Source organism: Mycolicibacterium helvum (assembly GCF_010731895.1).
GTDB classification, from domain to species: domain Bacteria; phylum Actinomycetota; class Actinomycetes; order Mycobacteriales; family Mycobacteriaceae; genus Mycobacterium; species Mycobacterium helvum.
In genome coordinates, this window is the sequence record NZ_AP022596.1 from 3,495,714 (window position 1) to 3,553,384 (window position 57,671).

Below are 57,671 nucleotides of genomic sequence, written 5' to 3' on the forward strand. Positions count from 1 at the left end.
CAATATCTCCTCGTCTTCGGTGCTGCACGTGTTGCGTGACACCATCGCCAAGCGTCCGTCAGCAGGTCCTAGCGTGATGATGGCCATGGGGCCAGGATTCTGCTCGGAACTGGTGCTGCTGCGCTGGCACTGATGATCTGGTATGTGCTGCTCGTTGCAGCGGTTGCGGTCGAGCGGGTCGCCGAACTCGTCGTCGCCCGGCGAAATCTGGCCTGGAGCAAGGCGCAGGGCGGCGTTGAATTCGGCGCACGCCACTATCCGATCATGGTCGTTCTGCACACAGCGTTGCTTGTCGGCGCCCTGGTGGAGGTGATCGGGCTACACCGGCCCTTCCTGCCCGCGCTCGGCTGGCCGATGCTGGCGATAGTGATTGCGGCGCAAGGCTTGCGGTGGTGGTGCATCACCACCCTTGGACAGCAGTGGAACACCAAGGTCGTGGTCATTCCCGGTGCTCCGCGGATCACCGGCGGGCCGTACCGCTTCTTCAGCCATCCCAACTACGTTGCGGTTATCGCCGAAGGTATCGCGCTACCGCTGGTCCATACCGGATGGATCACCGCACTGGTTTTCACCGTGCTCAACGCCGCACTGTTGCGAACCCGTATCCGTACCGAAAACGCCGCCCTGGCAAGCCTGTCGTGATCGATCTCCTGGTCGCCGGTGGTGGGCCGGCAGGTCTGGTCACCGCACTGCACGCGGCGCGCGCCGGGCTGACGGTGACCGTTGTCGAGCGGCGCCGCGCGCCAATCGACAAGGCCTGCGGCGAGGGAATGATGCCCTACACCGTGCGCCAACTCGAGGCACTCGGAATCACGCCTCCTGGCAAGCCGTTTCGGGGAATCACCTATTTCGACGCGGAGCGCCGCGTTGATGCGCCGTTTCGGGCCGACTCTGGGCTCGGGGTGCGCCGGACCGCGCTACACAGCACCCTGACCGAGGCGGCGATCGCGGCTGGTGTCGACCTGGTGACCGCCCATGTGGGATCGATCAGTCAGGACGCGGATTCGGTTGAGTGCGCCGGATTTCGCGCGCGCTACCTGGCCGCCGCCGACGGGCTGCACTCACCCATCCGGCGATCACTCGGCCTGGCCCGTCCAAGCCGAGGCTCGCGTCGGTGGGGGCAGCGACGCCACATCCACACCGCGCCGTGGAGTGACCGGGTCGAGGTGTATTGGGGCGATGGTGCCGAGGCCTATGTCACGCCGGTTGCCGACGATTGCGTCGGCATCGCGATCCTGACCGCACGACAGGGCAGATTCGACAGCCGCTTGGCCGAGTTCGGTGCGCTCAGCGAGCGGGTGAACGGTCACCCGCATGGACCTGAGCGAGCCGCTGGTCCGTTGCGGCAGCGGGTGGCAGGCCGCACCGCGGGACGCGTCATGCTGGTCGGTGATGCCGCCGGCTACGTCGACGCGCTGACCGGTGAGGGCCTGGGCATCGCGTTCGGTGGTGCCGAGTTGTTGGTGAATTGTGTTCTGGCCGATCGGCCGGGGGACTATGACCGGCAGTGGCGGCGGATGTCGCGGCGCTATCGGCTGCTGACTGCGGGTCTGCTGCACGCCGTCGAGTTCGCGCCGACCCGGTCGCGGATCATGCCCACGGCTGCGGCGTTGCCGGGCGCGTTCACCAGGATTGTCAACCTCCTGGCCTACTGACCGGCGTAGGCTGCGCCGCTATGAGCAACGGCCCCGGCGGCGTCGCGGAGATCCCGGACATCCCGGACTGGAATCGCTTGTTGGCGGGTCGCGTTGCGGTGGTGACCGGGGGCGGTGACGGCATCGGCGGAGCGATCGCGGCGCTGTTCGCCGCCCACGGCGCCGCGGTGGAGGTCGCCGAAATCGATCCCGTTTGCGCCGAGCGGATCAGCCGCGAGGTTTCGGCGGCCGGTGGCGTGATTCGCAGCCATGTCGTTGACGTCACTGACGACGCCGACGTCGCGCGTCTCGCCGAAGCGGTGTTGACCGAGCACCGACGGGTGGACGTGTTGGTCAACAATGTCGGGGATTACCGGCCGCTGGTGGCTTTCGACGAGTCGACGCCGCAGAGCTGGCAGCGGATGTACGACATCAATCTGCGGCACGTCTTTGCGGTCACCCGGGCGTTCGTCTCGGCCATGATCGAGGCGGGCAGCGGCAATATCGTCAACGTCCACTCCGTGGAAGGCATGCGTGGCTTCCCGCGCGATCCGGTGTACGGCGCGATGAAAGCCGCTGTCGCGCACTTCACGACCTGCCTGGCGGTCGACGTGGGCCGGCACGGGATCCGGGTCAACGGCATCGGAACAGATCTGACCCAGACCCCGCAGGTGGACTATCTCACCGGTTACGAGGACGTCGAGCACCTGTGGCAGTCCTGGGCGCCGGCCGGCCGGGTCGGCTGGCCGCAGGATCAGGCCCGGGTTGCGCTGTTCCTGGCATCCGAACTGTCGGCGTTCGTCACCGGGCACAACATTCCGGTCGACGGCGGAACGAAAGCCGGTGGCGGTTGGCTGTTTTCGCCGCGTGCGGGGCGGTTCGTCAACCGGTCAAAGCACCTCTAGCCCTACCGTGATCAACAGCAGGCAGAGTTCGTGTACCGAATCGGTCCCGAGCCGTTCTCAACCGTCGGTAACCTCGGAGATGATGGCTACGGAGGTCATATGACCGCAGATAGCGGTGATAGCGGTCTGGCGTCGGCACTGGGCGCGACACCAGAGTTGATCACGGTGCGAACCGCCGGGTTGTCGCACATGGAGGTGTTCGACGGGTGCCCGTCTGAGCTGCTACGGCCGCTGGCCGCAGAACTGCAGCCGTTGCAGGCATCGGTCGGCCAGGTTTTGACACGCCAGGGGGACCGAGCGGTGTCGTTCCTGCTCATCCAATCCGGCCGGGCCGAAGTGCGCCACGTCGGCGACGATGGCGAGGTCGTCCTAGGCGAGGTCTCCGCAGGCATGATCGTCGGGGAGATCGCGTTGTTGCACGACAAGCCCCGCACTGCCACGGTCACGGTCACCGAACCCCTGACGGCGTACATCGGCGACCGCGCCGCATTCGAGATCTTGGCCGACCTGCCCGGCATCAGCGAGCGAATGGTCCGCACCGCGCGGCAACGACTGGCTGCCTTCGTCACCCCGATCCCCGTGGTTCTCAAGGACGGCACCGAGCTGATGTTGCGCCCGGCGCTGCCCGGTGACAGCGAACGCACATCCAACGGGCCGATCGAGTTCTCTACCGAGACGCTTTACCGCCGGTTCATGTCGATGCGTGCGCCCAGTACGGCGCTGATGAACTACCTGTTCCAGGTCGACTACGTCAACCATTTCGTCTGGGTTCTGGTGGACGGTGCAGACGGCCCGGTCGTCGCCGACGTGCGGTTCGTCCGCGATCAGTCGGATCCCGCACTGGCCGAGATAGCGTTCATCGTCGGTGACGCCTACCAGGGGCGTGGCATCGGCAACTTCATGATGAACGCGTTGGTCATCGCGGCGAACGTCGGGGGAGTGAAGCGGTTCTCGGGGCGGGTGCTGTCCGACAACGTGCCCATGCGGGCGATTCTCGACCGTTTCGGCGCGCACTGGGAGCGGGAGGAACCTGGAGTAGTGATCACCGAATTCGACGTACCGAAAGTCGATGCGCTGCAGATTGATCCGGCGTTGGCTGCCGAGATAAGGGCATCTGTGCGGCAAGTGCTCCGGGCGATCGGCTGACATGGCCAAGCCCGCGCTCAACAAGGACACCCGGCTCTGCATATCGCTGGCCGCCAGGCCCAGTAATATCGGCACTCGTTTTCACAACTACCTGTACGAGCAACTCGGCCTCGACTTCATCTACAAGGCGTTCACCACAACCGATATCGCCGCCGCGATCGGTGGAGTGCGGGCGTTGGGCATCCGCGGATGTTCGGTATCGATGCCGTTCAAACACGATGTCCTGGCGCTGGTGGATCAGGTGGAGAAGTCCGCGCGCGCGATCAACGCCGTCAACACGATCGTCAACGACAACGGTGAGTTGATCGCGGCCAACACCGATTACACTGCCGTTCAACGGCTGATCGCTGAGTACGGTTTGGATCCTGGCGCGGCGGTGCTGATCCGCGGCAGCGGAGGGATGGCCAGTGCGGTGGCAACGGCGTTCCGGGACAGTGGATTCGGAAACGGCACGATCGTAGCCAGGAACACCGACAGCGGACTCGATCTGGCCGAGCGCCTGGGCTATGAATGGCGCAGTGAGGTGGGCGACCTACGTGCGCCGGTGATCGTCAACGTGACACCGATCGGGATGGCAGACGGACCCGAAGAACACGAACCGGCTTACGACGATGAGGTTATTGCCGCTGCGCACACCGTTTTTGACGTGGTCGCGTTGCCGTCGGAGACACCGTTGATCGTTGCGGCCCGGGCGGCCGGTAAGCAGGTCATCACCGGAGCGGAAGTGATCGCCCTGCAGGCGGCCGAACAGTTCGAGCGCTACACCGGGGTGCGGCCAAGCCCGCAGCAGGTCGCCGACGCCTCGGCGTTCTCCCGGGCCTAGCCGCCGTCGTCGTCTTTGGTGAGTAGCCGTCCGGATCGCTCTGGAGATTCCGGAAGCTCTGATGTGCCCCGGGATTGGCGGTGTTGCCGTACTTGGTTGAGGGCCCTTGTTTCCGACTTCGCCTGATCCCGCTCACAGCTGTGTCGAGGCTGCAGTGAGCTCTTCCGAACATTCCGCAACCGCACGGTAACTGCATAAATACGTATTCGTAATACCACATTTGGAGCCTTGTGGGCATCGCCGCTCGGCAACGAGGAGGGCGACGATCCGTCCGAATGATGCCACCTACGTTTGGGGAGTCAGTTCATGACCATCAGTTTTTCAATGTCCGAAGAACAGCGGAAGTTGCAGCATGACGCCCGCATTTTCGCTGAGACAGTCCTTGCCCCTGTGATCGCTGCGGCAGATGCCGAACCAGATCCGCTCAAGGGATTTCAGATGACCAAGCCGGCATACATCGAGGCGTATCGCGCTGGTATCGCGATGTGTATGTTGCCGAAGGCCTATGGCGGCGGCGGGGTCTCCTGCGTCGACCTGGTGATCGCAGCAGAGGAGCTCTGCGTCATCGATCCCGGATTCGCATGTACCGTTTTGTGCAACGGGCTCGGCCTCATGCCTATTGCCTGGTACGGCAGTAACGAGCAAAAGGAGAAGTTTCTCACTGCCGCAACCTCTGATCCAAGTGGCGAATATCTTGGCGGCTGGACTGCCAGTGAGCCCCCGGGAAATCCTTCTGGCACTGCAAATTTCGATATCCAGTTGCCGCGCCCAGCGGGTGTGGGCCTCACGGCAATTCGGGATGGTGACGCCTACGTGGTCAATGGTCGCAAGTATTGGCCGTCATCAGCAGGGTGGGATGAAAGAGGCGTCAACGCCGGCACCCTGATCGTTCGGACCGATAGTGAGAAGGGTGGCACCGAGGGCCTTTCGGCCTTGATCCTCGAACGCGATACCCCGGGTGTCACGTACCGCCATCTCGACAAGATCGGTCACCGACTTGCGTCGAATGCTGAGATCGTGTTCGACAACGCCCGCATCCCGATCGAAAACTTGCTGCCTGGCGCTGCCGGTAACGGTGACCTAGTCATCAACCGCAACTTCGCCTGGTCAGGTCCAGTTGCGGCGATCGCGGCCGTCGGCATGGCGCGGGCCGCATACGAAATGACCCTGGACTGGGCGAAAAACAACACCGCGGGCGGACTCAAACCCATCATCGGCTTCCAGAACGTTGGCTATGTACTCGGCGATGTCGCGTCAAAGATCGAAATGGCGCGATCCTTCTCGTGGCGGGCCGCTGATTATCTCGACAAACACGATCAACACGCCGAACTGGTCGGAGCAATGAACAAAATTCAGGTCACTGAGCTCATGTTCGACTGCGTTTTCAAGTGCATGCAGATCTTCGGCGTCAACAGCCTCGAGACGAAGAATGGCTTCGGCAAGATCCTGCGGGAGTCCGCGGTCCTGCCGATCTACGATGGCGGCAACATGGGTATGCAACGGCGACGCGTCCATGGCATCATCGCCGATCCGCTATTCAATCCCCGCGCAATCATGGAGGACGAATACGTCCAGTTTGGAAAACACCACGAGAGCATCGGTACCCTCGCCAGCTGACCTGCGGGCAGGTCCGGGCCTGCTGCCAACGGAGGCGCCCGACCCGGACCCGCCAGCGTCGCGGGGATACAAGGTGGCTATCGGCGGGGCGACCGCCCACCGGCCGCACTGGGTTATCCAAGTGTCATTTCTGCCGCTGCCGATGGAGACAAGCATGAAGCATACGAATCAGGCGGACTTCGCCTTGCGTGTCCTTATGTACTTACGGGCGTCATCCGAGCGGCGCGGCTCGGTCGGCGAGATCGCCATCGCCCATCGAGTTTCGCGCAATCACCTGGACAAGGTGGTCCAACGGCTTGCGGCAGCCGGCATCGTGGAGTCCACACGTGGTCGTGCAGGTGGGGTGCGACTGGTTCGGGACCCCTCGACGATCACCGTCGGTGAAGTGATGCGGACGATGGAGTCCGACTTCGCGGTAGTCGAATGCCTCGGGCCGGTCCGCTACTGCCGAATCGCCGGCGTGTGCGGTGCGCGAGATGTCTTCAGCCGCGCGTTGGATGCCTATCTCTCGGTTCTCGACAGCGCGACCCTTGACGATATAGCGGCAAATGACCAGGGCTTACGGGGCGCGCTAGGAATGACTCACCGCGCACGCGACCTTTAGCCAAATTCCCTGCAAGACAGTGTTAATGGTGAACGTAGGATCACCGAACCGCTGTGGTCTCGGCGCTGACATGCCGGCAAGGCGGCCATCCAGGAGGTGGAGTATGACGGTCGACTTCGAGATGACAACCAAGCAGAAGAAGCTCAAACAACTCGTCCGCGAGTTCGCGCAAGACGTACTACGACCGGTCGCCGAGTCAGCGGACGCCTTGCCAAATCCGCAGGATGCATTCTGCGCCATGCGCACGGCCTACCGGGAAGCAGCCACTCTCGGTTTAACCACGATGTTCCTGCCGAAAGAATACGGTGGTGGCGGCGCATCGAACGTCGATTTCCTGATCGCTATTGAGGAAATGTGCGCCGTCGACCCGGGATTTCCCACCATTCTGCTCGTCAATGGACTCGCCTTGATGCCGATTTTGTGGTTTGGCAGCGACGTTCACCGTGAGAAGTGGCTTGGACAAGCGACGTCAGATCCCGACGGACAGTTCCTTGCAGGCTGGGTGGTCAGTGAACGCGGCGGCACCGCAAACTTCGACCATCCAAGCCCCTCGGCTGGAATACAGCTGGTGGCCGATCACGATCTACGGCGCGGGGAATACGTACTCAACGGGGAGAAGCACTGGCCCTGTAATGCCGGGGGGTGGGATCTAGGCGGAGCCGATATCAATGTCTGCGTCGTTCGGACGGATCGCACCAAGGGCGGCGACGGGGCGCTCAGCGTGGTCGTCGTTGAGCGCGGCACAGCCGGCATCGAATACGAAGTGATCGACAAGATGGCCCACCGCACTTGCCAGAACGTCACCATGACCTTTCGCGGCGCCCGCGTACCCCAGGAGAACGTCTTGGCACACGGCGACGGCGACCTTCTCATCAATCGCAACTTCACATGGTCATCGCCGATCGCGAGCATGGCGGCGGTCGGTGTTGCCCGCGGCGCCTATGAGTTCACTCTCAAGTGGGCCAAAACCTACACCGGCGGCGGGACAGTGCCAATCATCAACCACCAAGCCGTCGGCAACCTGTTGACCGAAGTTGCGGCCAAGATAGAGGCTGGCCGCTACTTTTGTTGGAAGGCAGCGCATTACATGGACATGTTTCCTGGCCAAGGACACGCACTAGGCGGCATGAACAAGACGTTCTGCGGCGACCTGATGCATAGCGTGGTGTTCGACTGCATGCGCATCGTCGGGGTAAACGCACTCGACCAAAAGTTCCCGATGGCCAAGTTCTACCGCGAAGCTGCGGTATTCCCTCTGTACGACGCCGGCAGCCTGGCGATGCAGCGCCGGCGGGCCTGGGGGGTCATGGCCGACGGCGCCTTCTCGCCCGATACGTTCGTCGACAACCAGCCGCTCGAATTCACGCGCTCGATGCAGGGCTACGGCGTGACGACCGACCGCGGCTGACATGGGCCTGAGGACTCATGCTGCCGGAACTCGTGCGTGGTGGACTCATCGACTTCAACAGCGCAGTCCCCGTGGAGATCTCGGGCTCCTCCGGTGTCCGCTGTTTGTCTGATGTCACAAGCCTTACTAGGTATAAATGAGCGCGGCTGCCGGCGCGCATACACACGCCGGCAGCCGCGGAGTTCCCTGATCAGGGGGTGATTGTCGTCTTCTTGTCGATGACGCTGGTGGCATCGATCAACGGGCCTTCCTGGCCATCCAGTGCATCGGCGTTCATCTGCAGGACGTACAACCCGTCCTTGCCCGGAATCACCACCGTCTTCTGCGCGATGATCCGCTTCTTGCCGTCCTTAACGTAGTTGCCGCCGAGCTGAACAGCGTCGAAACCGCTCAACGTGTTCGTTTGGGGGTCTCCGAGCGCCTCCCAATGGGGCAAGTTCTTCAGCTCGCCCGGCGCCAGCTCGAGGATCTTCTTCGGGTCGACATTGCCGGTCAGCTTGGAGACGATCGCGATGATGCTTGGCGGGTCAGCCTTGTCCTCTGGGCTGTCGAAGACAATGGCCCCGTAGGCCCAATCCGGCGTCTGCGCGCCGGCATCTGACCAGCCCGTCGGCATCGCCAAATCGATGTTGGGCGAGCCGGGAGCGCCGCGCTTAACCGGCGTCTCTTGGATGTTGTTCGCCTTGAGGTAGTCCTGGATCGTCTGGGCGTTTCCGGTGGCTGGTGCCGGGCTCGCTGATGTCTCAGTGCTTTTCGATGTCGACGTCGCGGTGGACGTCGAGGTCGACGTGGACGTCTTGGTCTCGGTCTTGCTGTCCGAGCCGCAGCCCACAAGCGCAAAACTCAACGAAACGGCAGCCAGACCCGCCGTAGCGACCGCGGTCATCTTGTTCATCGAACGAGTTCTCCTTGTTGTCGTGGCGCACTGTCCCCAGCGACCAACCAAATCCGATTGAGCAGCTTAGTGCGATCCACAGCGAATTTGAATGTTTGCGAACGTCCGTTGCAGAAGAGGAGCACCATTGCTGCTAGGTCGCGTAAATGCAATGGCGCAGCGTGGCCGCGGCGGTGGATCGGGCGAAGCCACCATAGGCGTTGCGCCTGGCGTACGGGGGCGCCGTGGCCACCTGTTTGCGCTTGCTGTGCGCAACGGTGCTGGGTGTCGTGAGCACGGCCGTTTTCGGATCCCCCGCGCCACTGCCAATCGGCGTTCAGCTAACCGCCGCCACAGCGTTGATCATGGGCGGGACCGGGCATCCGTTGATCGGTGAATCCGCCGACTTCGTCGGGGAGTTCGTCCAAGGCGCGCTCAACCTCTACATCGCACCCACCGGCCTGGCTCGGTCCGAACCGAGCGATCCTGGCCTCTACAACGTGATTGCCGTCCAGACGCCTGAGCAGTTCTGGCCGGTTTATGGCCCCGACTTGTTCGACACATCGGTGGCGACCGGAGTTACCAACCTGACCAGCTGCCTGCAGGGGCGGACGTCCTGCAAGGAGCACCACGTCGGCGCCGACGCCGCATCGGCGTCGGCGTCGGACTACACGGTGTTCGGATACTCCCAGAGCGCGCGGATCGCGACGATCGTGAAGCGAAACTTGCTCGCGCAGTACCGAAACCCGGACGGGACGTGGCTTCCCGTCGTCGATTCCAACGGTGCTGCGCTGCATGCCTCATTCGTCCTCATCGGCAATCCCAATCGGCCGAACGGCGGCATCATGGAACGCTTCGCCGGGCTACATATCCCCGGATTGGGCGTGACCTTCGACGGCGCGACACCCACGGACAGTTGCGGCGCGGACGGCGCAGGCTGCCGGTTCTCCACCGCCGATATCGGGTGGCAGTACGACGGATGGGTGGACTTCCCGCGCCGCCCGCTCAACCTGCTGGCCGATCTCAATGCGCTGGCCGGGATCGTCTATCTGCATCCGAACTACACCGTGGCGGTGACCGCCGCGATGTATCAGGGGAGCACCGGCGATACCGCCTACTATCTGATGCCGGCCGCTCGGCTGCCGCTGCTGATGCCACTGGCCCAGCTGGGAGTGCCAGCGCCCATTCTCGACGTGCTCGACGCCCCGCTGCGGGTGATCGTCGAATGGGGCTATGACCGCGGTGTCAATCCAGGTGACCCGACTCCGGCGACGCTGGCCGACCGGGGCGATCCGATGACCAAGATGCGTGACCTCCTGGCCGCCATCCCCACGGGACTGGACGACGGCCTGCAGGACGCGGGCTTCGGGCGTCCGCTCGGGACCAGACGGGCAGGACCGTTCGGAGTCGGTGTCGCGCCGCTCCCCGTCGCATCGCCGAGTGTCCCAGCGTCGGCTCCCCGGCAGTCGTCGACCAGACCGATCGGCGCGGCAGGCCTGAAACCTCGCACCCGGTTGGGATTAGACCGGTCGCCGCGCGGGTACGGTGGCGCCCATGGGCAAGTCGATCATCGCAACATCGTTGGGCACGGCCGCAGCGGCCGTGGTCGGTAGCATCGCCAGCCGCAAGGGCGTCGAGACCTGGTATCCGACCCTGCGCAAGCCGCGCTACGTTCCGCCGAATGCGGTGTTCCCGGTGGCATGGACATCGCTGTACGCCGATGTCGCGGTCACGTCGGCCGCGACCATCGAGAAGTTCCGCGCCGCGGGCGACGACGACAAGGCCCGTGCCTACGCCGGTGCACTGGGTGCCAACCTGGTGCTCAATGCCGGCTGGAGTTGGCTCTTTTTCAAGATGCACAAGCTCGGCCCGTCGGTGATCGTGGCCGGCGCACTGGCCGTCAGCAGCGCTGATCTAGCTCGCCGGGCCGCTGCTGCGGACCCGAAGTTCGGTGCCGCTCTCACGCCTTACCCGTTGTGGTGCTCGTTCGCCACCCTGTTGTCCACCGATATCTGGCGTCTCAACCGCTAGAACGGTAAGTCGTGCGGCGCCAAGCGGTCGGTGACGTCGCCGACCAGTGAGTAGTCATACGGGTCGACCGCGACCGGTCCGTCGTCCAGCTTCAACCGGTCCATCTCGATCCAGATCACATTCGGGCTCGTGCTCAGCTCGAAGAAGTACATCCGGTTGGTCAGGTCGGTCACCGTTCGATATTCGGTGTTGTAGACGCCGAAGTTGGCGTAAGGCGCACCGAATGGCACCGACACGTTGCGCATGATCGCCATCACGCCGGCGATCGCCTCACGCTGTGAACCGGGTGCGGGCAACAGCGCCGAGTAGTAGGCGGCCCGTTGGAAGCGATCGACCGGATTGACATTGCCGGGCAGCGGCATATCGCGGCTTGGATGTGAGAAGTCTTGTAGTGAGAGCAGTTTCAACTGCTCGTCGTAGGTCGGATCATTCGTCATCAAGGTGTATTGGGCGCCGTGGTGGATCACCGGCTTTGCCCCGCCGAACTCGATGATCGCCGAGTCGCCGCCGACATCCTCCAACGCGAGATGCAGGTTGGCGTCACGCCCGTGGGCTGAGATCTTGAGCACCTGAATCTCGTTCATCAACCGCAACGCCTCGGCGACCGTATCCGCTTGATCCAGCAGGTACTGCAACCACAGTCCGGCCTGCACTCCGGGTTTGGCCGGGTCCCGGGGGCCGAAGTCGGTCGCCTCCAGATACAGTCCGTGGCCGGCCAGGCCCGCTTCGTTCAGGCCGTCGACGGTGCCGAGCCCGTAGATCGTGGTCACCAGGCTTGCGTGCTTACTGGTCCAGCGCAGCGGGTTGGAATCGGAGACGAACCCGGCCGGGCTGATCCCGTCCCGCTCACGCCCGCGAGGAAAGCCGACGATCAACGGTTGGGTTGACTCCGGCCAATCCATGCTCCGCCCGGTGAGAACGGCGACGTCGTTGCTGTTCCACAGCACTCGAGTACACATGGCTGCCAGGTTAGCCCGCGAGGCGCGCACACCAGGGAAACAATCAGTGGTATCAAGGCCCCGTGCGGCGGCTCCTCGTCTGTCTGGTGACGGTGCTCGTGCTGGCCGCGTGCGCGGCGCGGCCCAATCCGGCGCCGCCGTCGTCGTCGAGCGCGTCGCCCAGCAGTGGTCCGGTCAATCCGGCCAACATCAAACGGATCCGGCCCGCACTGCCCGCCGGTTACGAGATCGCCGACATATCCGGACCGCTGAGCGCAGCCGCGCTGTGGGGCTTCGGATCCGGCTGGACGGCGAAGCCCCCGCAATGTGCCGCACTGGCCGACCCGGCTCCCGCCGATCCGGGGATTCGTGGGTACTCGGCGTCTGGGCCGGGTGGAACCATCTACGTCGTCGTCGCGGTGCCCGGCCAGGGCGTCCCGGACGCCGGGCTGATCAGCGAATGTGCGCAGTGGACGATGGCGTTCGCACACACGACGGGTGAGGTGAGTCTCACCCCCACATCTGCGGCACCCCACATCGACGGCGTCGACACCGTCGCGATGACGGTCACCACCCGCATGGTCGTCGAGTCCGGCACCGAGACCGACGGCAACGCCGTCACCGCGCAGGCTTACGTCGACGGCCACGTCGTGTTCGTCACCCTGGTCACCGATCCCGGATCCCCGCATCCGCCCCTGGATTCGCGCTTCGCCGGCGATCTGCTGGTCGCAACGGTGTCCGCCCTGCGCGGCTGAACACCTGCGGGTTGGGTACATTGGCCACGATGGTGAAACCCGGCGCGCTCGTGGCAGTTCTGTGTGCCGGGCTATCGGCCGCATGTGGTTCGGACGGATCTGACCAAGATCGAGCCGACATTGCGAAGGTGACCACACTGAAGTCCAGCTTCGGTCCCGAATTCACGGTGTCCGAGACGGCCAAGATGGGGATCGATCCCCAATCGCTGGCCGGACAGAAACTGCCCGACGGCCTGACATTCGACCCGCCCGCCTGCGCGAAATTCGCCGCCGGACAACTCGTGCCGACCGGCACCCAGGGCAATATGGCCGCGGTCTCCGCCCAAGGGGAGGGCAACCGCTTCATCGTCATCGCGGTCGAAACCAATTCGCCGCTGCCGGTCACCGAGCCCGGACCCGACTGTCAGAAGGTCACTTTCACCGGCTCGGGGATGCGCGGCTTGGTCGAAATCGTCGACGCACCAAAGATCGACGGCACCCAGACGCTGGGCGTGCACCGAGTCCTGCAGGCGATGGTCAACAATCAGCTGCGCACCGGCGAGACCTACAACTACTCCGCCCACTTCGGCGTCTATCAAGTGATCGTCAGCGCCAACCCGCTGGTGCTGCCCGACAAGCCGATCGTGCCGGTCAACACAGGGCGAGCCCGCGACCTTCTCGTTGCCGGCGTCAGCGCCATTCGCAGCTGAGCTCAGCGCACGTCGCGCGGGCGGAACTGGATGCTGATCCGCGGTCCCCTCGGTCGTGCGGTCTTGGGAACCGCGTGCTCCCAGGTGCGTTGGCACGAGCCGCCCATCACCAGAAGGTCGCCGTGGTGTTGCGGCAGCCGCAGCGACGGCCCGCCACCGCGGGGACGCAGCGCGAACACCCGGGTGGCGCCGAGGCTGACGATGGCGACCATGGTGTCCTCGGTGTTGCTGCGGCCGATGGTGTCGCCGTGCCAGGCCACGCTATCGGTGCCGTCGCGGTACAGGCATAGTCCGGCGGTGGTGAACGCTTCGCCGAGTTCGCCGCCGTAGATGTCGTTGAGACGACGGCGCAGCTTGGTGATGACGGGGTGCGGCGGCGGCTCGATGGTCAGATCGTGGAAGCTGACCAGGCGGGGGACGTCCAGGACCCGGTCGTACATCTGCCGTCGTTCGGCGCGCCACGGGGTATCGCGCAGCAGACCCTCGAAGAGCACGTCGGCATCTTCTACCCACGCCGAACGTAGGTCGATCCACGCACCAGCGCCGAGGTCGCGGCGCTCACTGTGCTCGAACAGCGCGCCCTGAACCACCACAGACACGCCAGTGAGGATATCGCACATCTGTTCGATGGGGTGAGATCTACAGTTTCGCCGCCCCGGGTCCGTGGCCGGCGAGCACGTCGTCGGGATTGGACAGCGCGCAGCTGCGCAGGCTCAGGCAACCGCAGCCGATGCAGTCGGCGAGGTTGTCGCGTAACCGCTGCAGGTGCACGATTCGCTCGTCGAGATCGTCCCGCCAGCCTGCCGACAGTTTTGCCCAGTCGCGGCTGGTCGGTACCCGGTCGGTCGGCAGTGTGGCCAGGGCCTCGGCGACTCGGGCCAGGGGGATGCCGAGCCGTTGGGACATCCGGATGAACGCCACTCGGCGCAGGGTGTCGCGGGGGTAGCGGCGCTGGTTGCCCGAGGTTCGGCGGCTGCTGATCAGCCCCTCGCGTTCATAAAAGTGCAGTGCCGAAATCGCCACGCCGGCCCGCTGGGCGAGCTCGCCGGGCGCCAGTTCCTGCTCGGTCACACCTCAACGATAGTTGAGGGTGGCTGACCTGTTGTTACGGTGCTACGTGTGACTGCCACCACGCTGGGCTCCAACTCCGAGGTCGGGACGCTACGGGTCGTCATACTGCACCGTCCCGGCGCAGAACTGCAACGGCTGACGCCGCGCAACAATGACAAGCTGCTCTTCGACGGGCTGCCCTGGGTGTCCCGGGCCCAGGACGAGCACGACGCGTTCGCCGAACTGCTGCGTTCCCGCGGCGTGGAAGTGCTGCTGATGTCGGACCTGCTGACCGAGGCGCTGAGCAGCGGCGCCGCCCGGATGCAGGGGATCGCCGCGGCCGTCGACGCGCGCCGCCTGGGATTGCCACTGGCGCAGGAACTTTCGGCATACCTGCGGAGTCTGGAACCGGCGGCCCTGGCGCATGTCCTCACGGCGGGCATGACCTTCACCGAACTGCCGTCGGGCGCCAAGACCGATACGTCGCTGGTGCGGCGCATGCATCACGGCGGTGATTTCGTCATCGAGCCGCTGCCCAATCTGCTGTTCACCCGCGACTCCTCGTTCTGGATCGGCCCGCGGGTGGCGATCACCTCGCTGGCGCTGCCGGCGCGGATGCGCGAAACCTCGCTGACCGACCTGATCTATGCCCACCACCCGCGCTTCCTTGGCGTCCGACGCGCCTACGAGTCGCACACGGCGCCCGTGGAAGGCGGCGACGTACTGCTGCTCGCACCCGGCGTGGTGGCCGTGGGAGTCGGGGAGCGCACCACCCCGGCTGGTGCGGAAGCGCTGGCGCGCAGCCTGTTCGACGACGGTCTGGCGCACACGGTGCTCGCCGTGCCGATCGCCCAGTCGCGGGCGCAGATGCACCTGGACACCGTCTGCACCATGGTCGACGTCGACGCGGTGGTGATGTATCCCGCTATCAGCGATTCGCTGTCGGCTTTCACCATCAAGCGCACGCCCGACGGCGTGACGATTCTCGACGAGGCGCCGTTCCTGAAAGCCGCTGCCGAGGCGATGGAAATCGAGCAGCTGCGGGTCATCGACACCGGACTGGACCCGGTAACCGCCGAACGTGAGCAATGGGACGACGGCAACAACACGCTGGCGCTCGCACCAGGCGTCGTCGTCGCCTATGAACGCAATACCGAAACAAACGCCCGACTGCAGGATTCGGGCATCGAAGTCTTGCCTATCTCGGCCTCCGAGCTCGGTACCGGACGCGGCGGGCCGCGATGCATGTCGTGCCCGGTCGCGCGGGATCCGTTGTGACCGAGCTGCTGATCGACGGACGTCTGGTCGCCGGCGGCTCGGGCACATTCGACACGATCAACCCGGCCACCGAAGAGCCGATCGGATCGGCCGCCGACGGTGACGCCGCCGATATGGACTCCGCGATCGGGGCGGCGCGGTCGGCCTTCGACGACACCGACTGGTCGCGTGATGTGGCGCTGCGCGTGCATTGTCTTCGCCAGCTGCGCTGCGCGCTGAACGCTGAGATCGAGGAGCTGCGGGCGATCACCGTCGCCGAAGTGGGCGCCCCGATCACCTTCACCCACGGTTCGCACCTGCAGGGCCCGGTCAACGATCTGTCGTTCCCGGCAGACGCCGCCGAAAATTATTCATGGACAACAAATCTCGGTGTCGCCTCGCCGATGGGTTTTGCGTCGGAACGTTCGCTTGTGCGCGAGCCCTACGGTGTCGTCGGCGCGATCACACCGTTCAACTTCCCGCACCAGATCAACCTCGCCAAGCTCGGGCCCGCCCTGGCGGCCGGCAACACAGTCGTCCTCAAGCCAGCTCCGGAGACGCCATGGTGCGCCGCCCACGTCGGGCGAATCATCGCCGAGCACACCGACTTTCCCCCAGGTGTCGTCAACATCGTCACCTCGAGCGACCCGCGCGTCGGTGCACGGCTGAGCGAAGACGCCCGGGTGGACATGGTGTCCTTCACCGGCTCGACCGCCACCGGTGCGGCGGTGATGGCCAGCGCGGCACAGACCATCACCAAGGTTTGTCTCGAACTCGGCGGCAAGTCGGCCTTCGTCGTGCTCGACGACGCCGATCTGGTGCGTGCGTGCGGCGCAGCCGCGCTGGCCGTCTCGCGCCACGCCGGGCAGGGCTGCGCGTTCACCAGCCGGTTGCTGGTACCTCGCGATCGCTACGACGACGCCGTCGAGGCCGCCGCCGCGGCGATGGCCGGCGTACCGGTCGGCGACCCGAGCGATCCCGCCACGGTCTGTGGTCCGCTGATCTCGGCGCGCCAGCGGATGAGGGTGCAGGGCTATCTGGATCTGGCTGTGGCAGAAGGCGGTTCATTCGCCTGCGGCGGGGGCCGGCCGGCCGGTCTGAGTCGGGGCTACTTCATAGCGCCGACAGTCATACGGGGATTGGACAACTCGGCGCGCACGGTCAGGGAGGAGATCTTCGGGCCGGTGCTGGTGGTGCTGGCCCACGACGGGGACGACGACGCGATCCGCATTGCCAACGACTCGCCGTACGGACTGTCCGCCGCGGTGTGGGGCACCGACCCGGACCGCACCGCCCGGGTAGCGGCACGACTGCGGACCGGCACGGTCAGCGTCAATGGGGGAGTGTGGTATTCGGCTGATGCCCCGTTCGGGGGTTACAAGCAGTCGGGCAACGGCCGCGAGATGGGGCTGGCCGGCTTCTCCGAATACCTCGAGACCAAGGTGATCGCGACGGCTGTGGACTTATAGTACGGACGACGTGACCGGACTGCCCTTCGACCCCGACGCGCTGCGCGCCCGATACGCGCGCGAGCGCGAGGCGCGGTTGCGCCCGGACGGAGTCGGCCAGTACGTCGAGGTAGCGGGGGAGTTCGCCGGGTTTGCGCAGGATCCGTGGTCGGGCGAACCCGCCGCGCGCGAGCCGCTGACCGATGAGGTCGACGTCGCGATCATCGGTGCCGGATTCGGTGGCCTACTGACCGGGGCGCGGCTGCGTGAACTCGGTGTGCAGCGAATCCGGCTGATCGACAAGGCCGCCGACGTCGGCGGCACCTGGTACTGGAACCGCTACCCCGGCATCGCCTGTGACGTCGAGTCCTACGTCTACCTGCCGCTGCTGGAGGAGACCGGCTACCTGCCGACCGAGAAGTACGCCAAAGGCCCGGAGATCTTCGCGCACTGCCAGCGCATCGCCGAACACTACGACCTCTACCGGGATGCCTGCCTGCACACCGCGGTCCGCCAGATCCGCTGGGACGAGGAACTGTCACGCTGGATTGTGGAAACCGACCGCGGCGACGCGATCCGTGCCCGGTTCGTGTCCATGGCCAATGGCTACCTGCAGAAGCCGAAGCTGCCGGGCATTCCGGGAATCGCAGCGTTCTCCGGGCACACCTTTCACACCAGCCGGTGGGACTATGACTACACCGGTGAAGATCTGGAGTTGCTGGCCGACAAGCGGATCGGCATCATCGGCACAGGTGCGACGGCCGTGCAGTGCGTACCGCACCTGGCGCGCGCGGCGGGCCATCTTTCGGTGTTCCAGCGCACGCCGTCGTCGGTCGACGTCCGCAACAACCAGCCGACCGACCCGCAGTGGGCTGCGGGCCTGACTCCCGGCTGGCAGCGCCGCCGCATCGAGAACTTCCAACAACTGACCGCAGGCGGTGAGGCCGACGAGGATCTGGTGGCCGACGCCTGGACCAGCATCACCAAGACCCTGCTGGTGATGCGGGATGGCGAGCTGGCCGATTTCGCGAAGATGGAAGAGGTCCGTGCCCGGGTGGACGCCATCGTCACCGATGCGGACACCGCGGAGGCACTCAAACCCTGGTACGGCTACTTCTGTAAGCGGCCGTGCTTTCACGACGACTACCTGGCCACGTTCAACCGGCCCAACGTGACTCTGGTGGACACCGGTGGCCATGGCGTGCAATGCATCACCGAACGCGGTGTCGTGGTCGCTTGCGTCGAGCACGACATCGACTGCCTGATCTTCGCGACAGGGTTCGAGGTCGGCACCGAGTACGCGCGCCGAACGGGCTTCGAAATTGTCGGCCGCGACGGACTCACGCTGACCAACAAGTGGCGCGACGGGGTGCGTACACTGCACGGGCTGCTGGTAGCGGGGTTTCCCAACCTGTTCATCGAAAGCATTGCGCAGTCCGGGTTTACGGTGAACTTCCCTTACCTGCTCGATGTCCAGGCGTCTCACGTCGCGTGGATCATCGCCGAGGCACTGGCCCGCGACGTCACCCGGCTCGAGGCGACCACCGCCGCCGAAGACGGCTGGGTCGACACCGTGGTCGGCAGGTCGGCGGGTACCGCGGACCGCGCCCGGTCGTGCACACCCGGGTATTACAACCGGGAGGGGCAGGCCAACGCGACGACGCGGCAGGGCAGCTTCTTCTACGGAGCGCCCACCGAATACGCCGACATCCTGGCGGCGTGGCGAGACGCCGGCACGCTGGACGGTCTCGACATCGGCCGCGGCGGCCGTTGATGAAGAAGCGGTACCTGACGGGGCGGCTGCGTGCGGCTGTGCGCCGGCGTCCCGCGCCGAGGGTGGCCATCATCGGTGCCGGGTTCGGCGGCCTGGCCGCGGCGGTCGCGTTGCGGCGCATCGGTGTCGACGATCTGGTGATCATCGAACGCTGTGACGGGGTGGGCGGAACCTGGCGGCTGAACACCTATCCCGGTGCGGCATGCGATATCCAGAGCCACCTCTATTCGTTCTCCTTCGCACCGAATCGGAACTGGAGCCGCACCTACGCTCGACAACCCGAGATCCTGGCCTACCTGGAGTCGGTGGCCCAGGACTTCGACCTGAACCGGCACCTGCTGACAAACACCGCCGTACGGAGCATCCGCTGGAATGCGGGCACCACGGAGTGGGACCTCGGGCTCGAATCGGTCACCACGGGAGGCGCTTCCGCGTACTCCGCCGACGTGGTGGTCAGTGCGGTGGGCCTGTTCGGGGAGCCGAAGCTGCCTGAGATCGACGGCCTGACCGACTTCGGCGGTTCGATCATGCACACCTCCCGGTGGGATCGCAGCGCCGACCTCACCGATCGCCGGGTGGCGGTCGTCGGCACGGGAGCCAGTGCGGTTCAGGTCGTTCCGGAAATCGTCGAGATCGCCGCCGAGGTGACGATCTTCCAGCGCACTCCGCCGTGGATGGTGCCCAAGGACGACCGCGCGTTCACCGGCGACGAGCTCGATCGATTCCGCCGCAGCCGGTGGGCGGCACGCCGCGAACGCTGGCGGTTGTGGAAGGAACAGCACGACAACACCGCGTTGCGTGTCGACGATCCACTGGTTGCCGGCCGGCAGGGCATCGCAGCGGAGTTCCTGCACCGCACCGTCGCCGATGACAGCCTGCGTGCGGCGTTGACGCCCGACTACCCGTTCCGCTGTAAGCGGGTCCTGCTCGGCAGCGATTACTACACCGCATTGCAACAGGACAACGTTGTGCTGGTGACCGAGCCCATCGACAAGGTCACCGAGACCGGAGTGTGCACAGCTCAATCGGTGACCGACGTCGATGTGATTGTGCTGGCCACCGGATTCCAGACCAACCACTATCTGGCCGGTATCGAGGTGACCGGCGTGGACGGGCAGTCTCTGCACCAGCGCTGGGGGGAGGACCCCAGCGCCTACCTCGGCGTCGCCGTCAGCGGGTTCCCCAATTTCTTGATGCTCTACGGTCCCAACACCAATCAGGGCGGCAATTCGATCGTCTACATCCTGGAGGCCGGGGCCCGGCTGGTTGCCGACGGGGTGGGCCGGCTCGCCCGTAAGGGCGGCACGCTGGAGGTACGACCGGAAGCCGAGCGGCGGTTCAACGAGGAGATCTCGGCCGAACTCGAGCACACGGTGTGGACGCAGTGCGGCAGCTACTTTCGCTCACCGACCGGCCGCATCGTCACGCAGTGGCCGTACAACGAGCTCGAGTATGCGCGGCGTACCCGGCGCGTGCGGCCCCGCGACTGGATCCACCGTCCGGGCGGTCAAAGTCCCAGTGGCCAAGATCCGATGACCTTGCCGTCTTCCAGGCGAGCCAGGTCCTGAACCGTCAATCCCAGTGATCCGCCCAGGATTTCGGCATTGTGCTGCCCCAGCAGTGGGGCGGCACTGGCCACGAAGCGCCCGGTGACCGGCGGTCGCGGGTAGGGCAGCGGACCGCACAGCGGGTGGGTGACCGTCTGGAAGAACCCCCTGGCCTGCAGCGCGGGGTTGTCGATGACGTCGGGCGGCTGTACGACCGGGGCGGCCGGTATGCCCGCGGCGAGTAGCGTGGCGACGGCGCCGTCGCGGGGCTGGTTGGTGAACCAGTCGGCGAGGTGGCCGTCGATGTGGTCAGCGGTGTCATCGTCGTATCCGACATCATGCGCCCATACTGGTTGGCCGAGAACATCTTTGATGGCTTCCCAGTCGGCCTTGTGGCGAAGGCTGACCGCGATCCACTGATCCTCGCCAGCGCAGGCGTAGACGTTCTGGACGGCGAATTCATGCCCGCGGTTGCCTCGCCTGGTCAGCAGCACCCCGGCGGCGTCGTGCTCGATGACTTGTAGCGCGCTGGCGTTGAGCACCACGTCGATCATCGGCAGCTCGACCAGCTGACCCTGCCCGGTGCGGCGCCGATGTTCCAGGGCCGCGAGGGTGAGGAAGGCGGCGTGCACCCCGGCCAGCGGATCACACGCACCTCGCGGTGCGGTGGGCAGGCCGTCGGGATATCCGGTGAGCCAGGCCAGTCCGGCGAGCTGTTCCATCGTCATCGCGAACCCGACCCGGTCGCGCCAGGGCCCGTCGAGCCCGAACCCCGGCATGCGGACCTCGATGATCTGCTCGTTGAATTCGCGTAGCTGGGCGTAGCTCAGACCGAAGTTCTCCATGACCCGGGGGGTGAAGTTCTCGACCACCACATCGGCCTCGGCGACCATCCGGCCGAAAAGCGTTCTGCCTTCCTCGGATCCGAGATCCAGCGTGATCGAGCGCTTGCCGGAGTTCACGCCGTGGAACACCCAGCTGTATTCCCACCACTGTTCGACGTCCGCACGGAACCCGCCGGCGAAGCGCATGCCGTCCGGACGTTGCACGGATTCGATCTTCACCACGTCGGCGCCAAGCATCGCCAGCAGATGGGTGGCGGTCGGGCCGGCCCAGAACGCGGTCAGGTCGACGATCCGGACGCCGTCCAGCGGCAGACCCGTGCGCTCGACGGGGGATTCACGGGGCGGCCAGGCCGCGGTGGATTCGGCACCGAGCGCTGGCGGCAGGGCCGGTGGCAGCGCGGGTGTGCTGGTCATCCGCCACGGTGGCCGGGGTGCCCGGAATCCGCTGGGGTGGTCCAGGAACGAAACACGCTCGATGAAATGATCCATGCCGGCCAGCGTTTCGCCGTTACCGATGGCCGTCATCGGAATGCGGAACAGTGCGGCCAGCTCGACGATCTCGGCGACAGTGTGCGTGGCGAAAAACTCGGCCGTGCGCGCCCGGATGAGATCGCGCTGTTCCCACCGGCCGACTTGGAAACGCAGCTCGGGGACATCAGCCAGGTCGGGGCACTCGACCATCGCGCAGAAGTCCTGCCACTGCTGACCGGTGGCCATCGAGATGCCGACATAGCCGTCTGCGGCGCGTTCGACCGACGGTACTTCGATGGACCGACCGAGGACCTCCAGCAGCATCAGTTCCTTACGCAGCCAGGAGAACACCTGCATCGAGGTGGTCATCGACTCCAGGACCGACAGGTCGAACGATCCGCCGCCGCGGTGGGCGACGAGTGCGAAGAAGGCGGCGTAGCTGCCTGCGATGAACTCGCCCAGGTCGCCGCCGACGGCGATCGGCGGGCGCTCGGGCTCGCCCCGGGAGCCGGTCGATCCGCACCACGCCTGCAGGGTGAACTCGGTGGCAGGCACGTCGGTCCAGGGGCCGGTCCACCCGAAATCCGAGACGGTGATCACCGGTGCCGTGCAGCAGGCGATTTCGTCGCCGCTGAGTCCCATCGCGGCCGCTTCTGCCGGCGTCGCACCGAGGATCACGATATCGGCCGAGTCGAGCAACTCGGACGGAATCGTCGGGCTGGTGATACTGCGTTTGCCGCCGGCCAGGAACGAAAAGAATGGGGCGTCACCGGCAGACTCCTGCACGCCGGCCGGTCGATACCGCCGTAGCCGGTGACCGGCAGGTGGTTCGACCATCACCACGTCGGCGCCGGCATCGCGCAGGAGCTTGCCGCAGTAGGCGGTGGCGATGCGGTCGCCGATCTCGAGCACCCGGATACCCGATAGCGGAGAGACCATGGGGCTCAGGTGATCCCGAAGTCGATGACGCCGCGGACCAGGTCGCCGCGGAGCAGGTCGTCGAACGCGGTGTTGATGTCGTCGAGACGGTAGCGGCGGGTGATCATCTCGTCGAGACGCAGCTGGCCGGCGGTGTACATGCCTGCCAGTAAGGGGATCTCGGAGCGCGGATTGCACGACCCGAACACCGTTCCGCACAGGGTCTTGTTCATCAGCACGAGGTCCTGGATGTCCAGATGTACGGGTAGCCCGCCAGCGGGCGCCATCCCGGTCAGCACACAGGTGCCGCCCTTGCGGGTGAGCGCCAGCGCGTCGCGCACGTCGTCGCCGGTGATATCGGACGGGGCCACGACCACGCAGTCCGCCATCACTCCACGAGTCAGGTCCCGGATCAGATCGACGGCGTCGCACGCCCACACCGCGGTGTGCGTCGCACCGAATTCGGTCGCCGACTTGCGCTTGTTCTCAAGGGGATCCACAGCCACGATCGTCGTCGCGCCGTTGATCCGCGCCCCCTGGATGGCGGCCGTGCCGATCCCGCCCGCGCCGATCACGACGACGGTGTCGCCGCCGCGCACGTTGCCGCGGTGCGCCGATGAGCCGTACCCGGTGGGGATCGCGCACGCCAGCAGTGCGGCGGGCACCAGTGGGATGCCCGGATCGATCTTGACCAGCGAATCGGCCGCGACCACCGTGTGTTCGGCGAAGGCGCCGATCTTGGACGTGTGCCCGACGTCCTGGCCGTCGAGGGTGTGGTGGCGGAACGTGCCGTCGGTGGGCATACCCGGGATCAGGACCCCGGCGCCCTTGTCGCACAGGTATTCCCTGCCGCAGGCGCACCAGCGGCAGTGCCCGCACACCGCGACGAACGAGGTCACCACGTGGTCGCCGGCAGCGAGCCCGGCGACGTCAGGTCCGACCTCGACAACGACGCCCGAACCTTCATGACCGCCGATGGTCGGTGGCCGGGTTCGCGGGGCGCCGGGCGGCGACATGAAGCCGTTGCGGATGTGGTCGTCGGAATGACAGAGGCCGGCTGCCGCCAGCTGAACCAGCACCTCACCGGCGCGCGGGGAATCGAGCTCGAAGTCCTCGACCGACCAGGCGCCGCCCACCTCGCGGACAATCGCGGCGCGGCTTTTCATGGCCCCGACCTTACGGCCCGGCGATATTCCCAGGTTCGCGGAGAGTGAAACGGGGCGCACGCCCCGGTTAGTCGTGGTTACGTAAACCCCGTGGCAATCAAACTCGGACTTCAGATCCCCAACTTCTCGTACGGCACCGGCGTCGCCGAGCTCTTCCCGACGGTGATCGCGCAGGCGCAGGAGGCCGAAGCGGCCGGCTTCGACTCTGTCTTCGTGATGGACCACCTCTACCAACTGCCCGGCTTGGGTGCGCCGGAGGAGCCGATGCTGGAGGCCTATACGGCCCTCGGCGGCTTGGCGACGGTGACGAACCGGGTTCAGCTCGGCACGCTGGTCACCGGAAACACCTACCGCAACCCGGCCCTGCTGGCCAAGGAGATCACCACCCTCGACGTGATGAGCCAGGGCCGGGCCGTCCTCGGTATCGGCACCGGCTGGTTCGAGCTCGAGCACGACTCACTGGGCTACGAATTCGGCACCTTCACCGACCGGTTCAACAAGCTCGGCGAGGCACTGGAGATCATCCTGCCGATGCTGCGCGGCGAGCGGGTGACCGTGGACGGCAAGTACTACCGGACCCAGGAGGCGTTCGCCAATCCCCGCTTCCGCGACCACATCCCGCTGATGATCGGCGGCAGCGGGGAGAAGAAAACCATTCCGTTGGCCGCCAAGTACTTCGACCACCTGAACATCATTGCCGGCTTCGATGAGCTGCCCCGCAAGGTCGCGGTGGTCAAGGACCGCTGCGAGGAGATCGGCCGCGATCCGGCCACCTTGGAGACCAGCGTGCTCGCCATCGCGCTCATCGACGAGAACATCACCGCCGACATGATCCCGGAGGAGTTCAGGCAGCAGGCCGTCTTCGGTAGCCCGGATCAGATCGCCGATCAGATCAAGACAAAGGTGCTCGACGCCGGTGTCGGCGGTGTCATCTTGTCCGCGGCCACGATCAACGGCTACCAGCCCGGTGGGGTCACCGCGATCGCCGAGCAACTGAAGCCGCTGCTGGGTCTCTAGCGCCGATTTGGCCGAGATCGACACCATGGCTGTCGGCAGGGCCAGATCGTGACCCTCAGGCAGATCTCGCGAGGGAAATCCGCCGGCGGTTGAATGCGTCGTGCACTCGCCGAAGGATGTAGGCGCGGCTGTGTTCCTTGACCACGCGCACAATCAGCCAGCCCAGCTCTTCGAGCATGTCGTGACGGCCGATGTCCCGCACGAACTGACTGCGATCCGACTGGTGGTGCGCGCCCTCGTACTCGAGCCCGATCTTCGGCTCGTCCCACCCGAGGTCGACGAACGCCGTTGTGTAGCCATCGGAGACCGGAATCTGAGTGACGGGGCGGGGATACCCCGCGTCGATCAACAACAGCCTCAACCAGGATTCCCGTGGTGACTGGGCGCCGGGGTCGGTGAGCGGCGCGACGGCGCGGGCTCGTCGGACCCCGCGTGCGCCCGGGTAGCGGTCGGCAAGCGAGAGCACGTCAGCGGGTTTGATTCCGGTGGCCGCCGCGAGCGCGTCGAGGTGGGCGACGGCTTCGGCCCTCGGTAGGTGACGAGCAAGGTCGAGTGCGGTGCGCTGCGGTGTCGTGACGACCAAATCGCCGTGCGGCATGAGTTCGTCGGAGCGGATGCGGTCCTCGCGCACGATGACGCCGGCTTGGCGGCGGCGGGCACGTCCGATGAGCTCGACGGGTGTAGACGCGCCAACCCACGATGCTCCGTGCAGAGCGGCCGCTGCCCTGCCGGCGACGATGCCGTCTGGAACCCACAGTGCTGCTGCTCGGGTACGTACGTCGAGGGTGCGTTCGGATCCCTTGGGGACGTACACGTCAGGATGTATTGCGGTGTAGTTCCAGCGCAGCTGACCTCGCGTGAGCAGGCCACTGGCGATCGCTGTGCTTCCGCTGAACGGTGACGACATGTCTGCATGCTGTGCTGCGGGGCCGACAAACCTGTGATCGAGGCGGCGAAAACGCCTTCAGGGCTGTGGAATTCTCCTTCATCACGACCCTGGTGTCGATTTCGCGCTGTGGATAATCGGCTAGCGCCAGCTGGGCAGCCAGATCTCCATGTTCCACGTCGACTGCGAGATCGGGACGCCGGTCAGCACCGGGTACAGCCAGGCGAAGTTGGTGATCACCAGCGCGACATAACAGCTCACCACGATCAGCCCGAGCGTTCGTCGTTCGGCATTCTGGTTGGGCGAGTGCAGGATGTCGCCGAGGATCAGCGCGATCGCCATGACCAGGAAGGGCGCCATCGGCACGGCGTAGAAGAAGTACATCTGCCGGTCGATGTCGGCGAACCAGGGCAGGAATCCCGCGCCGTAGCCGGTGAGCACCACCGCGTAGCGCCAGTCGCGGCGGACGAACGCCCGCCACACCGCATACACCAACACCGGCACGGCCAGCCACCACATCGCGGGCGTGCCGACCAACATCACCGCCTTGACGCAGGAGGCCGCTCCGCAACCGGGCACGTTCTGGTTGTCGATGGCATAAAGCACCGGCCGCAGCGACATCGGCCACGTCCACGGCTTGGACTCCCACGGATGGTGGTTGCCGTTCGCGTTCGTCAGCGTGGAGTGGAAGTGATACGCCTTGTAGGTGTAGTGCCACAGTGACCGGATCGCGTCTGGTGGCTGGTACCACTCCCGCTCGCCGATCGACTGCCCGACCTCGTAGCGGCTGACCGCCGTCTCCGAGGAGAACCACGGCGCATACGAGGCCAGGTACACCGCGAACGGGATCGCCAAGAAGACGTAGGCGGTCGGTCCCAGATCGCGCCGGATCGCGCCGAACCACGGCCTGGGCACCCGGTAGGCCCGGCGTGCGGCGATGTCGAATGCCAGCGACATCGCGCCGAAGAACACGATGTAGTACAGCCCCGACCACTTCGTGGCCAACGCGAGGCCCAGCAGCACGCCCGCACCGAAGCGCCACCACCGCACGCCGAGGCGCGGACCCCACGGTGTCTCGGCAATGCGGCCTTCCAACAGCGCATTGTGCATTCGCTCGCGCATCTGATCACGGTCGACGATCAAGGCGCCGAACGCCGCGACCGCGAACAACGTCAGGAAGCTGTCCAGCAGCGCGGTGCGCGCCGCCACGAAACTCACCCCGTCGGCGATCAGCAGCAGCCCGGCGACGGCGCCGACCAGCGTTGAGCGGCTGATCCGCCGGACGATGCGCACCACCAGCAGGACCAGCACCACGCCGAACACCGCGCTGGTGAACCGCCAGCCCACGCCGTTGTAGCCGAACAGTGCCTCACCGAATGCGATGAGCTGCTTGCCCATTGGCGGGTGCACCACGAGCCCGAAGCCGGGGTTGTCCTCGACGCCGTAGTTGTGCAGCACCTGCCAGGCCTGGGGAGCGTAGTGCTTCTCGTCGAAGATCGGGGTGCCGCCATCGGTCGGCGACCCGAGGTTCATCAGCCTGGTCAGCGCGGCCAGCGCGGTGATGATGGCGGTGGCCACCCAGCCCTCGATGCGGTCGACCGGCCCGAAGTCGGCGACCGGCACCAGCGGCCCAGGGCTGATGACGGGCGCGTGGCGCTGATGCGCCTCCAGGTCATCGGCTGTCGTGGTCATCGCATGCGATCGTATTCTGTCCCGGTGTCGATCCCCGAGTCGCTTCGCTCCGGCCCGTCGGGGGGTGCCGGGAGACTGCTGCTCGGCGCCACACCCCTTGGCCAGCCGGGCGACGCCTCGAAACGGCTGCTCGACGCCCTGTCCACCGCCGATGTGGTGGCCGCCGAGGACACCCGGCGGGTGCGCACCCTGGCCCAGTCGCTGGGCGTGCGGATCGGCGGGCGAGTGGTCAGCCTGTTCGACCAGAACGAAGCGGCCCGGGTGCCCGCGCTCATCGACGACATCAAGGCCGGCGCCACCGTGCTGGTGGTCAGCGATGCCGGCATGCCGCTGATCAACGATCCCGGCTATCGCATGGTGACGGCCTGCGTCGAGGAAGGCCTACAGGTGAGTTGCCTGCCCGGCCCGTCCGCGGTCACCACGGCGCTGGCGGTTTCCGGGCTGGCCTCCGACCGGTTCTGTTTCGAGGGGTTCGCGCCGCGCAAGCAGTCGGCACGCCGGACGTGGCTGGCCGCCTTGGCCGCCGAGCAGCGGACCTGTGTGTTCTTCGAATCACCGCGGCGGCTGGCCGACTGCCTGCGCGACGCCGTCGACGAACTCGGCGGGGAACGGCGCGCGGTGGTCTGCCGGGAGCTGACGAAGGTGCACGAGGAGATCCTGCGCGGCACGCTGGCCGAGCTCGCGGCATGGGCCGACGAGAAGGTGCTCGGCGAGATCACGGTGGTGCTGGCCGGCGCGGTGCCGACCACCGATCTGCCGACGCTGGTCGCCGAGGTCGACGCCCTTGTGGCTGATGGGATGCGGGTCAAGGACGCCTGCGGCCAGGTGATCCAGGCCCATCCGGGGGCGCCGTCGCGGCGTGAGCTCTACGACGCGGTGCTGCGCGCGCGTGACCCAGCGTGACTGACCACTGCAGCGGCCTTGTGCAGGCATTCCTGCCATTCGGCTTTCGGGTCGGAGTCGGCGGTGATCCCGCCCCCGACGCCGAGCACGGCCGCGCCGTCGGCGTCGAACTCGACGGTGCGGATCGCCACATTCAGCTCGGTCCCCGCGATCGGCGACGCCATGCCGACGGTGCCGCAGTACACCCCGCGCCGCCGCGGCTCCCACTGTGAAAGCAGTTGACGGGCACGACCTTTCGGTGTTCCGGTGACCGATGCGGGCGGGAACGTCGCGGCCAGCAGCTCCGCGTTGGAAACCTCGCGGCGCACGGTGGCCGCCACCGTCGACACCAGATGCCACACCCCCGGCGCCGCCCGGACCGTCAGCAGTTCGGGCACCGTGACGGTCCCGGTGTCGGCGACGCGGCCCAGGTCGTTGCGCACCAGATCGACGATCATGATGTTCTCGGCGACATCCTTGGCCGACGCCAGCAGCTCGGCGGGCGGACGGTGCAGCGGCAGCGTTCCCTTGATCGGGCTGGACGTCGCCTCGTCGCCGACCCGGCGGATGAACAGCTCCGGTGACAGCGAGGCCACCGCACCCCAATCGCCGGCCAGGTAGGCGGCTCGCGCCGGAGTGGTTCGGGTGACCGCATCGGCGAAGAACGCCAATGACGAGCCGCGCAGGGTTCCGGTGAATTGCGTGCACACGCAGGCCTGGTAGACCTCGCCGGCGCCGATCGCCGCCAGACAGGCCGCCACGCCGTCTTGGTGGCATGCGAAATCGGGTTCTTCCCAGTCGATTTCGTAGGAATCGAGCGGCGGGGGATCCGACAGCGCGTCGGCCACCCACGCCGCGATCGGTGCGGCGGTGAGACTTTCGTGCCACCAGCAGCCGTCGCGGTCCAGGCGCAGCACACTGTCCGTCCAGCCGCCTGCCGCCTCGGGTATCCGCGGCGGCGCGCCGTCGGCAGCGGCGTCGGGGTAGGCCAGGTAGCCGATCCACCCACCGCCGACCGCATCTCCGCGATCGCCGGGTGGCACGGCGAACGCGCCGGCGGGGGTGATCGCCCGCACCGGCACGGTGGGGGCGATCACCGCCGCTGAGCCAAACCAGTCGCCGGTCAGCGCGGCCGGAGGCGGCAGCCGCCGCTGTGCGGCGGCGCCGGCTACGGCGCGCAGCACCTCGGCGGCGGTGCCGAGGTCGCCGAGCCGGTCGATGCGCATCGCCATAGCCTGACGGCTGCGGCCGGCAGACGCAAAGGCGTCAGCGGCTGATCTCCCTGCGCACGGTGACGGCGGCGAGCTTCTCCGGGTTGCGCATCGCGTAGAAATTGGTGATCGTCCCGTCGGTGATCTCGACCATCATCACCGACTCGGGCACGTTGCCGCGATAGATCACCAGCGCAGGCGCTCCGTTGTAGTTCGCGCTTTCGATCCGGTGTTCCGGCGTCGCCTGGCGAAACAGCCCGATGATGAACCTGGCGACCTTGTCCTGGCCCAGAATCGGGCGGCGGGCGGCGCTGGCCTTGCCGTCGCTGTCGGAGGTGAACGCCACATCGGGTGCCAGCATGCTCATCAGCCCCGTGACGTCACCGGTCGCCGCCGCCGCCAGGAACTGCAGGGTGATCTGCTCGGACTGCTGCGGGCTCACGGGTTCGAAGCGGCGCCGCCGCGCGTGTACGTGTTCGCGGGCACGATGTGAGATCTGGCGCACCGCGGCCGTGGATTTGCCGACCGCATCGGCGATTTCGTCGTGGCTGAAGCCGAACACCTCGCGCAGGACGAACACCGCGCGCTCGTCCGGCGTCAGTGTCTCCAGCACCACCAGCATCGCCATCGACACCGATTCGGCGAGCACCACGTCGGCGGCGGCGTCGCGCTCGTCGAGCAGCAGCGGTTCGGGCAGCCACGGGCCGATGTAGTCCTCCCGGCGGCGGGCCTGCGAGCGCAGCGTGTTCAGCGCCTGGCGGGTGACCAGCTGAGCCAGGTAGGCCTTGGTATCCCGGACCTCATCCACATCGACTGCCGCCCAGCGTAAATAGCTGTCCTGCAAGACGTCGTCGGCTTCGGTTGCCGAGCCGAGGATCTCATAGGCGATGGTGAACAGCAGGGGCCGCAGCAGGGTGAACCGGTCGGCGTGTTCGTCGGTCGCGGTCACGGCGTCTGCACCGCCTCGGGTGCGGGCCGCTTGCCGCCGCCCTTGAGCCAGAAATACGACCCGGGCTTACGGGCCTCACGGCGCAGGAAGCTGACCGTGCCGTTGCAGACCGCCTCCTTGATCGCCGCCGCGGTGCGCCCGCCGAGGTACAGCGGCAGCGGGACGTCGTTGGTCCGGGCGATCTGGATGGTGGCGCCGGCCCGGCCCAGGCTGATGCACTGTCCGGTGAACGCCTGGCTGATCACGGCGGGCTGCTCGCCGGCGATACGGGCCAACACGGTGTTGGCGGCTTGGGCGCCCAGTGGGATCGCGGCCTGGCAGCTCATCCGCAGCGGCTGGCCGGACGGCGCGGAAGCATCCCCGGCGGCCACGATCCGGGCATCGTCGACGCTGGTCAGGGTCTCGTCGGTGAGCAGCCGGCCGATCGTGTCGGTGCGCAGCCCGGATCTGCTCGCCAGATCGGGCACGCCGAACCCGGCGGTCCAGATCGTCACGTGGCTGGCCAGCCGGCGTCCGTCGCCGAGGGTCACCGCGTCGGCGGCCACCGCGGTCACCATGGCCTGCGGTCCATCGACGATCTCGACGCCGAGCTTGCGTAGCCGCTTGGCCACTGACCGCCGGCCCGGCGTGCTCAGGTACGGGCCGAGCACGGCGCCGCACACCAGCGTGACGGTCCGGCCCTGCTCGGCCAGCTCGGCAGCGGTCTCGATACCGGTCGGGCCGGCGCCGACCACGCACACCGGCGCGCCGTAGTGCAGGTCGGCCAGCTTCGCGGTCAGCCGCTGCGCTTCCTCGAGATCGGCTATGGGATAAGCGAATTCGTCGGCGCCGGGCACAGCCGGTTGGGCCGAGCCACTGCCGACTGCGTAGATCAAGTAGTCGTAGGGCAGTGGCCGGCCACTGAAGAGCTCGACCTGTCGCGCCGCGGTGTCGATACGGGTCGCTGCATCGACCACCAGCGCGATGCCGGCACCGAGGATGTCGGCATAGGCATGCGTAGCGTCGTCGGAACCGGTGACCAACTGGTGCAGCCGGATCCGTTCGACGAACTCTGGGCGGGGGTTGACCAGGGTGATCTCCACATCGGGACGCAACCGCAGATGATTGGCCGCGATCACTCCGGCGTAGCCACCGCCGATGACGACGACATGGGTGCGTGGTGCGGTCATGGTGTCTCCTTTTCCGAGAGGCTTATGCCCTTCAGACACCACGCACTGCGGGGTTGTGACACGCACGCCCGCGGTGTGGTTCAGATCACTTAGACCAAGCCCAAGGCAAGCATCGCATCGGCGACCCGGATGAATCCGGCGATGTTGGCGCCGGCCACGTAATTGCCCGGCTGCCCGTAGTCGTCGGCGGTGGACAGGCACCGGTCGTGGATCCGGCGCATGATCTCCGACAGCCGGGCTTCGGTGTCCTCGAACGTCCAGGAGTCTCGCGAGGCGTTCTGCTGCATCTCCAGCGCGCTGGTGGCTACGCCGCCGGCGTTGGCGGCCTTACCGGGCGCGAAGGTCACGCCCGCGGCCTCGAAGCACTTCACGGCCTCCGGAGTGCACGGCATGTTGGCGCCCTCAGCGACGATCTGGCAGCCCGAACCGATGAGCAGGGCCGCGTCGTCACCGGTCAGTTCGTTCTGGGTGGCGCAGGGCAACGCGATATCGCACTGCACCTCCCACACGCTGCGAGATGTCACCAAGGTCGCGCCGCCGCGGACGTCGGCGTAGTCGGCGATCCTGCCGCGGTGCAGTTCCTTGACCTCCTTGAGCAGGTCGAGGTCGATGCCCTTCTCGTCGAGGACGTAACCGCTGGAGTCAGAGCAGGCGACGACGGTGCCGCCCAGCTCGTGCACCTTCTCGATGGCGTAGATCGCGACATTGCCGGACCCGGACACCACCACCTGCTTGCCGTCGAAAGACTGTCCGTTCGCTCGCAGGATCTCGTCGACGAAGAACACCGTGCCGTATCCGGTGGCCTCGGTGCGCACCTGGGATCCGCCCCAGGTCAGCCCCTTGCCGGTGAACACCCCGGACTCGTAGCGGTTTGTGATGCGCTTGTACTGGCCGAACAGGTAACCGATCTCACGCATGCCGACACCGATATCGCCGGCGGGCACGTCGGTGTACTCCCCGAGGTGCCGATAGAGCTCGGTCATGAAGGACTGGCAGAACCGCATGATCTCGCCGTCGGAGCGGCCCTTGGGATCGAAGTCCGAGCCACCCTTGCCGCCGCCGATCGGCAGGCCGGTCAGCGAGTTCTTGAAGATCTGTTCGTAACCGAGGAACTTCACGATCCCGAGGTACACCGAGGGATGGAACCGCAGACCGCCCTTGAACGGCCCGAGCGCGGAATTGAACTCGACCCGGAAGCCGCGGTTGATCTGCACGGTGCCGGTGTCGTCGAGCCAGGGCACCCGAAAGATGATCTGGCGTTCGGGCTCGCACAACCGGCGGATCACCGCGCTGTCGACGTAGTCGGGGTGCTTCTCGACCACCGGTCCGAGGCTGTTGAGCACCTCGTAGACGGCCTGGTGAAACTCCACCTCACCGGGATTGCGCCGGGCGACCTCGTCGTAGATGTCGTGCAGTGTGCTGTGTAGGGCTGTCATCTCATTCGGCCTGGTAGCGGGGAAAGACGCCGGTCGGTGCTGGCAGCGCGATGCCGGGGGCGATCCGGACGCTGATAGCGCCGAAATCGCGCTCCGATTCGGGCTGGCCGAGCAGGTTGAGCAGGGTGGCAGCGGACGACGGCATCACCGGTTGCACCAGAAGCGCCGCGATCCGGACCACCTCGAGTGTCACGTAGAGAACCGTGTGGAAGCGGATCTGGTCGACCTCCGATTCGGATTTGCGCAGCACCCACGGTTCCTGCGCGGAGAAGTACCGGTTGGCGGCGCCGAGCATCGCCCAGATCGCCTCCAGCGCCAGATGCATGGCGGGCACGTCGAAATGGGCGCGCACCCTGGGCAACAGCTCGTCGGCGAGCGCCAAGAGCTCGCGGTCGGCGTCGGTGAACTCACCGGGCTCGGGCACCTTGGCGTCGAGGTTCTTGTTGACCATCGACAGCGAGCGCTGCGCCAGGTTCCCGAACTCGTTGGCCAGATCGGCGTTAATCCGGCCGATGATGGCGTCTTCGTTGTAGCTGCCGTCCTGCCCGAACGGGACCTCGCGCAGCAGGAAGTAGCGCACCTGGTCGAGCCCGAAGGCGTCGATGAGCGCGAAGGGATCCACTACGTTGCCCACCGACTTGCTCATCTTCTCGCCGCTGTTGAGCAGGAAGCCGTGGACGAAAACGCGTCGCGGCAGCTCGATACCCGCCGACATCAGGAACGCCGGCCAGTACACGGCGTGGAACCGGATGATGTCCTTGCCGATCATGTGCAGGTCTGCGGGCCAGTACTTGCGGAACGCCTCGGAGTCGGTGTCGGGGAAGCCGGCGCCGGTGAGGTAGTTGGTCAGCGCGTCCACCCAGACGTACATGACGTGGTCAGGATGGTTTGGTACCGGCACACCCCAGTCGAATGTGGTGCGTGAGATCGAAAGGTCGCGAAGGCCGCCGGAGACGAAGCTGACCACCTCGTTGCGGCGCACGTCCGGGGCGATGAACTCCGGGTGTGCGTCGTAGTGGGCCAGCAGCCGGTCGGTGTAGGCCGACAGCCGGAAGAAGTAGGTCTGCTCCTCGGTCCACGTCACGGGCGTGCCGGTCTCGAGCGAATACTTCTTGCCGTCGACGCGTGTCTCGAGTTCGTCCTCGGTATAGAAGCGTTCGTCGCGTACCGAGTACCAGCCCGAGTACGAGTCGAGATAGATGTCGCCGGCGGCGTCCATCCGCTTCCAGATCTCGATCGACGCCTCGATGTGGTCGGCGTCGGTGGTCCGGATGAAGCGGTCGAACGAGGCCCCGAGCTTTTCCTGCATCGCCTGGAACGCATTGGAGTTGCGCCGGGCCAGTTCGGCGGTGGGAATGCCCTCGGCGGCGGCCGTTTGCGCCATTTTCAGGCCGTGCTCGTCGGTCCCGGTCAAGTAGCGCACGTCGAAGCCGTCGAGGCGCTTGAAGCGGGCGATCGCGTCGGTCGCGATGTACTCGTACGCATGCCCGATGTGTGGTGCACCGTTGGGGTACGCGATCGCGGTGGTGAGGTAGTACGGCGGCTTACTCATTTGGGGTTCACCCTAAGGTGTAGGGCGTGAGTCTCCGCGGCAAGAGGAGGGAGCCACCTCCGCCACCTCCTCCGCTGACGCCGTTGATCGACGCCCACACGCACCTGGATGCCTGCGGAGCCCGCGATGCCGACGACGTCCGCGCGATCCTCGACCGCGCGCAGGCCGCCGGAGTGGTGGCGGCAGTGACCATCGCCGATGACCTGGACGCCGCCCGCTGGGCTGCTGAGGCGGCCACCTGGGATCCACGCGTCTACGCCGCGGTCGCCCTGCACCCGACTCGTGCCGACGCGCTTACCGAGGATGTGCGCGCCGAGCTGGAATGGCTGGCCGCGCAGCCAAGGGTGGTGGCGGTCGGGGAGACCGGCATGGACCTGTACTGGCCGGGCAAGCTCGACGGGTGTGCCGAACCTTCGACTCAGCGGGAATCCTTCGCCTGGCACATCGACCTGGCCAAGCGGACCGGCAAACCGCTGATGATCCACAACCGCGACGCCGATGCCGAGGTGCTCGACGTGCTGCGCGCCGAGGGCGCCCCGGAGACCGTCATCTTCCACTGCTTCTCCTCAGGCCCGGAGATGGCGCGCACCTGCGTCGAGGCGGGCTGGGTGCTGAGCCTGTCCGGGACAGTCAGCTTCAAGAACGCCCGTGACCTGCGGGCGGCGGCTGCGCTCATTCCGGCGGATCAGCTGCTGGTGGAGACCGACGCCCCGTTTCTGACCCCGCACCCCTACCGCGGGGCACCCAATGAGCCCTACTGCCTGCCCTACACCGTGCGCGCGCTGGCCGAGGTCGTCGACCGGCCGGCAGAGTTGCTGGCAGAGCAGTCATCGGCGACCGCGCGACGGGTCTACGGTCTCTAAGGGTCTGTTGAGAGCCGTGGGCCCGGGTTGCTCTGATCCGGTCTGGTTCGTTACCGTCTTGTGATCAAAGGGGGCCACCGCTGGCCCCTTGTTCTATTTAGTGCCTAGTTGGGATCGAACACTTGAATGCGTTGACCAAGCTTCACCAGTCGCCGTCACCGATCCTTCGTCTCGTCACCGCCGCCGTGTTGTTGACGCTGGCCGGTGCCGGGGTGTTCGCGGTGATCTCCGAGAAGACGGTGACCCTCAACATCGACGGCACCCAGATGAAGGTCAGCACGATGAAGTCGCGGGTGATCGACGTCATCGAGGAGAATGGCTACTCGGTCGGTGACCGCGATGACCTCTTCCCGGGAGCCAACCAAGCGGTCAACGATGCCGAGACGATCATGCTGCGGCGCAGCCGCCCGCTGCAGATCTCGCTCGACGGTCAGGATTCCAAGCAGGTGTGGACCACCGCGTCGACCGTGGACGAGGCCCTGGCCCAGCTGCGGATGACCGACACCGCTCCGGCCGCGGCCTCGCGCGGCAGCAGGCTGCCCCTGGAGGGCATGGCCCTTCCCGTGGTCAGCGCCAAGACAGTGCAGATCAACGATGGCGGCGTGGTGAGCACGGTCCACCTGGCCGCCCCGAATGTGGCGGGCCTGCTCGCCGCCGCCGGCGTGCCGCTGGAGCAGGCTGACTCGGTCGTTCCCGCGGCGTCCTCCCCGGTCATCGCTGGGATGCAGATCCAGGTGACCAGGACGAGAGTCGAGAAGGTCACCCAACGGATGCCACTGGTGCCGGTGGCCCAGCGGGTCGAGGATCCGACCATGAACATGAGCCGCCAGGTCGTTCAAGATCCCGGGACGCCCGGACTGCAGGACGTAACTTTTGCTGTCGCGACTGTCAACGGTGTGGAAACCGGACGGCTGCCCGTTGCCAATACCGTCATTGTCCCCGCCCGTGATTCAGTTCTGCGGGTTGGTGCCAAGCCGGGAACCGAGGTGCCTCAGGTGCTCAACGGACCCATTTGGGATGCCATTTCCAGGTGCGAAGCGGGCGGGAACTGGGCGATCAATACCGGCAACGGTTACTACGGCGGCGTGCAATTTGATCAGAACACCTGGGAAAGGAACGGCGGACTGCGCTATGCTAGCCGTGCCGATCTGGCAACAAGAGAAGAACAAATCGCAATTGCTGAAGTAACGCGTTCGCGACAAGGCTGGGGAGCGTGGCCCGTGTGTGGTAGGGGTGCATCGTGACAATTCGTCTACTCGGGCGTACCGAGATCAGAAATCTGGCGAAAGAACTCGACTTCAAGCCGCGTAAATCTCTGGGTCAGAATTTCGTGCACGACGCAAATACTGTGCGTCGTATTGTCTCGGCTTCTGGCATTAACAAGCATGACCACGTCTTGGAGGTCGGGCCCGGCCTGGGTTCACTGACGTTGGCGTTGCTGGACCGTGGCGCCACCGTGAGCGCCATCGAGATCGATCCGGTGCTGGCAGCGCGCCTGCCCAAGACGGTTGCTGAGCATTCGCACAGCGAGATTCACCGGCTGACCGTGCTGAACCGGGACATCCTGGGTATCGAACGGTCCGATCTGCCCGAGCAGCCGACCGCCGTGGTCGCCAACCTGCCGTACAACATCGCCGTGCCCGCCTTGCTGCATCTGCTCGCCGAATTCCCGTCGATCCGGACCGTGATGGTGATGGTCCAGGCCGAGGTGGCCGAGCGGCTGGCTGCTGAGCCCGGTGGCAAGGACTATGGCGTGCCCAGCGTCAAGGTGCGGTTCTTCGGCAAGGTCCGCCGCTACGGCATGGTGTCGCCGACGGTGTTCTGGCCCATCCCGCGGGTGTACTCGGGTCTGGTCCGCATCGACCGCCACGAGGTTTCGCCTTGGCCGGAGGACGACGGCTTCCGCGAGAAGGTGTTCAATCTGGTCGACATCGCCTTCGCGCAGCGTCGTAAGACCGCCCGCAATGCGTTCCTGGAGTGGGCCGGCACGGGCAATGAGTCCGCCGAGCGGCTGCTGGCCGCCAGCATCGACCCCGCCCGTCGCGGCGAGACGCTGACGGTGGCCGACTTCGTCCGGCTGCTCCAGCGTTCCGTCGACTTCCCCAGTGCGACCGATTCCCCGGCAGGCCCGTCGCGGCCCGCTCAGGTGTTCTGAGCGCTGCGGCGCACTGTCTCGGCGAGCTGATGCACCAACTCGGTGCATGACGGGTATCTCCGGTCTGGGTCTTTGGCGATGGCTCTGGCCAGGACCGTGTCGAATCCCCTTGTCAGCCAAGGGATCTGTCGCGACACGTCCGGCGGCGGTAGGTGTAAGTGTGCATCGATGAGCGCTAATGGATCGTCAGCGGTGAACGGTGGTGCGCCGGTGAGTAATTCCAGTGCCGTGCAGGCAAGTGCGTATTCGTCGGTCGCGGCCTGGGGTAGGCGGCCCTGGAGGAGCTCGGGAGCGGCATAGGGGAGCGACGCCAGCACCTGGGTGGGGCGATGCCAGACATCCTCGGCGAGCACATGCGCGACGCCAAAGTCGATGAGTACCGCGCCGTGTTTCGAAAAGTCCTGATGTACAAGGATATTCGCCGGCTTGACGTCGCTGTGTACGACACCGTCGTGGTGGGCGTAGTCGAGGGCGGTGGCGATCTGGCCGAGCGCGGTGAGCTTTGCCTCCAGCGATGGCAGTCGGGTCGCGTTTCCACCGTCGACGTACTGCATCGTCATCCAGTGTTCGCCGTGGTCGTAGACCGCCACGATGTGGCGGTGCCGCAGGCGATCTGCGATGCGGTACTGCCTGGCTAGCCGGGCAGTGGCGAGGTGATCGCGGTGCTGGGAGTCGAGCACCTTCAGCGCGACGAGCGGATGTCTCTGGCCCGCGCCGCGGGCGAGGTAAACCGCCGCCTCGCCGCCGCGGCCCAACAGGTCTTCGACGACGTAGCCCGCGAACGACTGCCCGGGATGCGCCACGCCTTGACCTTAGGTTCGCGGGTCGGCGGCCGGCCGGGGAATCGCGCGCGGCGCGATAGTCTCGTCCGGTGCCCCCGTCCAACGGCTCCACCGCGTCCGAATGGGTGCCGACCGGGTCGGTGACCGTACGCGTGCCGGGCAAGGTGAACCTGTACCTGGAGGTCGGTGATCGGCGGGCCGACGGCTATCACGAGCTCGCCACCGTCTTTCACGCCGTGTCGCTGGTCGACGAGGTGACGGTGCGCAACGCCGACGTCCTGTCCCTGCGCGTGGTGGGGGAGGGTGCCGACGAGCTGCCCGCTGACGAGCGCAACATCGCCTGGCAGGCGGCCGAGCTGATGGCCGAGCATGTCGGGCGCGCACCCGATATCGAGATCACCATCGAGAAGTCGATTCCGGTGGCCGGTGGGATGGCTGGCGGCAGCGCCGACGCCGCGGCCGTCCTGGTGGCGATGAACAATCTGTGGGAGCTTGGCGTGCCGCGCCGCGACCTGCACGCGCTGGCCGCGCGACTGGGCAGCGATGTCCCCTTCGCGCTGCACGGTGGCACGGCGCTGGGCACCGGCCGCGGTGAGGAGCTGGCGACGGTTTTGGCCCGCAGCACGTTTCACTGGGTGCTGGCCTTCGGTCAGGGTGGCTTGTCGACCGCCGCGGTCTACACCGAGATCGACCGGCTACGTGAGGCTGGGGATCCGCCCCGGCTGAGTGACCCCGAGCCGCTTCTCGGCGCGCTGGCCGGCGGGAACCCTCGTGAGCTGGCCGCGCTGCTGGGCAACGATCTGCAGGCGGCGGCGTTGAGCCTCAACCCGGGGCTGCGCCGGACCCTGCGGGCCGGAGCCGAGGCGGGGGCGCTGGCCGGGATCGTGTCTGGATCCGGCCCGACCTGCGCGTTTCTGTGCGAATCGGCGGCCGCGGCGGTGGACGTCGGTACCGAATTGGCCGGCGCCGACGTGTGCCGCACCGTGCGAGTGGCCAGCGGCCCGGTCCACGGCGCACGCATCGTGTCGAGCTAGGTTCTCCGGGCCCGGCTTCCGGGTTCCCAAACTGTGATGCGCTTCTCATTACCGTCTAAAACTTGGCAGTAACTTAAGGGAAGTTTAAGATGATCGACGGTGATGACTAGCGGCCTGGCACTGCAAATGTGCAAGTCGCCCACCCCGATCCGGGGCGGGCGATGGTCTGGCGGTACCGCTGTTGTTCCGCTCCATCACCATTTTGAGACCGAACCGCTCCCCAGTCGTACTGGCGTGCCGTCTATGCAGTGCGTTGCGGCAGGTGGAGCATGAATTCAACGTCGCTGATCAGCCAGCTCCGCATGCCGAGGAGGTCGTCGTGAGCCGTTTCACCGACAAGATGTTCCACAGTGCCTTGACCAGCAGCAAGGGCATGGTCACCGGGGAGCCGAACGAGCCGGTGCGGCACACCTGGTGGGAGGTGCACGAACGTGCCCGCCGCATTGCGGGTGGCCTGGAAGCCGCGGGAGTCGGCCTCGGCGATGCGGTGGGTGTGCTGGCCGGCGCTCCGGTCGAGATCGCGCCGACCGCCCAGGCGCTGTGGATGCGTGGCGCCAGTCTGACGATGCTGCATCAGCCCACCCCGCGCACCGATCTGGAGCAGTGGGCCAAGGACACCGCCATGGTCATCGACATGATCGAGGCCAAGGCCGTCATTGTCTCCGACCCGTTCCTGATCGCCGTGCCGGTGCTCGAGGAGCGCGGCGTCAAGGTGCTCACGGTGGAGGCGCTGCTGGCCGCCGAGCCCATCGACCCGGTCGAGACCTCCGAAGACGATGTCGCGCTGATGCAGCTGACGTCCGGATCGACCGGATCGCCCAAGGCGGTGGTGATCACCCACCGCAACATTCACTCCAACGCCGAGGCGATGTTCATCGGCGCCAAGTACGACATCGACAACGATGTCATGGTCAGCTGGCTGCCCTGCTTCCATGACATGGGCATGGTCGGGTTCCTGACGATCCCGATGTACTTCGGTGCCGAGCTGGTCAAGGTCACCCCGATGGACTTCCTGCGCGACACCCTGCTGTGGGCCAAGCTCATCGACAAGTACAAGGGCACCATGACCGCGGCGCCGAACTTCGCCTACGCGCTGTTCGCCAAGCGGCTGCGCCGCCAGGCCAAGCCCGGCGAGTTCGATCTGTCCACCCTGCGGTTCGCGCTCTCCGGCGCTGAGCCGGTGGAGCCCGCCGATGTCGAAGACCTGCTGGACGCGGGTAAGCCGTTCGGGCTGCGGGAATCGGCGATCCTGCCCGCGTACGGCATGGCCGAGACCACGTTGGCCGTGTCGTTCTCCGAATGCGACGCCGGACTGGTGGTCGACGAGGTCGACGCCGACCTGCTGGCGGCGCTGCGCCGCGCAGTGCCCGCAGCCAAGGGCAACACCCGTCGCCTGGCCACCCTCGGCCCGCTGCTGACCGACCTCGAGGCGCGCATCGTCGACGAGGACGGCAACGTGCTGCCGGCGCGTGGTGTGGGCATCATCGAGCTCCGCGGTGAGTCGCTGACCCCGGGCTACATCACCATGGGCGGCTTCGTGCCCGCCCAGGACGAGCACGGCTGGTACGACACCGGTGACCTCGGCTACCTGCTGGAGAACGGCCACGTCGTGGTGTGCGGTCGCGTCAAGGACGTCATCATCATGGCCGGCCGCAACATCTACCCGACCGACATCGAGCGGGCCGCCAGCCGTGTCGAAGGGGTGCGCCCCGGGTGTGCGGTCGCAGTGCGGCTCGACGCCGGCCACTCCCGCGAGACGTTCGCGGTGGCCGTCGAATCCAACGCCTGGCAGGACCCGGCCGTGGTGCGACGCATCGAGCATGAGGTGGCCCACGAGGTGGTCGCCGAGGTCGACGTGCGGCCCCGCAATGTCGTGGTCCTCGGGCCGGGCACCATCCCGAAGACTCCGTCGGGGAAGCTGCGTCGCGCGAACTCGGTGGCGCTGGTCACCTAGGTCGGACAACCGTGGCGTCAGGTGCGGCAGCTGATCTCCATGGCGTCGGAGTTCCGAACCGGGAAGCTTACGCCCACATAGCCGTTCGCCGGTTCGCGGATGTAGTCCACATAAGGCTGGGCGTCGGGTAGGCCGGTATTGTCGGCGATGACGAGTGCGCCCGGGCTCAGCTTTGGCTGCAGTAGCGCGATGACCGGGACGTAGAGATCCTTCCATCCGTCGAGCAGCACGAAGTCCACCGGCTCCTCGATGCCGGCCAGGGTCTGCAGCGCGTCGCCCTCCAGGACGGTGATCACGTCGTCGAGGCCGACCTCAGCGAAGCTGGCCCTGGCGGCGACGACCTTGGCGGCGCTGAGTTCGGTGGTCACCACCCGCCCGACGCCGTTATCGCGCACCGCGCTGGCTAGATGAATTGCCGAGAGCCCCAACGACATTCCGAACTCCACCACGAGTGCGGGCCGGGTCGCGCGGACGAGTGTGTAGAGCAGTTGGCCGGACTCCGGGGTCACCGGCAGATAGAAGTCGCTGAACGCATCGGCGCGCTCCTGTGCGGTGGTCGCCTTGATCAATTGGGCGCCGCGCTCGTGCAGTTGCGCCATCTGGTCGCTTGCTTCGCTGTACATGCGGTCGATGACCGAGGCCACCTTCGGGTCGCGCAGGGTATTCACGCCCCCGACGCTACCTCGGCGGCGGTGCGCGACGACGGTCTCTGGGTTGAGCGCGTGGTCGACGGTTCGGGGATCAGCAGAACCGGGGTGTCGGTGTGGGCGACGACGGCCGCGGCAACACTTCCCTGCAGGTGGCCGAGCAGGCCGTTGCGGCGATGGGGGCCGAGCACGATCACGGTGGCCTGGTGCGCGTCGGCGGCTTCGACGATGCCCTGCCACGTTGGCGATGCTTCGATCGTCACACTGCACGATCGGAATCCGGCTGCGTCTGCCAGTACTGCGCCGTGGGCGGCGGTCCGCTCGGCAGCCAGCCGTACTTGGCTGGCCCGGTCGGCGTCGAATGGCTGGTTGTCCAGTGGGGTGAACCCGACGTCAACGGGCTGCCACACGCAGACCACGACCGCATCGCGAGGCGAAAGTTGTTCGGCGGCTTTCGTTATCGCGTGGCCTGCCAGTTCTGACCCGTCGTAGGCGAACAGTACGGGCCCGGTCGGGGCTGGTGGGTGGCGATTCGGGGCCAGTGCCGCCCGGTCCGCTGCGACGAGCGGGGATAGGGCCGGCTGTAGCCGGCGCAGCCGCGCGAGCAGGGGAGGCGAATACCAAGCGGGGGAGTCGCCGTCGAGAAACTCGTCGAGGTCCGGCGTCTGCGGCCGCGCACCGCTCAGTGCGTAAATCGCGACGCCGAACACGGCGCCCCCGATCGCGAGCGCGAACCCAACCCACAGTGCGACGCCGGTTCCTTCCAGGAGGTCGCCGGAGTATCGCGTCGCCAGGTGGGCGAAGATCGGGGCCACCATGAACGCCGCGACCGCGCGCAGCAGTTCGATGATCGCGAAAACCCGTTGCAAACTGTTGGACTGCAGGGAGAACCCGGCGACGAACAACGCGGGCGCGACCGTGGCGCCAAGGGCCAGACCCGTCAGCGCGGAACCGACAAGCGCCAGTGGCACATTCGCGGGAAGAGAGGCCCGGAACACCGCGATACCGGCCGCCAGCAGGGCCATGCCGACGAGCGGCAGGAAGTGCATGGCGCGACGGGAAATCACGATGCCGAAGACCACGGCCATGACCAGCGCGCCGCCCAGCTCGGGCAGGTACAGCAGGCCGACCTCGACCGGGCTGAAGTGTTGCATGAAGACCGACGCGGTCAGTACGGTCGCCGCCACCGAGGCCGCCGCGGCGAACAGCGCGACACCCACGCCGGCGACCGGAATCGCGCTCGTCATCATCGTGCGGATGGTCAGCAGCGGCCGACGTGCCCGGAACTGGTAGACGATCAGCGCCACGATCAGGACCAGACCGCCGAACATCGGTCCGGTCACCGCCACGTCGGAAAACTCGTGACTCGTCAGCTGCGCGGCGCCCACGAATGCGGCCGTGCAGCCGACGGCGGCCAGCATGATCGCCGTCAGATCCCATGGGGCCTCGCGATCGGCGGGCGGCGCATCGTCGAAGGTCAGGGCCGCGAGAATTAGTGCCAGCAGGGCGATTACCGCGACGATCCAGAACAACGGCCGCCAAGCGTGCGCTTCGGCCTGCACCCCGCCGATGAACGGTCCGAGGGCGACGGCCCCGAAGACGCACATGTTCATGATCACCGCGGTGTTGCGGAGCTTCTCGCGAGGGAACCCGATCGTGAGCGGCGGTGCCGCGGCGATCAACAGCATGCTGGTCGCCAAGCCCTGCAGGACGTGGCCGACGATGAATGCCGTTGCGTTGGGTGCGGCCGCCGCGATGACCGAACCGATGACCAGCACGACCGCGTACCCCACCAGCATGCGCCGCTGGGGCAGGTGCTGGGCGAATTGGACGGCGAGCACCGTGCCCACGGCGTAGGCCGCGTTCCCCAGACCCGAGCTCAGCGCCATCGCCTGGGTCGTCATGTGCAGCTGCGCGGAGATGATCGGCACCAGTGGGTCGAGCGCGGCGGATAGCGCGAGGTAGGGGATCAGCGCGAGGGTGACCATGGCGGCCACCGCCGGATAGCGTCCGGCCAACGGGCCCTGGCGCATTAGCGTTGTCTCCCGGCTTCCGCACCGAGGGCGGGACTCGCTGTGCAGAGCGGATATGCGGGCGGGGGGAGGCAGAGCATGGTCGCAAACAACTTTACTTAGGTAACCAATATTCCGCTCGACGAGGTGTTGTCGATCACGGCGAGACCACCCATCTGAGTATGGTGTACTGTACTCAGCTATGAACCTGCCGCCGCGATTGGCCGAACATCCGACCGTGCAGGCGGTGCGCGCCCGCGAGCGCCAGGAACCGCCACGGGTGATCGACGCCGACTGGCTGCGTGAGCTGTGCCTGGCTGCCGGCGCCGACGACGTGGCGTTCGCCAGCGTGGATAACCCTGAGCTGGCCAGTGAACGTGAGCATGTCGAGGCGGCCCTGCCGGGGACCAGGAGCTACATCAGCCTGGTCGTGCGGATGAACCGCGACAATGTGCGGTCCGTCGCGCGCAGCGTGGCCAACCAGGAGTTTCACCGCACCGGCGAGCTGATCAACGAGGCCGCCCACCGGATCACCCGCGCGTTGCAGGACGTCGGTCACCGTGTGCTCAACCCGTCGGCCACCTTTCCGATGGAGATGGACCGCTACCCGGGCCGGATCTGGGTGGTCGCGCACAAGCCCGTCGCGGTGGCCGCCGGTCTGGGCGTGATGGGAATCCACCGCAACGTCATCCACCCGAAGTTCGGTAACTTCATCCTGCTGGCCACCGTTCTCGTCGACGCGCCAGTCAGCAGTTACGGTGCACCATTGGACTATTCGCCGTGCCTGGAATGCAAGCTCTGCGTCGCGGCCTGCCCGGTCGGCGCCATCAAGAAGGATGGGGAATTCGACTTCGTCGCCTGCTCGGTGCACAACTATCGCGAATTCATGGGTGGATTCACCGACTGGGTGCAAACCATCGCCGATAGCGAGGATGCCGACGACTTCCGTTCCCGCGTAACCGATTCGGAGAACGCCTCGATGTGGCAGAGCCTCTCTTTCAAGCCGAACTACAAGGCCGCTTACTGCCTGGCGGTCTGTCCGGCCGGCGAGGATGTCATCGAGCCCTATCTCGAGGATCGCAAGGGGTTCATGGATCTCGTCCTGCGACCGCTACAGGAGAAGCCCGAAACCCTGTACGTGCTACCGAATTCAGCCGCAAAGGCGCATGCCGAGCGGCGCTACCCGCACAAGCCGGTCAAGGTTGTCGACAGCGGGCTGCGGGGCCGCGCGTAGGCTGGGCCGATGGTGCGCGCGCTCGGCTGGATCGGTGTGTTGGGTGCGGTGTTGCCAATGGTCGTGGTGCTCGCCCTCGACGCCACGCTCGGTGGGCAGCAGTCCCGTCGTGGGCAACTTCGCGCGGCAACCATCTCCGAATACGTGTACACCTCGGGCAGTTGGGCTTTCGTCGTAGCGGTGCTGGCGCTGGCTGCCGGTTCGGCCGCGCTGCTCTGCGGCCTGATCCGGTCTGGACAGGTGCGGCCGCTGTCGGCCGGCTCGGCGTTGATGACGCTGTGGGTGCTGGGCCTGGTGGCTGTGGTGGCGTTCCCCAAGCACAACTGGGTCACTGGGCCGAGTGCTTCCGGAACCGTGCACCGGATCGCGACTCTGGTCGCGTTCGTCGCCCTGCCGCTGGCGGTGCTGTTGATCGCTCGCGGCCGGGCCGGTGAAGTCCGAGCCGCCAGATGGCTCGCTGTGATCGGAATCGGCTGGCTGGCAGTACTGTTCGGAGCCATCGTGGTCGGCATGGTGACCGGTCAACGGTGGTGGATGTTGATCCCGCTCGGTTTGGTGGAACGGGGGATCGCCGGATTCGAGGTGGCCGCGCTGCTCGCACTGGGCGTGTCGGTGGTTCGTGGTGAAGGTGCCGGTGCCATGGCGTCGAGCACGTCGTAGACCTGCCACCACCGGGCCTCGTGCTGTAGCAGCGTGATCCGGCCCTCTTCCAGATCGAGGTCGGCGTGGTCGAGAGTGCGCACCAGCATGCGTAACATCGAATACCGTCGGTCAGCTTCATCGTGGCCGTGGCCAGCGGTAGTGATGGCCCACAGGGTACGTACCCGCCCCCGGGTGTCGTCCGCCAGTGCAAACGTCGCCGCGCCTACCGCGATATAGATCATCGATCCGGCGATCAGTGCCGTCTCGGGCATGCCGGCCAACTCGCCGCCGATCTGTAGGCCCACCCACAACACGGCACCCCATAGCGGCCAGCCGCGCCAGACCCGCAAGATCCGCCGTTCGCGGGCGGTGATACCGGGTGGGAATACGACCAGGCGGTAGCGGGCCACGCCATAGCGCGCCGGATAGGAGTCGAAGGAACCCCAAACACGGGAAATACTCACGCATTCAGGTCTACGTCGCCAGCCTCGCCAGGTCAGCGATCTCTACGGAATCCTGACGCCCGCCCGGTGAATCCTTACGCCACTTTCGCTAATGTCGCCGGCCCAGCGGCTCCGGCGCTGATGTCGCCGGCCCAGCGGCTCCTTTACCAGGCATGCACCTGGTTCTGGGCGGTCTCCAAGCCAACCTCGATCAGTAGCTCGGTGGCATCGGCGGCCTGCTCGCAGATCGCCGGCACCTCCGGACGTTCGGTGGCGGTGAAGGGCTCCAGCACATACGCCGCGGGGTCCTTGCGCCCCGGCGGGCGGCCGACCCCGATGCGCACCCGCTGAAAGTTCTTGGTACCCAGCGAATTAGCCACCGACCGCAGTCCGTTGTGGCCACCCTCGCCGCCACCGAGCTTCAGCCGGATCCGGCCGAAGTCGATGTCGAGCTCATCGTGGATGACGATGATGTCAGTCGGCATCACCGAGTAGAACTTGGCCAACGGGCCGACCTGACGTCCGGACTCGTTCATGTAGGTGCGCGGCTTGGCCAGCACGACGGGACGATGACCGAGCCGACCGGTCACGATCTCGGCACCAGACCGCTTGTGCACCTTGAACTGTGCGCCCATGCGACCGGCCAGCAAGTCGGCCACCATGAAGCCGAGGTTGTGCCGGGTCTTGGCGTACTGCGGACCCGGGTTGCCGAGGCCGACAACCAGCAGGGGTTCGGCCATTCGGGCTTACTCGGCCTCGGCCGACTCGCTCCCGCCACCAGCAGCCTCTGCCGCCCCGGCGGCCTGCTCCTCGACCGACTCGCCGCCGCCCTCGGACTCCAGCTCCTCAGCCGACGGTGCGGCGACGATGTTCACCAGCAGCAGCTCGGGATCGCTGACCAGCGTGACACCGGCAGGCAGCTCGACCTGTCCGGCAGTGATCTGGGTGCCTTCCTCGGCGCCTTCGATCGAGACGACCAGTTGCTCCGGGATCGACAGCGCCTCGGCCTCGATCTCGATGGCGGTGGCGTCCTGGGTGACCAGGGTGCCGGAGGCGGCGTCGCCTTCGAGGTGGACGTTGACCTCGACGGTCACCTTCTCGCCGCGACGGACGATCACCAGGTCGGCATGCTGGATGGTGCGGCGGATCGGGTGCACGGTCAGCGCCTTGGTCAGGGCAAGCTGTTCCTTGCCGTTGATGTCCAGGGCGAGCACGGCGTTGGTGCCAGAGTGGCGCAGGACCGCGGCGAAGTCACGGGCGCTGAGCTCGAGGTGCTGCGGCTCGGCGCCGTGGCCGTACAGAACGGCGGGAACCTTGCCGTCGCGGCGGGCCTGGCGCGATGCGCCCTTGCCGGTCTTGTCCCGCACGTCTGCGGTGAGCTTGTTGGTGCTGCCTGAGGCCATGATCGGTGCTCCTGAATTGCCTGTTGTGGGTCATCCGCACGGAGAAGGCAGGCACCAATCGAGAAGGTTGCCTCGTCGATAACGGTGGCTGGACCACCCTCGCCGTGACGCGGGCCCCAGGGTAGCCGACGGAAGGCTCAGAGTGGAAATTCGATGGCTGTGAGCTGCTCGGATAGCCGCCAGAGCGCCTTGGCGGTGGTCTGATTGCTGGCCAGCGGACTGCGCGGTGACTGGCCGGTCTGCCCTCGCATGGCGAACTTGGGTCCGATGAAGCTGTTGCCCGGCAGGGCCTGGCTGGCCGCGTACAGCGTCTGGCGGGCGCCGAAGTCGGCGCTGGTGGCCAGTAGCGCATTGCCGGTGTCCCAGATCCTGGTGCCCAGCCGGTTGCCGGTCTGACCCTGCAAGTTGGTGGCCGAGTAGCCGGGATGAGCGGCGTGGGACTTCACCGTCGAGCCGGCCACGTCCAGGCGCCTCTGCAGTTCGCTGGTGAATTGCAGGTTGGCCAGCTTGGACTGGCCGTAAGCCAGCCACGCCGAGTAGGGCCTGGCCTTCCAGTTCAGGTCCTTGAGGCTGATCTTGCCCAGCAGATGCATGAACGACGACACCGTGACCACGCGATCGGTGATCTTCGGCAGCAGCAGGTTGGTCAGCGCGAAGTGGCCCAGGTGGTTGGTGCCGATCTGGCTCTCGAAACCGTCTTTGGTCACGGCGTACGGGACGGCCATGATGCCGGCGTTGTTGATCAGCACGTCGGCGTTCTGCACGCCGTCCGCGAATTCCTTGATCGAGGCCAGATCCTGCAGATCGAGACTGCGCACCTCGACATCGCCGGTCATGGTTGCGGCGGCTTCGGCGCCCTTGCTCTCGTTGCGGCACGCCAGGATGACGTGTGCGCCGACGCGCGCGAGCTCTCGCGCGGTGACCAGACCCAACCCGCTGTTGGCTCCGGTGACGATGACGGTGCGTCCGGCGAACGACGGCAAATCTGCAGCGGACCAACTCATACCGACCACTCTAGGGGGCCGGGGGACGCTACTTGAGGGCGACAGTGAAGCCCTTGATGATTGCCTCGACATCGTCGGATGCGGCGGCGGCTTGATCGGCCAGCGTCGTCACCGTCAGCTGCACCAGATAGCGCTGGAAGGCCGGCGCCGGGGTCACCGGGATCACCACCCGGTTGTAGGAATGCAGGCGCTTGCCGTTGAGGTCGTAGCTGCCCTCGATCATCGAGGACGGGAAGCCATCGAAATCGGCGTTGGAGGCGTTGAGCTTGGTGAAGTTCTGCGACATCTCGGCATCGGCGCCGGCGTGCTTGAGCGCCTCGCCCACGTCGAAGTTGCCGCTCAACTTGAACACGATCACCATCGCCGTCGGATAGGTGTTGTTCTTGGCGATCACTTCGGTGCCTGGGGAGAAGTTCGAGTTCGAGTACTTGGTCCAGCCAGGCGGACGTGGCAGCGTCACGGTGATGTCGGTGAGCTTGTCCAGCGGAATCTGCTCGCCGGTAACCCCAACGCCGTAGAGATATTCGGCGATCGGCTGCGGCTTGCCCGAGGTGGTGGGGGGCGCCGTCGTCGTCGCCGGTGTGGTCCATACCGAGGAATAGTCCGGCGGCGTCGAACCGCACGCCGCCACGGTCATGGCCAGCGCGAGGACAAGCGCTGCGCTACGCGCTCTCACAGAATTTCTTGGACCGATTCGATCGGCCGGGCCAGGCGGGTGCCTTTGGGAGTCACCACGAACGGACGCTCGATGAGGATCGGGTTGGCCGCCATGGCGTCCAGCAGCTCGTCATCGCTTGCCTCGGCGAGATTCAGCTCGGTGTAGAGCGATTCCCGCTTGCGTACGCCCGCGCGCACATCGATGCCGGCGTCGGCGATCAGCTTGGCGATCTCGGCGCGCGACGGCGGCGTCTTCAGGTACTCGACAACCTTGGGCTCAATGCCGTTGGTGCGCAGCAGGTCCAGGGTCTTACGGGAGGTACTGCAACGTGGATTGTGATAGATGGTGCTGGACAACGCTACGCATCTCCATCGAAAAGGCCTGTCACCGAACCGTTTTCAAAGACTGCGCGGATAGTCCGGGCCAGTAGGGGCGCGATGGACAGCACCGTCAGCTGCGGGAACCGCTTGGCCTCATCGATCGGCAGGGTGTTGGTGACGATGATTTCGCGCGCACCGCTGTCGGCCAGTCGCTCGCGGGCCGGGTCCGACAGCACGCCGTGGGTGGCGGCGATGATGACGTCGCGGGCGCCGTCGTTGTGCAGCAGCTTGACCGCGCCGGCGATGGTGCCGCCGGTGTCGATCATGTCGTCGGTCAACACACAGGTCTTGCCCGCCACGTCCCCGACGACCCGGTTGGACACCACCTGGTTGGGTACCTTCGGGTCGCGGGTCTTGTGGATGAACGCCAGCGGTGTGCCACCCAGCGCGTCGGCCCACTTCTCGGCGACCCGCACCCGGCCGGAGTCCGGCGAGACCACGACGACGTCCTCGCAGTTGTAGTTGTCTCTGATGTAACCGGTCAGCAGCGGCTGGGCCCGCATGTGGTCGACCGGGCCGTCGAAGAAGCCCTGAATCTGGTCGGTGTGCAGGTCAACGGTGACGATGCGGTCGGCGCCGGCGGTCTTGTAGAGATCGGCGACCAGGCGGGCCGAGATCGGTTCGCGGCCGCGGTGCTTCTTGTCCTGGCGGGCGTACGGGTAAAACGGCAGGATCGCGGTGATCCGCTTGGCGCTGCCGCGCTTGAGCGCGTCGATCATGATCAGCTGTTCCATCAGCCACTTGTTCAGCGGCGCGGGATGGGACTGCAGGACGAAAGCGTCGCAGCCGCGCACCGATTCGTCGAAGCGGACGAAGATCTCACCATTGGCGAAGTCTCGTGCGGTCTGCGCAGTGACCTCGATGTCGAGCTCCTTGGCGACCTGTTCGGCCAGCTCCGGGTGCGCTCGGCCCGAGAAGAGCATCAGATTTTTGCGGTTGTCGGTCCAGTCCGTGCCCACTGTGCGCTGCCCTTGCCGGTCGGAGATCGATACGGGCCAATCGTACGGTGCTACATCCCCGGGTTACCAAAAAGGCAACATCTAGCGACGTCGATCACTGCGTTGCGGCGTCCGATGCGGCCTGTTTGGCCTTGGCGGCGGCCTGCGCCGCCGCACTGCCGGGCCGCTTGCGCTGCACCCAGTCCTCGATATTGCGCTGCGGCCCGGCCGACACTGCCAGCGCGCCGGGCGGCACATCGTCGCGCAGTACCGTGCCCGCGCCCGTGTAGGCGCCGTCGCCGACGGTGACCGGGGCGACGAACATGGTGTCCGAGCCGGTGCGCACGTGTGAGCCGATGGTGGTGCGGCTCTTGTTCTCGCCGTCGTAGTTGACGAACACGCTGGACGCGCCGATGTTGCTGTACTCGCCGATGTCGGCGTCGCCCACGTAGGTCAGGTGCGGCACCTTGGTGCCTGCCCCGATGACCGCGTTCTTGGTCTCGACGAACGTCCCGAGCTTGCCGGCCACCCCGAGTTGGGTGCCGGGGCGCAGGTAGGTGAACGGGCCGACCGTGGCCCGGTCGCCGATCACCGACAGCTCGGCGTGGGTGCGGATAACCGTGGCGCCGTCGCCGATCTCCATCGTGGTGAGCGTGGTGTCCGGGCCGATGGTGCAGCCGGAGCCGATCGAGGTGGCGCCGAGCAGCTGGGTGCCGGGGGCGATGACGGTGTCGGGTCCGATCTCGACGTCGACGTCGATCCAGGTGGTCAGCGGGTCGACGACGGTGACGCCGGCGCGCTGATGGGCGGCCACCACCCGGCGGTTGAGTTCGCGGGCCAGCTCCGAGAGCTGGACCCGGTCGTTGACCCCGGCAACCAGGGCCGCGTCGTCGACGTGCTTGGCGTGCACGACGCGATGGTCGGCTCGCAGGATCGAGATGACGTCGGTCAGGTAAAGCTCGTGCTGGGCGTTGTCGGCCGACAGCCGGCTCAGCGCCGACCGCAGTTCGCCGATGTCGAAGGCGTAGACACCGGCGTTGACCTCGCGGATGGCGCGCTGCTGCGGGGTGGCGTCGGTTTCCTCCACGATGGCGATGACCTCGCCGTCCTGGGTACGCAGGATCCGGCCGTACCCGGTCGCGTTGGGCAGCGTCGTGGTCACGATGGTCGCCGCCGCGCGTTGGCCGCGATGGATGGCGATCAGCTCGGCCAGGGTCTCGGCGTCCAGCAGCGGCACGTCCCCCGACGTCACGACGACGGTGCCGGCGAAATCCGCGGGCAGCCCGGACAGGCCGCACAGCACCGCGTGCCCGGTGCCCAGCTGCTGTTCCTGTACTGCGATCCCGACGGCGCGGCCCAATTCGTCGGCCAGCCCGGTGACGACTGGGCCGATGCGGTCGCGGTCCTTGCCGAGCACGACCACCAGGTGCTGGGGAGCGACCCTCGCCACCGCGTGAAGGGCGTGCGAGAGCATGCTGCGCCCGCCAAGGGTGTGCAAGACCTTGGGGGTGTCAGAGCGCATGCGGGTGCCGGCCCCGGCGGCCAGAACCAGGACGGCCGCGTCCGTATGTGTGGTCACCAGAGACCTCCCAGAAATGCGCCCAGCAGCCGATAGTCGCTCGCCGAGAGCTCGCTCCCAACCAATGGTCGCTCGCCGAGAGCTCGCTCCCAACCAATTGTCGCTCGCCGAGAGCTCGCTCCGTCGCCAGGACTCGAACCTGAACTATCTGAACCAAAATCAGAGGTGCTGCCGATTACACCACGACGGACTGGGTGAAATGTCCGCCTGAGACTCTAGTGCAAACGGATAGGCTTCTTCGGAGGGCAGGAGCGCAGCGACTCGGGAAGGCTCACAGCGTGGCAGCACCGGAGAAGGAGCCGAAGGCGCCGCGCGCCCGGATGACCGGTACCGAACGTCGCCGCCAGCTGATCGACGTGGCCCGCACACTGTTCGCCGAACGCGGCTACGAGGGCACTTCTATCGAGGAGATCGCCCAGCGCGCCAACGTCTCCAAACCGGTGGTCTACGAGCATTTCGGCGGCAAAGAGGGTCTGTACGCGGTGGTGGTCGACCGCGAGATGTCGGCCTTGCTCGACGGCATCACCTCCTCGCTGACCAACAACCGGTCCCGGGTGCGCGTCGAACGGGTGGCGCTGGCCCTGCTGACCTACGTCGAGGAGCGCACCGACGGCTTCCGCATCCTGATCCGTGACTCACCCGCCGCGATCAGCACCGGCACCTACTCCAGCCTGCTCAACGATGCGGTCAGCCAGGTGTCGTCGATCCTGGCCGGCGATTTCGCCCGCCGCGGGCTCGACCCCGGATTGGCCCCGCTGTACGCCCAGGCCTTGGTCGGCTCGGTCTCGATGACCGCGCAATGGTGGCTGGACACTCGAGAGCCGAAGAAAGAAATGGTCGCCGCGCATCTGGTGAACCTGATGTGGAACGGGCTGACCCACCTGGAAGCGGATCCGCAGATAGAGGGTGAGTAGCGGCCCGAGCTGCGATAATGGGCCGAAACGTCGCACGCACACTGGCGGGGGCTGACAACGGCCGAGCGGCTTGAGGATGTCCAGCAGGTGGTCAAGGTGGCGGCGCGCCGGCTTAGCGATGCGCACGGCGCGACAGTCGTGCTGCTCGACCACGCTCTGTGTCACTACGCGGACGAAGACTCGATGAGTCCGCTGTGGAAAGGACAAGACGGCATTGCAGACCCCGGCTTTACGGTCGCTGACATGAAGGCGGCTGGCGGCGACTAGACCCGACGCGACCTGCGTCACAGCGACAGGCGAATCGCGGCCCGCAGCAACGCCTTCGGTGGTCTTGCCTAGGATGAGGTGATCATGACCGCACCGGGGCACCCGCATGTCCAGACCCCGATAGCGGGGCTGGTCGATTTGGCGCTCACCGCGCCGGCTTTCGTCGAACTCGCGCAGCGCGCCACCGAGCGTCCCGAAGAGCTCAGCCTGGTCGGCCCGGCCAGTGCACAGTTGTATGCCGCGTGCGCGCTGGCCCGCGGCGCGCCGCTGCTCGTGGTGACCGCAACGGGGCGCGAGGCCGACGACCTGACCGCCGAACTGCGCGGTGTGTTCGGCGACGCGGCCGTGATGTTTCCGTCCTGGGAGACGCTGCCCCACGAGCGGCTGTCTCCCGGCGTTGACACTGTGGGTGCGCGCCTGATGGTGCTGTACCGGCTGGCGCACCCCGACGACCGCCGGCTGGGGCCGGCACTGCGTGTGGTGGTGACGACGGCACGTTCGCTGCTGCAGCCGATGGCCCCGGACTTGGCCGATATCGAGCCGGTGACTCTGTACGTCGGCGCCGAGTTCGATTTCGACGCCCTGGTGGCGCGCCTGGTCGAGCTGGCCTACTCCCGCGTCGACATGGTCGGCAAACGCGGTGAATTCGCCGTCCGCGGCGGCATTCTCGATGTGTTCCCGCCGACCGCCGAACATCCGGTCCGGGTGGAGTTCTGGGGCGACGAGATCACCGAGATACGGATGTTCGCCGTCGCCGACCAACGCTCGATCCCCGAGATCGAGGTCGGCACGGTGGTCGCGGTGCCCTGCCGTGAGCTGCTGCTGACCGACGAGGTGCGAGCCCGTGCCACCAAGCTCATCGAGACGCGCCCGCTCGACGACAACCACATCACCGGCAGCGTCGGAGAGATGCTCGCCAAGATCGCCGAGGGCATCCCGGTCGACGGAATGGAGGCGCTGCAGCCGGTGCTACGCCCCGACGAGCTCGCCCTGCTCATCGACCATCTGCCGGCTGATACCCCGCTGCTGATCTGCGACCCGGAGAAGGTGCGCACCCGCGCGGCCGACCTGATCGCGACCGGGCGCGAGTTCCTAGAGGCGACGTGGTCGGTCGCCGCCATCGGCGGTGACGCCCCGATCGACGTCGAGCAGCTCGGCGGTTCCGGCTTCCGTGATCTCGAGGACGTCCGCGAGGCGGCCCGGGCGAGCAACCACCCCTGGTGGACGTTGAGTCAGCTTGCCGCTGAGGACGCCATCGAACTAGAGGTCCGCACCGCCCCGTCGGCGCGCGGCCAGCAGAGCACCGTCGATGAGATCTTCGCGATGCTGCGCGCCCACGTTCTCACCGGCGGGTATGGCGCGGTTGTGGCCCCCGGCACCGGCACCGCCCACCGCGTCGTCGAGCAACTCGGCGAACGCGACATCCCGGCGGGGATGCTCGAGCCGGGTGAGGCGCCCAAACAAGGGGTGGTGGGCGTCCTTCGGGGCCCGCTGCACGACGGCATCATCGTGCCCGGCGCCAACCTCGTGGTCATCACCGAGACAGACCTGACCGGCAACCGGGTGGCCGCCCCCGAAGGCAAGCGGCTGGCCGCCAAGCGCCGCAACACCGTTGACCCGCTGGCACTGACCGCCGGCGACCTGGTGGTTCACGACCAGCACGGCATCGGCCGGTTCGTCGAAATGGTCGAGCGCACCGTGGGCGGTGCGCGCCGCGAGTACCTGGTGTTGGAGTACGGGTCGAGTAAGCGCGGCCAGGGAGCCGACAAACTGTTCGTGCCGATGGACTCGCTGGATCAGCTGTCGCGCTACGTCGGTGGCCAGGAACCCAGCCTGAGCCGCCTCGGCGGCAGCGACTGGACGAACACGAAAACCAAGGCGCGCAAGGCGGTTCGTGAGATCGCCAGCGAGCTGGTGGCGCTCTACGCCAAGCGGCAGGCCGCGCCCGGGCACGCCTTCGGGCCGGACACCCCGTGGCAGGCCGAGATGGAGGATGCGTTCGGGTTCACCGAGACCATCGACCAGCTCACCGCGATCCAAGAGGTCAAGGCCGACATGGAGAAGCCGGTGCCGATGGACCGGGTGATCTGCGGTGACGTCGGTTACGGCAAGACCGAGATCGCGGTGCGGGCGGCGTTCAAGGCCGTGCAGGACGGCAAGCAGGTCGCCGTCCTGGTGCCCACCACGCTGCTGGCCGACCAGCATCTGCAGACGTTCACCGCCCGGACGGCCGGCTTCCCGGTGACGGTGAAGGGCCTGTCGCGATTCACCGACCCCAGCGAGTCCCGCGCGGTCGTCGAGGGCATGGCCGACGGCAGTGTCGACATCGTGATCGGCACCCACCGGCTGCTGCAGACCGCCGTGCGGTGGAAGGACCTCGGCCTGGTGATCGTCGATGAGGAGCAGCGTTTCGGCGTCGAGCACAAGGAACACATCAAGGCGCTGCGCAGCCACGTCGACGTGCTCACCATGAGCGCCACCCCGATCCCGCGCACCCTGGAGATGAGCCTGGCCGGCATCCGGGAGATGTCGACCATTCTCACCCCGCCCGAGGAGCGTTACCCGGTGCTGACCTACGTCGGCCCGCACGACGACAAGCAGGTCACCGCCGCGCTTCGCCGCGAGTTGCTGCGTGACGGGCAGGTCTTCTACATCCATAACAGGGTCGCCAGTATCGACAGCGCCGCGGCCCGGATCAGGCAGCTGGTTCCCGAGGCGCGGGTGGTGGTCGCGCACGGCCAGATGCCCGAAGAACAGCTGGAGCGCACCGTCGAGGGCTTCTGGAACCGCGAGTACGACATCCTGGTCTGCACCACGATCGTCGAAACCGGTCTGGACATTTCCAACGCCAACACCCTGATCGTCGAACGTGCCGACACCTTCGGCCTATCCCAGCTACACCAGTTGCGCGGGCGGGTCGGGCGCAGCCGCGAGCGGGGCTATGCCTACTTCCTCTACCCCAAGGAAATGCCGCTCACCGAGACCGCCTACGACCGGCTGGCCACCATCGCGCAGAACAACGAGCTTGGCGCGGGAATGGCAGTGGCCATGAAGGACTTGGAGATTCGCGGCGCCGGCAATGTGCTCGGCGTCGAGCAGTCCGGTCACGTCGCCGGCGTCGGGTTCGACCTGTACGTCCGGCTGGTGGGCGAGGCCGTCGAGGCGTACCGAGCCGCTGCCGACGGACAGACGGTCACCACGGCTGAAGAACCCAAGGACGTTCGGCTCGAGCTACCCGTCGACGCGCACCTGCCGCCGGAGTACATCGCCAGTGACCGGCTGCGGCTGGAGGCCTATCGCCGGCTGGCCGCCGCCACCGACGACGCGGGCATCGCCTCGGTCGTGGAGGAACTGACCGACCGCTACGGGCCGCTGCCCGAACCCGCGCAGCGGCTGCTGGCGGTGGCCCGTCTGCGCATGCTGTGCCGCGGCTATGGGGTGACTGAAGTGGCCGCAACCGGGAGTGGTTCTGCCACAACGATTCGGGTGTCGCCGCTGACGCTGCCCGACTCTGCGCAGTTGCGCCTGAAGCGGGTGTATCCCGGTGCCGGCTATCGGGCGACGACCTCGACGGTGCAGGTGCCGATCCCGCGGTCGGGCAGCGGTGTCGGCGCACCGCGGATCCGTGACCTGGAATTGGTGCAGATGGTCGCCGATCTGCTGCTCGCACTTGACGGACAGCCGCAGGGCACGGTTGATATAACCACCTTCACACCCGCTGGCGCGCAGAAGGGAGAGCGGCGGTGACCGTCATCCTTGTCGATCCGCGCCGTCCCGCGCTGGTGCCTGTCGACGCCGTCGAGTTACTGAGTGGCGACGTGCAATACACCGAGGAAATGCCGGTCAAGGTGCCGTGGTCGCTGCCGTCGGCGCGGCCGTTGCTGACCGGAGCCCACGAACAGCAGGCGCCGGTGCTGTTGTCCTCGGACCGCGAACACCCTGCGGTCCGAGCCAGGCTCGCGGCAGGGGAGCGGTTGATCGCGGTGCCCGAGCCGCAGGCCGGCGAACGCCTGGTCGACGCGGTCGCGATCATGGACAAGCTGCGCACCGCCGGGCCGTGGGAGAGCG

At 66.7% G+C, this 57,671-nt stretch carries 52 protein-coding genes, 1 tRNA gene and 2 pseudogenes (2 of these 55 cut by a window edge); 30 read left to right on the plus strand and 25 right to left on the minus strand.

The window, feature by feature from the left end; genetic code table 11:
• From G6N38_RS16485 to G6N38_RS16525, 9 genes are all read left to right on the plus strand, one after another.
• On the plus strand, window positions 1-133 hold the end of the coding sequence (locus G6N38_RS16485; protein ID WP_170314222.1) for a type III polyketide synthase. Its footprint begins 926 nt before the window's first position; only the last 133 of its 1,059 coding nucleotides appear in the window; the start codon falls outside the window, past its left edge; it ends in the stop codon at window positions 131-133.
• Window positions 133-642 carry an isoprenylcysteine carboxyl methyltransferase family protein gene (locus G6N38_RS16490; protein WP_163749189.1) on the plus strand — a complete coding sequence of 170 codons (510 nt, stop codon included), beginning with the start codon at window positions 133-135 and terminating at the stop codon, window positions 640-642. Before G6N38_RS16485 ends, G6N38_RS16490 begins: the two co-directional genes overlap by 1 nt.
• Window positions 639-1,655, plus strand: coding sequence for an NAD(P)/FAD-dependent oxidoreductase (locus tag G6N38_RS16495; protein WP_163749190.1), 1,017 nt, complete (start codon window positions 639-641; stop codon window positions 1,653-1,655). Before G6N38_RS16490 ends, G6N38_RS16495 begins: the two co-directional genes overlap by 4 nt.
• Window positions 1,656-1,675: 20 nt before the next feature.
• On the plus strand, window positions 1,676-2,539 hold the full coding sequence (locus G6N38_RS16500) for an SDR family NAD(P)-dependent oxidoreductase (protein ID WP_163749191.1): 864 nt from the start codon (window positions 1,676-1,678) through the stop codon (window positions 2,537-2,539).
• Window positions 2,540-2,677: 138 nt separating this feature from the next.
• The gene (locus G6N38_RS16505) at window positions 2,678-3,685 is read left to right on the plus strand and encodes an acetyltransferase Pat (RefSeq protein WP_407662992.1); all 1,008 of its coding nucleotides are present in this window, start codon (window positions 2,678-2,680) and stop codon (window positions 3,683-3,685) included.
• Window position 3,686: 1 nt separating this feature from the next.
• On the plus strand, window positions 3,687-4,508 hold the full coding sequence (locus G6N38_RS16510) for a shikimate 5-dehydrogenase (RefSeq protein WP_163749193.1): 822 nt from the start codon (window positions 3,687-3,689) through the stop codon (window positions 4,506-4,508).
• 306 nt (window positions 4,509-4,814) lie between these two features.
• Window positions 4,815-6,125 (plus strand): acyl-CoA dehydrogenase family protein, encoded by a 1,311-nt coding sequence (locus G6N38_RS16515; protein ID WP_163749194.1) that lies wholly within the window; start codon window positions 4,815-4,817, stop codon window positions 6,123-6,125.
• 154 nt (window positions 6,126-6,279) lie between these two features.
• A complete protein-coding gene (locus tag G6N38_RS16520; RefSeq protein ID WP_163749195.1) occupies window positions 6,280-6,729 on the plus strand; it encodes an RrF2 family transcriptional regulator in 450 nt (149 codons plus the stop codon).
• 103 nt (window positions 6,730-6,832) lie between these two features.
• A complete protein-coding gene (locus G6N38_RS16525) occupies window positions 6,833-8,137 on the plus strand; it encodes an acyl-CoA dehydrogenase family protein (protein WP_163749196.1) in 1,305 nt (434 codons plus the stop codon).
• A gap of 190 nt (window positions 8,138-8,327) precedes the next feature.
• On the opposite strand, the gene lpqN is transcribed toward G6N38_RS16525, so the two are convergent.
• A complete protein-coding gene (lpqN, locus tag G6N38_RS16530) occupies window positions 8,328-9,032 on the minus strand; it encodes an envelope biogenesis lipoprotein LpqN (protein WP_163749197.1) in 705 nt (234 codons plus the stop codon).
• 269 nt (window positions 9,033-9,301) lie between these two features.
• On the opposite strand from lpqN, the gene G6N38_RS16535 reads away from it, so the two are divergent.
• Window positions 9,302-10,624, plus strand: coding sequence for a PE-PPE domain-containing protein (locus G6N38_RS16535; RefSeq protein ID WP_163749198.1), 1,323 nt, complete (start codon window positions 9,302-9,304; stop codon window positions 10,622-10,624).
• Entirely contained in the window at window positions 10,566-11,042 is a 477-nt protein-coding gene (locus G6N38_RS16540; RefSeq protein WP_163749199.1) for a TspO/MBR family protein, read from the plus strand. Before G6N38_RS16535 ends, G6N38_RS16540 begins: the two co-directional genes overlap by 59 nt.
• On the opposite strand, the gene G6N38_RS16545 is transcribed toward G6N38_RS16540, so the two are convergent.
• Entirely contained in the window at window positions 11,039-12,001 is a 963-nt protein-coding gene (locus G6N38_RS16545; protein ID WP_163749200.1) for a bile salt hydrolase, read from the minus strand. The genes G6N38_RS16540 and G6N38_RS16545 overlap by 4 nt on opposite strands.
• A 62-nt stretch (window positions 12,002-12,063) precedes the next feature.
• Here G6N38_RS16545 and G6N38_RS16550 point away from each other — a divergent pair, with 62 nt between their 5' ends.
• Entirely contained in the window at window positions 12,064-12,735 is a 672-nt protein-coding gene (locus G6N38_RS16550) for a DUF5642 family protein (protein ID WP_163749201.1), read from the plus strand.
• 29 nt (window positions 12,736-12,764) lie between these two features.
• The gene (locus G6N38_RS16555) at window positions 12,765-13,424 is read left to right on the plus strand and encodes a DUF5642 family protein (RefSeq protein WP_163749202.1); all 660 of its coding nucleotides are present in this window, start codon (window positions 12,765-12,767) and stop codon (window positions 13,422-13,424) included.
• 2 nt (window positions 13,425-13,426) lie between these two features.
• On the opposite strand, the gene G6N38_RS16560 is transcribed toward G6N38_RS16555, so the two are convergent.
• Window positions 13,427-14,023, minus strand: a complete 597-nt coding sequence (locus tag G6N38_RS16560; protein ID WP_179968399.1) for an alpha-ketoglutarate-dependent dioxygenase AlkB — start codon at window positions 14,021-14,023, stop codon at window positions 13,427-13,429.
• A gap of 40 nt (window positions 14,024-14,063) precedes the next feature.
• Entirely contained in the window at window positions 14,064-14,495 is a 432-nt protein-coding gene (gene soxR / locus G6N38_RS16565) for a redox-sensitive transcriptional activator SoxR (protein ID WP_163749204.1), read from the minus strand.
• A 48-nt stretch (window positions 14,496-14,543) separates the two neighbouring features.
• On the opposite strand from soxR, the gene arcA reads away from it, so the two are divergent.
• From arcA to G6N38_RS16585, 4 genes are read left to right on the plus strand one after another with little or no spacing between them, the layout of a single operon-like run.
• Complete coding sequence (gene arcA, locus G6N38_RS16570) at window positions 14,544-15,752, plus strand: arginine deiminase (RefSeq protein WP_163749205.1); 1,209 nt, start codon at window positions 14,544-14,546, stop codon at window positions 15,750-15,752.
• A complete protein-coding gene (locus tag G6N38_RS16575; protein WP_407662746.1) occupies window positions 15,749-17,200 on the plus strand; it encodes an aldehyde dehydrogenase in 1,452 nt (483 codons plus the stop codon). The genes arcA and G6N38_RS16575 overlap by 4 nt, the downstream gene beginning before the upstream one ends.
• 10 nt (window positions 17,201-17,210) lie before the next feature.
• The gene (locus G6N38_RS16580) at window positions 17,211-18,953 is read left to right on the plus strand and encodes a flavin-containing monooxygenase (RefSeq protein ID WP_163749207.1); all 1,743 of its coding nucleotides are present in this window, start codon (window positions 17,211-17,213) and stop codon (window positions 18,951-18,953) included.
• Window positions 18,953-20,521, plus strand: a complete 1,569-nt coding sequence (locus G6N38_RS16585; protein WP_163749208.1) for a flavin-containing monooxygenase — start codon at window positions 18,953-18,955, stop codon at window positions 20,519-20,521. The genes G6N38_RS16580 and G6N38_RS16585 overlap by 1 nt, the downstream gene beginning before the upstream one ends.
• Here the strand turns inward: G6N38_RS16585 and G6N38_RS16590 are convergent.
• Together G6N38_RS16590 and G6N38_RS16595 are read right to left on the minus strand one after the other, a co-directional pair.
• Window positions 20,461-22,755: a CaiB/BaiF CoA-transferase family protein gene (locus G6N38_RS16590; RefSeq protein ID WP_163749209.1), complete on the minus strand. Its 2,295-nt coding sequence runs from the start codon at window positions 22,753-22,755 to the stop codon at window positions 20,461-20,463. The genes G6N38_RS16585 and G6N38_RS16590 overlap by 61 nt on opposite strands.
• 5 nt (window positions 22,756-22,760) lie before the next feature.
• Window positions 22,761-23,900 (minus strand): Zn-dependent alcohol dehydrogenase, encoded by a 1,140-nt coding sequence (locus tag G6N38_RS16595; RefSeq protein ID WP_163749210.1) that lies wholly within the window; start codon window positions 23,898-23,900, stop codon window positions 22,761-22,763.
• 90 nt (window positions 23,901-23,990) lie between these two features.
• On the opposite strand from G6N38_RS16595, the gene G6N38_RS16600 reads away from it, so the two are divergent.
• Complete coding sequence (locus G6N38_RS16600) at window positions 23,991-24,917, plus strand: LLM class F420-dependent oxidoreductase (protein WP_163749211.1); 927 nt, start codon at window positions 23,991-23,993, stop codon at window positions 24,915-24,917.
• Window positions 24,918-24,972: 55 nt separating this feature from the next.
• Here the strand turns inward: G6N38_RS16600 and G6N38_RS16605 are convergent, their stop codons facing one another.
• Complete coding sequence (locus tag G6N38_RS16605; protein WP_163749212.1) at window positions 24,973-25,824, minus strand: type IV toxin-antitoxin system AbiEi family antitoxin; 852 nt, start codon at window positions 25,822-25,824, stop codon at window positions 24,973-24,975.
• A gap of 120 nt (window positions 25,825-25,944) precedes the next feature.
• Window positions 25,945-27,495: a dolichyl-phosphate-mannose--protein mannosyltransferase gene (locus G6N38_RS16610; protein ID WP_163749213.1), complete on the minus strand. Its 1,551-nt coding sequence runs from the start codon at window positions 27,493-27,495 to the stop codon at window positions 25,945-25,947.
• A gap of 24 nt (window positions 27,496-27,519) precedes the next feature.
• On the opposite strand from G6N38_RS16610, the gene rsmI reads away from it, so the two are divergent.
• Window positions 27,520-28,398 carry a 16S rRNA (cytidine(1402)-2'-O)-methyltransferase gene (rsmI, locus tag G6N38_RS16615; RefSeq protein ID WP_246227257.1) on the plus strand — a complete coding sequence of 293 codons (879 nt, stop codon included), beginning with the start codon at window positions 27,520-27,522 and terminating at the stop codon, window positions 28,396-28,398.
• Here rsmI and G6N38_RS16620 read toward each other — a convergent pair.
• From G6N38_RS16620 to metG, 5 genes are all read right to left on the minus strand, one after another.
• Complete coding sequence (locus G6N38_RS16620) at window positions 28,362-29,603, minus strand: aminodeoxychorismate synthase component I (RefSeq protein WP_163749214.1); 1,242 nt, start codon at window positions 29,601-29,603, stop codon at window positions 28,362-28,364. The genes rsmI and G6N38_RS16620 overlap by 37 nt on opposite strands.
• A 40-nt stretch (window positions 29,604-29,643) precedes the next feature.
• The gene (locus G6N38_RS16625) at window positions 29,644-30,537 is read right to left on the minus strand and encodes an RNA polymerase sigma-70 factor (RefSeq protein WP_163749215.1); all 894 of its coding nucleotides are present in this window, start codon (window positions 30,535-30,537) and stop codon (window positions 29,644-29,646) included.
• Entirely contained in the window at window positions 30,534-31,706 is a 1,173-nt protein-coding gene (locus G6N38_RS16630; protein ID WP_163749216.1) for an NAD(P)/FAD-dependent oxidoreductase, read from the minus strand. The genes G6N38_RS16625 and G6N38_RS16630 overlap by 4 nt, the downstream gene beginning before the upstream one ends.
• A gap of 89 nt (window positions 31,707-31,795) precedes the next feature.
• Window positions 31,796-33,142, minus strand: a complete 1,347-nt coding sequence (gdhA, locus tag G6N38_RS16635) for an NADP-specific glutamate dehydrogenase (RefSeq protein WP_163749217.1) — start codon at window positions 33,140-33,142, stop codon at window positions 31,796-31,798.
• A 1-nt stretch (window position 33,143) separates the two neighbouring features.
• On the minus strand, window positions 33,144-34,694 hold the full coding sequence (gene metG, locus G6N38_RS16640; protein WP_163749218.1) for a methionine--tRNA ligase: 1,551 nt from the start codon (window positions 34,692-34,694) through the stop codon (window positions 33,144-33,146).
• 26 nt (window positions 34,695-34,720) lie between these two features.
• Between metG and G6N38_RS16645 the strand changes: the two genes are divergently transcribed.
• From G6N38_RS16645 to rsmA, 3 genes are all read left to right on the plus strand, one after another.
• A complete protein-coding gene (locus tag G6N38_RS16645; protein ID WP_163749219.1) occupies window positions 34,721-35,557 on the plus strand; it encodes a TatD family hydrolase in 837 nt (278 codons plus the stop codon).
• Between the two features lie 122 nt (window positions 35,558-35,679).
• On the plus strand, window positions 35,680-36,801 hold the full coding sequence (locus tag G6N38_RS16650; protein ID WP_197748092.1) for a resuscitation-promoting factor: 1,122 nt from the start codon (window positions 35,680-35,682) through the stop codon (window positions 36,799-36,801).
• Entirely contained in the window at window positions 36,798-37,712 is a 915-nt protein-coding gene (rsmA, locus tag G6N38_RS16655; protein ID WP_163749220.1) for a 16S rRNA (adenine(1518)-N(6)/adenine(1519)-N(6))-dimethyltransferase RsmA, read from the plus strand. Before G6N38_RS16650 ends, rsmA begins: the two co-directional genes overlap by 4 nt.
• On the opposite strand, the gene G6N38_RS16660 is transcribed toward rsmA, so the two are convergent.
• Window positions 37,700-38,515 carry a serine/threonine-protein kinase gene (locus G6N38_RS16660; protein ID WP_163749221.1) on the minus strand — a complete coding sequence of 272 codons (816 nt, stop codon included), beginning with the start codon at window positions 38,513-38,515 and terminating at the stop codon, window positions 37,700-37,702. The two genes, rsmA and G6N38_RS16660, sit on opposite strands and share 13 nt — an antisense overlap.
• 68 nt (window positions 38,516-38,583) lie before the next feature.
• Here G6N38_RS16660 and G6N38_RS16665 point away from each other — a divergent pair, with 68 nt between their 5' ends.
• Together G6N38_RS16665 and G6N38_RS16670 are read left to right on the plus strand one after the other, a co-directional pair.
• Complete coding sequence (locus G6N38_RS16665) at window positions 38,584-39,528, plus strand: 4-(cytidine 5'-diphospho)-2-C-methyl-D-erythritol kinase (RefSeq protein ID WP_163749222.1); 945 nt, start codon at window positions 38,584-38,586, stop codon at window positions 39,526-39,528.
• A 319-nt stretch (window positions 39,529-39,847) separates the two neighbouring features.
• A complete protein-coding gene (locus tag G6N38_RS16670; protein ID WP_163749223.1) occupies window positions 39,848-41,482 on the plus strand; it encodes a fatty acyl-AMP ligase in 1,635 nt (544 codons plus the stop codon).
• Window positions 41,483-41,499: 17 nt separating this feature from the next.
• Here the strand turns inward: G6N38_RS16670 and G6N38_RS16675 are convergent, their stop codons facing one another.
• A complete protein-coding gene (locus G6N38_RS16675; RefSeq protein WP_163752060.1) occupies window positions 41,500-42,105 on the minus strand; it encodes an O-methyltransferase in 606 nt (201 codons plus the stop codon).
• A 41-nt stretch (window positions 42,106-42,146) separates the two neighbouring features.
• The gene (locus tag G6N38_RS16680) at window positions 42,147-44,162 is read right to left on the minus strand and encodes a universal stress protein (RefSeq protein ID WP_163749224.1); all 2,016 of its coding nucleotides are present in this window, start codon (window positions 44,160-44,162) and stop codon (window positions 42,147-42,149) included.
• 181 nt (window positions 44,163-44,343) lie between these two features.
• Here G6N38_RS16680 and G6N38_RS16685 point away from each other — a divergent pair, with 181 nt between their 5' ends.
• Window positions 44,344-45,375 (plus strand): epoxyqueuosine reductase, encoded by a 1,032-nt coding sequence (locus G6N38_RS16685; protein ID WP_163749225.1) that lies wholly within the window; start codon window positions 44,344-44,346, stop codon window positions 45,373-45,375.
• A gap of 9 nt (window positions 45,376-45,384) precedes the next feature.
• Window positions 45,385-46,035: a DUF998 domain-containing protein gene (locus tag G6N38_RS16690; protein WP_163749226.1), complete on the plus strand. Its 651-nt coding sequence runs from the start codon at window positions 45,385-45,387 to the stop codon at window positions 46,033-46,035.
• Window positions 46,036-46,076: 41 nt separating this feature from the next.
• Here the strand turns inward: G6N38_RS16690 and G6N38_RS31095 are convergent.
• From G6N38_RS31095 to G6N38_RS16730, 9 genes and pseudogenes are all read right to left on the minus strand, one after another.
• A pseudogene (locus tag G6N38_RS31095) lies at window positions 46,077-46,481 on the minus strand (DUF6611 family protein); the annotation flags it as partial.
• Window positions 46,482-46,624: 143 nt separating this feature from the next.
• The gene (pth, locus tag G6N38_RS16695; RefSeq protein WP_163749227.1) at window positions 46,625-47,200 is read right to left on the minus strand and encodes an aminoacyl-tRNA hydrolase; all 576 of its coding nucleotides are present in this window, start codon (window positions 47,198-47,200) and stop codon (window positions 46,625-46,627) included.
• A 6-nt stretch (window positions 47,201-47,206) separates the two neighbouring features.
• Window positions 47,207-47,863: a 50S ribosomal protein L25/general stress protein Ctc gene (locus G6N38_RS16700; protein WP_163749228.1), complete on the minus strand. Its 657-nt coding sequence runs from the start codon at window positions 47,861-47,863 to the stop codon at window positions 47,207-47,209.
• Between the two features lie 137 nt (window positions 47,864-48,000).
• Window positions 48,001-48,867, minus strand: a complete 867-nt coding sequence (locus tag G6N38_RS16705; RefSeq protein WP_163749229.1) for an oxidoreductase — start codon at window positions 48,865-48,867, stop codon at window positions 48,001-48,003.
• Window positions 48,868-48,895: 28 nt separating this feature from the next.
• A complete protein-coding gene (locus G6N38_RS16710; RefSeq protein ID WP_163752061.1) occupies window positions 48,896-49,504 on the minus strand; it encodes an LpqN/LpqT family lipoprotein in 609 nt (202 codons plus the stop codon).
• Window positions 49,505-49,539: 35 nt separating this feature from the next.
• On the minus strand, window positions 49,540-49,881 hold the full coding sequence (gene arsC / locus G6N38_RS16715) for an arsenate reductase (glutaredoxin) (RefSeq protein ID WP_163749230.1): 342 nt from the start codon (window positions 49,879-49,881) through the stop codon (window positions 49,540-49,542).
• 2 nt (window positions 49,882-49,883) lie between these two features.
• Window positions 49,884-50,864, minus strand: a complete 981-nt coding sequence (locus G6N38_RS16720) for a ribose-phosphate diphosphokinase (RefSeq protein WP_163749231.1) — start codon at window positions 50,862-50,864, stop codon at window positions 49,884-49,886.
• A gap of 94 nt (window positions 50,865-50,958) precedes the next feature.
• Window positions 50,959-52,365: a bifunctional UDP-N-acetylglucosamine diphosphorylase/glucosamine-1-phosphate N-acetyltransferase GlmU gene (glmU, locus tag G6N38_RS16725; RefSeq protein ID WP_246228030.1), complete on the minus strand. Its 1,407-nt coding sequence runs from the start codon at window positions 52,363-52,365 to the stop codon at window positions 50,959-50,961.
• Between the two features lie 175 nt (window positions 52,366-52,540).
• A tRNA-Gln gene (locus tag G6N38_RS16730) sits at window positions 52,541-52,612 on the minus strand.
• A gap of 130 nt (window positions 52,613-52,742) precedes the next feature.
• Between G6N38_RS16730 and G6N38_RS16735 the strand changes: the two genes are divergently transcribed.
• From G6N38_RS16735 to G6N38_RS16750, 4 genes and pseudogenes are all read left to right on the plus strand, one after another.
• The gene (locus tag G6N38_RS16735; protein WP_246228031.1) at window positions 52,743-53,336 is read left to right on the plus strand and encodes a TetR/AcrR family transcriptional regulator; all 594 of its coding nucleotides are present in this window, start codon (window positions 52,743-52,745) and stop codon (window positions 53,334-53,336) included.
• Window positions 53,337-53,423: 87 nt separating this feature from the next.
• Window positions 53,424-53,603 (plus strand): hypothetical protein, encoded by a 180-nt coding sequence (locus G6N38_RS16740; protein WP_179968400.1) that lies wholly within the window; start codon window positions 53,424-53,426, stop codon window positions 53,601-53,603.
• A gap of 84 nt (window positions 53,604-53,687) precedes the next feature.
• Entirely contained in the window at window positions 53,688-57,350 is a 3,663-nt protein-coding gene (mfd, locus tag G6N38_RS16745; protein WP_163749234.1) for a transcription-repair coupling factor, read from the plus strand.
• Window positions 57,347-57,671: pseudogene (locus tag G6N38_RS16750) on the plus strand (nucleoside triphosphate pyrophosphohydrolase); its annotated part runs 638 nt beyond the window's last position; the annotation flags it as partial. The gene mfd and the pseudogene G6N38_RS16750, both read left to right, overlap by 4 nt.

Excerpts from the sequence above, each read along its gene's own strand:
- G6N38_RS16490 (WP_163749189.1), top strand. The coding sequence starts at position 133 with ATGATCTGGTATGTGCTGCTCGTTGCAGCGGTTGCGGTCGAGCGGGTC.
- G6N38_RS16500 (WP_163749191.1), top strand. The coding sequence starts at position 1,676 with ATGAGCAACGGCCCCGGCGGCGTCGCGGAGATCCCGGACATCCCGGAC.
- G6N38_RS16510 (WP_163749193.1), top strand. The coding sequence starts at position 3,687 with ATGGCCAAGCCCGCGCTCAACAAGGACACCCGGCTCTGCATATCGCTG.
- G6N38_RS16515 (WP_163749194.1), top strand. The coding sequence starts at position 4,815 with ATGACCATCAGTTTTTCAATGTCCGAAGAACAGCGGAAGTTGCAGCAT.
- G6N38_RS16520 (WP_163749195.1), top strand. The coding sequence starts at position 6,280 with ATGAAGCATACGAATCAGGCGGACTTCGCCTTGCGTGTCCTTATGTAC.
- G6N38_RS16525 (WP_163749196.1), top strand. The coding sequence starts at position 6,833 with ATGACGGTCGACTTCGAGATGACAACCAAGCAGAAGAAGCTCAAACAA.
- lpqN (WP_163749197.1), bottom strand. The coding sequence starts at position 9,032 with ATGAACAAGATGACCGCGGTCGCTACGGCGGGTCTGGCTGCCGTTTCG.
- G6N38_RS16540 (WP_163749199.1), top strand. The coding sequence starts at position 10,566 with ATGGGCAAGTCGATCATCGCAACATCGTTGGGCACGGCCGCAGCGGCC.
- G6N38_RS16545 (WP_163749200.1), bottom strand. The coding sequence starts at position 12,001 with ATGTGTACTCGAGTGCTGTGGAACAGCAACGACGTCGCCGTTCTCACC.
- G6N38_RS16555 (WP_163749202.1), top strand. The coding sequence starts at position 12,765 with ATGGTGAAACCCGGCGCGCTCGTGGCAGTTCTGTGTGCCGGGCTATCG.
- G6N38_RS16585 (WP_163749208.1), top strand. The coding sequence starts at position 18,953 with ATGAAGAAGCGGTACCTGACGGGGCGGCTGCGTGCGGCTGTGCGCCGG.
- G6N38_RS16590 (WP_163749209.1), bottom strand. The coding sequence starts at position 22,755 with ATGGTCTCTCCGCTATCGGGTATCCGGGTGCTCGAGATCGGCGACCGC.
- G6N38_RS16595 (WP_163749210.1), bottom strand. The coding sequence starts at position 23,900 with ATGAAAAGCCGCGCCGCGATTGTCCGCGAGGTGGGCGGCGCCTGGTCG.
- G6N38_RS16605 (WP_163749212.1), bottom strand. The coding sequence starts at position 25,824 with ATGTCGTCACCGTTCAGCGGAAGCACAGCGATCGCCAGTGGCCTGCTC.
- G6N38_RS16610 (WP_163749213.1), bottom strand. The coding sequence starts at position 27,495 with ATGACCACGACAGCCGATGACCTGGAGGCGCATCAGCGCCACGCGCCC.
- G6N38_RS16620 (WP_163749214.1), bottom strand. The coding sequence starts at position 29,603 with ATGCGCATCGACCGGCTCGGCGACCTCGGCACCGCCGCCGAGGTGCTG.
- G6N38_RS16630 (WP_163749216.1), bottom strand. The coding sequence starts at position 31,706 with ATGACCGCACCACGCACCCATGTCGTCGTCATCGGCGGTGGCTACGCC.
- gdhA (WP_163749217.1), bottom strand. The coding sequence starts at position 33,142 with ATGACAGCCCTACACAGCACACTGCACGACATCTACGACGAGGTCGCC.
- metG (WP_163749218.1), bottom strand. The coding sequence starts at position 34,694 with ATGAGTAAGCCGCCGTACTACCTCACCACCGCGATCGCGTACCCCAAC.
- G6N38_RS16675 (WP_163752060.1), bottom strand. The coding sequence starts at position 42,105 with ATGTACAGCGAAGCAAGCGACCAGATGGCGCAACTGCACGAGCGCGGC.
- G6N38_RS16680 (WP_163749224.1), bottom strand. The coding sequence starts at position 44,162 with ATGCGCCAGGGCCCGTTGGCCGGACGCTATCCGGCGGTGGCCGCCATG.
- G6N38_RS16685 (WP_163749225.1), top strand. The coding sequence starts at position 44,344 with ATGAACCTGCCGCCGCGATTGGCCGAACATCCGACCGTGCAGGCGGTG.
- G6N38_RS16690 (WP_163749226.1), top strand. The coding sequence starts at position 45,385 with ATGGTGCGCGCGCTCGGCTGGATCGGTGTGTTGGGTGCGGTGTTGCCA.
- pth (WP_163749227.1), bottom strand. The coding sequence starts at position 47,200 with ATGGCCGAACCCCTGCTGGTTGTCGGCCTCGGCAACCCGGGTCCGCAG.
- G6N38_RS16700 (WP_163749228.1), bottom strand. The coding sequence starts at position 47,863 with ATGGCCTCAGGCAGCACCAACAAGCTCACCGCAGACGTGCGGGACAAG.
- G6N38_RS16705 (WP_163749229.1), bottom strand. The coding sequence starts at position 48,867 with ATGAGTTGGTCCGCTGCAGATTTGCCGTCGTTCGCCGGACGCACCGTC.
- G6N38_RS16710 (WP_163752061.1), bottom strand. The coding sequence starts at position 49,504 with ATGACCGTGGCGGCGTGCGGTTCGACGCCGCCGGACTATTCCTCGGTA.
- glmU (WP_246228030.1), bottom strand. The coding sequence starts at position 52,365 with ATGCGCTCTGACACCCCCAAGGTCTTGCACACCCTTGGCGGGCGCAGC.
- G6N38_RS16735 (WP_246228031.1), top strand. The coding sequence starts at position 52,743 with ATGACCGGTACCGAACGTCGCCGCCAGCTGATCGACGTGGCCCGCACA.
- mfd (WP_163749234.1), top strand. The coding sequence starts at position 53,688 with ATGACCGCACCGGGGCACCCGCATGTCCAGACCCCGATAGCGGGGCTG.